General features: G+C 73.2%; 48 protein-coding genes and 2 pseudogenes (1 of these 50 cut by a window edge). 21 read left to right on the top strand and 29 right to left on the bottom strand.

Annotation, left to right across the window (positions count from 1 at the left end; genetic code table 11):
- From ACRWNP_RS25955 to ACRWNP_RS25945, 3 genes are all read right to left on the bottom strand, one after another.
- Positions 1 to 81: the 5' end (the start) of a GNAT family N-acetyltransferase gene (locus ACRWNP_RS25955; protein WP_431965354.1), read on the bottom strand. Its footprint begins 498 nt before the window's first position; the window shows 81 of its 579 coding nt (coding positions 1–81); its start codon is at positions 79 to 81; the stop codon falls past the left edge of the window.
- 72 nt (positions 82 to 153) lie between these two features.
- Positions 154 to 1446, bottom strand: coding sequence for a GAF domain-containing protein (locus ACRWNP_RS25950; RefSeq protein WP_431965352.1), 1293 nt, complete (start codon positions 1444 to 1446; stop codon positions 154 to 156).
- A 355-nt stretch (positions 1447 to 1801) separates the two neighbouring features.
- Positions 1802 to 3436, bottom strand: coding sequence for an acyl-CoA dehydrogenase family protein (locus ACRWNP_RS25945; protein WP_431965350.1), 1635 nt, complete (start codon positions 3434 to 3436; stop codon positions 1802 to 1804).
- Between the two features lie 18 nt (positions 3437 to 3454).
- Between ACRWNP_RS25945 and ACRWNP_RS25940 the strand changes: the two genes are divergently transcribed.
- Both ACRWNP_RS25940 and ACRWNP_RS25935 read left to right on the top strand, forming a co-directional pair.
- Positions 3455 to 4615: a YihY/virulence factor BrkB family protein gene (locus ACRWNP_RS25940; protein WP_431965348.1), complete on the top strand. Its 1161-nt coding sequence runs from the start codon at positions 3455 to 3457 to the stop codon at positions 4613 to 4615.
- Between the two features lie 44 nt (positions 4616 to 4659).
- The gene (locus ACRWNP_RS25935) at positions 4660 to 5337 is read left to right on the top strand and encodes a helix-turn-helix domain-containing protein (RefSeq protein WP_431965346.1); all 678 of its coding nucleotides are present in this window, start codon (positions 4660 to 4662) and stop codon (positions 5335 to 5337) included.
- A 185-nt stretch (positions 5338 to 5522) separates the two neighbouring features.
- On the opposite strand, the gene ACRWNP_RS25930 is transcribed toward ACRWNP_RS25935, so the two are convergent.
- The 5 genes from ACRWNP_RS25930 to ACRWNP_RS25910 all read right to left on the bottom strand — a co-directional run bounded on the left by ACRWNP_RS25930 (position 5523) and on the right by ACRWNP_RS25910 (position 8022).
- A complete protein-coding gene (locus tag ACRWNP_RS25930) occupies positions 5523 to 5915 on the bottom strand; it encodes a VOC family protein (RefSeq protein WP_431965344.1) in 393 nt (130 codons plus the stop codon).
- 76 nt (positions 5916 to 5991) lie between these two features.
- Entirely contained in the window at positions 5992 to 6459 is a 468-nt protein-coding gene (locus ACRWNP_RS25925; protein WP_431965342.1) for a hypothetical protein, read from the bottom strand.
- Positions 6443 to 6961 (bottom strand): RNA polymerase sigma factor, encoded by a 519-nt coding sequence (locus ACRWNP_RS25920; protein ID WP_431965341.1) that lies wholly within the window; start codon positions 6959 to 6961, stop codon positions 6443 to 6445. Before ACRWNP_RS25920 ends, ACRWNP_RS25925 begins: the two co-directional genes overlap by 17 nt.
- A 75-nt stretch (positions 6962 to 7036) precedes the next feature.
- On the bottom strand, positions 7037 to 7675 hold the full coding sequence (locus ACRWNP_RS25915) for a class F sortase (protein WP_431965339.1): 639 nt from the start codon (positions 7673 to 7675) through the stop codon (positions 7037 to 7039).
- Positions 7672 to 8022 (bottom strand): sortase-dependent protein, encoded by a 351-nt coding sequence (locus tag ACRWNP_RS25910; RefSeq protein ID WP_431965337.1) that lies wholly within the window; start codon positions 8020 to 8022, stop codon positions 7672 to 7674. Before ACRWNP_RS25910 ends, ACRWNP_RS25915 begins: the two co-directional genes overlap by 4 nt.
- A gap of 285 nt (positions 8023 to 8307) precedes the next feature.
- Here ACRWNP_RS25910 and ACRWNP_RS25905 point away from each other — a divergent pair, with 285 nt between their 5' ends.
- On the top strand, positions 8308 to 9372 hold the full coding sequence (locus tag ACRWNP_RS25905; RefSeq protein ID WP_431965335.1) for a hypothetical protein: 1065 nt from the start codon (positions 8308 to 8310) through the stop codon (positions 9370 to 9372).
- Positions 9373 to 9602: 230 nt separating this feature from the next.
- A complete protein-coding gene (gene rsgA, locus ACRWNP_RS25900; protein WP_431965333.1) occupies positions 9603 to 10724 on the top strand; it encodes a ribosome small subunit-dependent GTPase A in 1122 nt (373 codons plus the stop codon).
- 41 nt (positions 10725 to 10765) lie between these two features.
- Here rsgA and ACRWNP_RS25895 read toward each other — a convergent pair whose 3' ends face one another.
- The 5 genes from ACRWNP_RS25895 to ACRWNP_RS25875 form a co-directional block, all read right to left on the bottom strand.
- Positions 10766 to 10897, bottom strand: coding sequence for a hypothetical protein (locus tag ACRWNP_RS25895; RefSeq protein WP_431965331.1), 132 nt, complete (start codon positions 10895 to 10897; stop codon positions 10766 to 10768).
- Between the two features lie 141 nt (positions 10898 to 11038).
- Positions 11039 to 12448 (bottom strand): GH1 family beta-glucosidase, encoded by a 1410-nt coding sequence (locus ACRWNP_RS25890; RefSeq protein ID WP_431965329.1) that lies wholly within the window; start codon positions 12446 to 12448, stop codon positions 11039 to 11041.
- A gap of 587 nt (positions 12449 to 13035) precedes the next feature.
- Positions 13036 to 13941: a carbohydrate ABC transporter permease gene (locus ACRWNP_RS25885; RefSeq protein ID WP_431965327.1), complete on the bottom strand. Its 906-nt coding sequence runs from the start codon at positions 13939 to 13941 to the stop codon at positions 13036 to 13038.
- Positions 13938 to 14903: a carbohydrate ABC transporter permease gene (locus ACRWNP_RS25880; RefSeq protein WP_431965325.1), complete on the bottom strand. Its 966-nt coding sequence runs from the start codon at positions 14901 to 14903 to the stop codon at positions 13938 to 13940. Before ACRWNP_RS25880 ends, ACRWNP_RS25885 begins: the two co-directional genes overlap by 4 nt.
- A gap of 101 nt (positions 14904 to 15004) precedes the next feature.
- Positions 15005 to 16309 carry an ABC transporter substrate-binding protein gene (locus tag ACRWNP_RS25875; RefSeq protein ID WP_431965323.1) on the bottom strand — a complete coding sequence of 435 codons (1305 nt, stop codon included), beginning with the start codon at positions 16307 to 16309 and terminating at the stop codon, positions 15005 to 15007.
- 461 nt (positions 16310 to 16770) lie between these two features.
- Between ACRWNP_RS25875 and ACRWNP_RS25870 the strand changes: the two genes are divergently transcribed.
- From ACRWNP_RS25870 to ACRWNP_RS25860, 3 genes are all read left to right on the top strand, one after another.
- Positions 16771 to 17832: a MarR family transcriptional regulator gene (locus tag ACRWNP_RS25870; RefSeq protein ID WP_431965321.1), complete on the top strand. Its 1062-nt coding sequence runs from the start codon at positions 16771 to 16773 to the stop codon at positions 17830 to 17832.
- Positions 17833 to 17890: 58 nt separating this feature from the next.
- The gene (locus ACRWNP_RS25865; protein ID WP_431965319.1) at positions 17891 to 18295 is read left to right on the top strand and encodes a roadblock/LC7 domain-containing protein; all 405 of its coding nucleotides are present in this window, start codon (positions 17891 to 17893) and stop codon (positions 18293 to 18295) included.
- An 85-nt stretch (positions 18296 to 18380) separates the two neighbouring features.
- Positions 18381 to 18770 carry a hypothetical protein gene (locus ACRWNP_RS25860; RefSeq protein ID WP_431965392.1) on the top strand — a complete coding sequence of 130 codons (390 nt, stop codon included), beginning with the start codon at positions 18381 to 18383 and terminating at the stop codon, positions 18768 to 18770.
- Between the two features lie 12 nt (positions 18771 to 18782).
- On the opposite strand, the gene ACRWNP_RS25855 is transcribed toward ACRWNP_RS25860, so the two are convergent.
- The 4 genes from ACRWNP_RS25855 to ACRWNP_RS25840 all read right to left on the bottom strand — a co-directional run bounded on the left by ACRWNP_RS25855 (position 18783) and on the right by ACRWNP_RS25840 (position 22459).
- Positions 18783 to 19832, bottom strand: a complete 1050-nt coding sequence (locus tag ACRWNP_RS25855; protein ID WP_431965317.1) for a LacI family DNA-binding transcriptional regulator — start codon at positions 19830 to 19832, stop codon at positions 18783 to 18785.
- A gap of 123 nt (positions 19833 to 19955) precedes the next feature.
- Positions 19956 to 20777, bottom strand: coding sequence for a polysaccharide deacetylase family protein (locus tag ACRWNP_RS25850; protein ID WP_431965315.1), 822 nt, complete (start codon positions 20775 to 20777; stop codon positions 19956 to 19958).
- Positions 20778 to 20908: 131 nt separating this feature from the next.
- Positions 20909 to 21391, bottom strand: a complete 483-nt coding sequence (locus tag ACRWNP_RS25845) for a DUF456 domain-containing protein (RefSeq protein ID WP_431965313.1) — start codon at positions 21389 to 21391, stop codon at positions 20909 to 20911.
- A 78-nt stretch (positions 21392 to 21469) separates the two neighbouring features.
- Positions 21470 to 22459: a helix-turn-helix domain-containing protein gene (locus ACRWNP_RS25840; protein ID WP_431965311.1), complete on the bottom strand. Its 990-nt coding sequence runs from the start codon at positions 22457 to 22459 to the stop codon at positions 21470 to 21472.
- Positions 22460 to 22682: 223 nt separating this feature from the next.
- On the opposite strand from ACRWNP_RS25840, the gene ACRWNP_RS25835 reads away from it, so the two are divergent.
- Positions 22683 to 24080, top strand: a complete 1398-nt coding sequence (locus ACRWNP_RS25835) for a protein phosphatase 2C domain-containing protein (RefSeq protein ID WP_431965309.1) — start codon at positions 22683 to 22685, stop codon at positions 24078 to 24080.
- Here the strand turns inward: ACRWNP_RS25835 and ACRWNP_RS25830 are convergent.
- Positions 24038 to 25102 (bottom strand): annotated as a pseudogene (locus ACRWNP_RS25830) (glycoside hydrolase family 38 C-terminal domain-containing protein); the annotation flags it as partial. The gene ACRWNP_RS25835 and the pseudogene ACRWNP_RS25830 overlap by 43 nt on opposite strands.
- Positions 25103 to 25749: 647 nt before the next feature.
- On the opposite strand from ACRWNP_RS25830, the gene ACRWNP_RS25825 reads away from it, so the two are divergent.
- Entirely contained in the window at positions 25750 to 27165 is a 1416-nt protein-coding gene (locus ACRWNP_RS25825) for a glycoside hydrolase family 47 protein (protein ID WP_431965307.1), read from the top strand.
- 34 nt (positions 27166 to 27199) lie between these two features.
- Here the strand turns inward: ACRWNP_RS25825 and ACRWNP_RS25820 are convergent, their stop codons facing one another.
- On the bottom strand, positions 27200 to 27568 hold the full coding sequence (locus ACRWNP_RS25820; protein ID WP_431965305.1) for an OsmC family protein: 369 nt from the start codon (positions 27566 to 27568) through the stop codon (positions 27200 to 27202).
- 126 nt (positions 27569 to 27694) lie between these two features.
- Complete coding sequence (locus ACRWNP_RS25815; RefSeq protein WP_431965303.1) at positions 27695 to 28348, bottom strand: GntR family transcriptional regulator; 654 nt, start codon at positions 28346 to 28348, stop codon at positions 27695 to 27697.
- Positions 28349 to 28493: 145 nt separating this feature from the next.
- On the opposite strand from ACRWNP_RS25815, the gene ACRWNP_RS25810 reads away from it, so the two are divergent.
- A complete protein-coding gene (locus ACRWNP_RS25810; RefSeq protein WP_431965301.1) occupies positions 28494 to 28943 on the top strand; it encodes an ATP-binding protein in 450 nt (149 codons plus the stop codon).
- A 98-nt stretch (positions 28944 to 29041) separates the two neighbouring features.
- On the opposite strand, the gene ACRWNP_RS25805 is transcribed toward ACRWNP_RS25810, so the two are convergent.
- Entirely contained in the window at positions 29042 to 30079 is a 1038-nt protein-coding gene (locus tag ACRWNP_RS25805; protein ID WP_431965299.1) for a DUF2637 domain-containing protein, read from the bottom strand.
- 383 nt (positions 30080 to 30462) lie between these two features.
- Between ACRWNP_RS25805 and ACRWNP_RS25800 the strand changes: the two genes are divergently transcribed.
- Positions 30463 to 31272, top strand: a complete 810-nt coding sequence (locus ACRWNP_RS25800) for a GntR family transcriptional regulator (RefSeq protein ID WP_431965297.1) — start codon at positions 30463 to 30465, stop codon at positions 31270 to 31272.
- 3 nt (positions 31273 to 31275) lie between these two features.
- Here ACRWNP_RS25800 and ACRWNP_RS25795 read toward each other — a convergent pair whose 3' ends face one another.
- The 3 genes from ACRWNP_RS25795 to ACRWNP_RS25785 form a co-directional block, all read right to left on the bottom strand.
- Positions 31276 to 32043: a hypothetical protein gene (locus ACRWNP_RS25795; RefSeq protein WP_431965390.1), complete on the bottom strand. Its 768-nt coding sequence runs from the start codon at positions 32041 to 32043 to the stop codon at positions 31276 to 31278.
- Positions 32044 to 32680: 637 nt separating this feature from the next.
- Positions 32681 to 33499, bottom strand: a complete 819-nt coding sequence (locus tag ACRWNP_RS25790) for an alpha/beta fold hydrolase (RefSeq protein ID WP_431965295.1) — start codon at positions 33497 to 33499, stop codon at positions 32681 to 32683.
- Between the two features lie 154 nt (positions 33500 to 33653).
- Positions 33654 to 34319 (bottom strand): DUF4097 family beta strand repeat-containing protein, encoded by a 666-nt coding sequence (locus tag ACRWNP_RS25785; protein WP_431965293.1) that lies wholly within the window; start codon positions 34317 to 34319, stop codon positions 33654 to 33656.
- A gap of 238 nt (positions 34320 to 34557) precedes the next feature.
- On the opposite strand from ACRWNP_RS25785, the gene ACRWNP_RS25780 reads away from it, so the two are divergent.
- The gene (locus ACRWNP_RS25780) at positions 34558 to 35322 is read left to right on the top strand and encodes a helix-turn-helix domain-containing protein (RefSeq protein ID WP_431965291.1); all 765 of its coding nucleotides are present in this window, start codon (positions 34558 to 34560) and stop codon (positions 35320 to 35322) included.
- Between the two features lie 153 nt (positions 35323 to 35475).
- Here the strand turns inward: ACRWNP_RS25780 and ACRWNP_RS25775 are convergent, their stop codons facing one another.
- Positions 35476 to 37122, bottom strand: coding sequence for a PucR family transcriptional regulator (locus tag ACRWNP_RS25775; protein ID WP_431965289.1), 1647 nt, complete (start codon positions 37120 to 37122; stop codon positions 35476 to 35478).
- 265 nt (positions 37123 to 37387) lie between these two features.
- On the opposite strand from ACRWNP_RS25775, the gene ACRWNP_RS25770 reads away from it, so the two are divergent.
- The 5 genes from ACRWNP_RS25770 to ACRWNP_RS25750 all read left to right on the top strand — a co-directional run bounded on the left by ACRWNP_RS25770 (position 37388) and on the right by ACRWNP_RS25750 (position 42744).
- A complete protein-coding gene (locus ACRWNP_RS25770) occupies positions 37388 to 38275 on the top strand; it encodes an FAD binding domain-containing protein (protein ID WP_431965287.1) in 888 nt (295 codons plus the stop codon).
- Entirely contained in the window at positions 38266 to 38826 is a 561-nt protein-coding gene (locus ACRWNP_RS25765; RefSeq protein WP_431965285.1) for a (2Fe-2S)-binding protein, read from the top strand. The genes ACRWNP_RS25770 and ACRWNP_RS25765 overlap by 10 nt, the downstream gene beginning before the upstream one ends.
- 5 nt (positions 38827 to 38831) lie before the next feature.
- The gene (gene pucD / locus ACRWNP_RS25760; RefSeq protein WP_431965283.1) at positions 38832 to 41213 is read left to right on the top strand and encodes a xanthine dehydrogenase subunit D; all 2382 of its coding nucleotides are present in this window, start codon (positions 38832 to 38834) and stop codon (positions 41211 to 41213) included.
- 144 nt (positions 41214 to 41357) lie between these two features.
- Positions 41358 to 41504, top strand: coding sequence for a hypothetical protein (locus tag ACRWNP_RS25755; RefSeq protein WP_431965396.1), 147 nt, complete (start codon positions 41358 to 41360; stop codon positions 41502 to 41504).
- Between the two features lie 115 nt (positions 41505 to 41619).
- Complete coding sequence (locus ACRWNP_RS25750; RefSeq protein WP_431965281.1) at positions 41620 to 42744, top strand: XdhC family protein; 1125 nt, start codon at positions 41620 to 41622, stop codon at positions 42742 to 42744.
- 301 nt (positions 42745 to 43045) lie between these two features.
- Here the strand turns inward: ACRWNP_RS25750 and ACRWNP_RS25745 are convergent, their stop codons facing one another.
- The gene (locus ACRWNP_RS25745; RefSeq protein ID WP_431965279.1) at positions 43046 to 43606 is read right to left on the bottom strand and encodes an NADPH-dependent FMN reductase; all 561 of its coding nucleotides are present in this window, start codon (positions 43604 to 43606) and stop codon (positions 43046 to 43048) included.
- Between the two features lie 117 nt (positions 43607 to 43723).
- Here ACRWNP_RS25745 and ACRWNP_RS25740 point away from each other — a divergent pair, with 117 nt between their 5' ends.
- Complete coding sequence (locus ACRWNP_RS25740) at positions 43724 to 44230, top strand: MarR family winged helix-turn-helix transcriptional regulator (protein WP_431965277.1); 507 nt, start codon at positions 43724 to 43726, stop codon at positions 44228 to 44230.
- Between the two features lie 579 nt (positions 44231 to 44809).
- On the opposite strand, the gene ACRWNP_RS25735 is transcribed toward ACRWNP_RS25740, so the two are convergent.
- Both ACRWNP_RS25735 and ACRWNP_RS25730 read right to left on the bottom strand, forming a co-directional pair.
- Positions 44810 to 47632, bottom strand: coding sequence for a helix-turn-helix transcriptional regulator (locus tag ACRWNP_RS25735; RefSeq protein WP_431965275.1), 2823 nt, complete (start codon positions 47630 to 47632; stop codon positions 44810 to 44812).
- A 344-nt stretch (positions 47633 to 47976) separates the two neighbouring features.
- Positions 47977 to 48816 (bottom strand): response regulator transcription factor, encoded by an 840-nt coding sequence (locus ACRWNP_RS25730; protein WP_431965273.1) that lies wholly within the window; start codon positions 48814 to 48816, stop codon positions 47977 to 47979.
- Between the two features lie 95 nt (positions 48817 to 48911).
- Between ACRWNP_RS25730 and ACRWNP_RS25725 the strand changes: the two are divergent.
- Both ACRWNP_RS25725 and ACRWNP_RS25720 read left to right on the top strand, forming a co-directional pair.
- Positions 48912 to 50255: pseudogene (locus tag ACRWNP_RS25725) on the top strand (AMP-binding protein); the annotation flags it as partial.
- 79 nt (positions 50256 to 50334) lie between these two features.
- On the top strand, positions 50335 to 51876 hold the full coding sequence (locus ACRWNP_RS25720; protein ID WP_431965271.1) for an AMP-binding protein: 1542 nt from the start codon (positions 50335 to 50337) through the stop codon (positions 51874 to 51876).
- Between the two features lie 167 nt (positions 51877 to 52043).
- Here ACRWNP_RS25720 and ACRWNP_RS25715 read toward each other — a convergent pair whose 3' ends face one another.
- Positions 52044 to 55376 carry a DNRLRE domain-containing protein gene (locus ACRWNP_RS25715; RefSeq protein ID WP_431965269.1) on the bottom strand — a complete coding sequence of 1111 codons (3333 nt, stop codon included), beginning with the start codon at positions 55374 to 55376 and terminating at the stop codon, positions 52044 to 52046.
- A 501-nt stretch (positions 55377 to 55877) separates the two neighbouring features.
- Here ACRWNP_RS25715 and ACRWNP_RS25710 point away from each other — a divergent pair.
- Positions 55878 to 56407 (top strand): hypothetical protein (locus tag ACRWNP_RS25710; RefSeq protein ID WP_431965267.1); only part of this gene is annotated, 530 nt, incomplete at its 3' end.

Below are 56407 nucleotides of genomic sequence, written 5' to 3'. Positions count from 1 at the left end.
GTCCGGCTCCAGGGAGGCCCGCAGGTCGGCGTGGGAGGTCTGCTCCAGTGACCACGTCGTCACCGTGACGCTATTGCTCATGCGCCACATTCTGCGGCCTCGCGGGCCCGGCGGGTCCCCGGCTCGCTGCCACGGCCCGTCCGGGTCAGGCCCTCATCCCCCGAAGCGCGCCAGGCGCACCGCCGGCGCCGTCGAGTGCGGCAGCAGGTCCGCGGGCTGGGCGGGGCGCACCACCTCGACCTCGACGCCGTCCGCGAAGCGGTACGGACGGTGGTCGAGCACCCCGGCCAGGGTGCGGCGCAGGCGGGACATCTCGGCGCGCACCGTCACCGTGCGGGAGGGGTCGCCGAACAGGTCGCCGGCCAGTTCCGCGGCGGTGCGGCCGTCCCGGTGCAGGGCCAGCACGAAGAGCAGTTCGGCGTGGCGCGGGCTGAGCTCCTGCGACCAGCCCCCGGCCGCACCGGAGACGCTCACCGTCCACGCGCGGGGACGGCCGAGGTCCAGCACCACGTGCCCGGCCCCGGTCACCTCCTCCTGCGGCGGTGCGACCCGCACCAGCCAGCCACCCGGCAGCGGCTCCAGGGTGCAGGTGCCCAGCGCGGGCACCCATGTGCGCCCGGCGCTCGGCGCGGCGGGCAGCGTGATCCGCTCCACCGGCGGCATCCCGGTCACCGCCGCCGTCCAGCCGTTGGGGTCGACGACCGCCGCCCGGCCCGGCATCCGCGAGAGCAACGGGGCGGCGAGCGAGCGCAGCCGGTCCACGGCCGCCCAGTGCAGGCTGCGCAGTTCGGCCTCGGCGACCTTGGTCACCGCGGTCACCAGCGACAGCATCGCGGGGTGCATGCCGGCCGCGGGCCCGCTGACGTCCACCGCGCCCAGCAGCCGCCCGTCGCGCGGGTCGATCAGCGGAGCCGCCGCGCAGGTCCACTGGTGGTGCACCCGTACGAAGTGCTCGGAGGAGTGCACCTGCACCGGCCGCCCGGTGACCAGGGCGGTGCCGATCGCGTTGGTGCCCACGGCCTCCTCCGACCACGACGCGCCCTCGGCGAAGCCGAGCCGGTCCGCGCTCCTGCGGACGGCCAGACTGCCGTCCCGCCACAGCACCCGGCCCTCGGGGTCGGTGACCACCATGATGTGCCGGGCCTCGTCGGCGACCGAGACCAGGCCGTCGCGCAGCGCGGGCAGCACGTCGCCCAGCGGCGTGCGGCGCCTGCGAGCCTCGATCTCGTCGGCGGTCAGCAGGCCGGCGTGACTGCCGTTGTCCGGGTCGACACCGAGGTCCAGGGCGCGCCGCCAGGAGTCCTGGATGACCGGTCTGGCCACCGTGCTCCCTGATCCGCCGCCCAGCGCGGCGTCCCGCATGCCGGCCAGCAACCGCGCGGAACGGCGCGGTTCCTGGACGGACTGGACCGACAACGACCGAGCGTCGATCGGAACCTGGCTCATGGTGCTCCCCGCGTCCGTGTGCGCAGCGCTTCGCGCGCCCCGGCAGTGGCCGCGACGGTGAACCGCTGCCACACCATGTGCATATGGTGCCGCCGGGCCGGTCCCTCTGGTGGGATATCCGGCCAATACCTTGCAACTGTCTGCAACGGTTGCGAATATGCGCGCATTCGACGGACAGTGACCGCGCATCACGCTACTCGTACGGAACCCTGAATCCGTGCGACGGTGAGGCGAGACCGGGGGTGGTGCCGAGTCGGCGCGGCACCACCCTCAGTGCGGCGCGGCGGCGGAACGTTTCCCCGAAGGTCCCGGTCCTTCCGTGGGGACCACGGGCGGACCGCCGCCGCGCCGCACCTCACACCCGCGGGTGCGCCCGCTCCACGATCGCCGCCAGGTCCAGGCCACGCGGCAGCGTGCCGAAGGTCGTCCCCCAGTCGCCGCCGAGCCGCGAGGCACAGAAGGCGTCGGAGACCTCCACCGGGGCGAACCGCACCAGCAGCGAGCCCTGCAGCACCAGCGCCATCCGCTCCACGACCCGGCGCGCCCGTGCCTCGACCCCTTCCAGGTCGGCCAGTTCCGTCAGCAGCGACTTGATCGCGTTGTCCAGCCGGTGGTCCGCGCCGCGCGCCAGGCCGATCTCGCCGAGGAACGCGTTCAGCGCGCGCGGCTCCCGCTGCAGCACCCGCAGCACGTCCAGGGCCTGCACGTTGCCCGAGCCCTCCCACACCGAGTTCAGCGGCGACTCCCGGAACAGCCGCGGCAGTCCCGACTCCTCCACGTAGCCGTTGCCGCCCAGGCACTCCAGCGCCTCGGCCACCAGCGGCGCGCAGCGCTTGGTGACCCAGTACTTGGAGACCGCCACCGCCAGCCGCCGGAAGTGCCGCTCCTGCTCGTCGTCCGCGTCGTACGCGGCCGCCAGCCGCAGCACGGTCGTGGTGGCCGCCTCCGACTCCAGCGCCAGGTCCGCCAGGACGTTCCGCATCAGCGGCTTGTCGATCAGCAGCCCGCCGAACGCGCTGCGGTGCCCGGCGTGGTGCACCGCCTGCGCCACCGCCTGGCGCATCAGCGCCGCGGAACCGGTCGCGCAGTCCAGCCGGGTGGCCGCCACCATCTCGATGATGGTCGCCACCCCGCGCCCCTCCTCGCCGACCCGGCGTGCCCACGTGCCGTCGAACTCCACCTCCGCCGAGGCGTTGGAGCGGTTGCCCAGCTTGTCCTTGAGCCGCTGGATCAGGAAGACGTTGCGCGAGCCGTCCGGCAGCACCCGCGGCAGCAGGAAGCAGGTCAGCCCGCCGGGGGCCTGCGCCAGGACGAGGAAGGCGTCCGACATCGGCGCCGAGCAGAACCACTTGTGCCCGGTGAGCAGGTACGTGCCCTCCTCCGCCAGCGGCTGTGCCGTCGTCGTGCCGGCCCGCACATCGGAGCCGCCCTGCTTCTCGGTCATCCCCATGCCGAACAGAGCCCCGGGCTTGCGCCCCGGCGCCACCAGCTGCGGGTCGTAAACCCGCGACCTCAGCCGGGGTTCCCACTCCGCGGCCAGCGCCGGGTCGGCCCGCAGCGCCGGCACCGCCGCGTGCGTCATCGACACCGGGCAGCCGTGTCCGGCCTCCGCCTGGGACCACACCAGGAAACCCGCCGCGCGCCGCAGGTGACCGGCGGGGCGGGACCATGCGTCGGTCAGCCCCGAGGAGACCGCCCGCCCCAGCAGCCGGTGCCAGGCCGGGTGGAACTCCACCTCGTCGATCCGGTGCCCGTACCGGTCGTGGGTGCGCAGCACCGGCGGATGGGTGTCGGCGGCCTCCGCCCACCCCCGCGCCTGCCCGGAACCGGCGACCCGGCCGATGTCGCCGAGCTCCCGGTGGACCTCGTCACGGAGCTCGGGCGCCACGTGCCGTGCCACCCCCTCCACCAGGGCGGCGTCGGCGGCGTACACGTCATACCCGACCAGGGGCGGAGCCTGGTTGGTCACGGTGTGTGTGGGGGGACTCATGACAGTTACGGTAGGCGCGTGCAGGCAGCAGACGAAACACCCGAGCGGCCCAGGCGAGGCCGCCTCCACCGGGCGCGGGCCCTCTACCGGAACGTGTCCAAGCGCAAGGTGGGCTGGCTGCTGCTCAAGGACACGGTCGACTCCTGCATGGAGTACCGCGTCACCGGACTCGCCGCCGAAGCCGCCTTCTTCGTGCTGCTCTCCCTGCCGCCGCTGCTGCTGAGCCTCGTCGGCGCCATCGGCTACGTCGACGGGATCATCGGCACCGACACCATCGACAACATCCGGGGCAACATCCTCACGGCCGCCGCGACCGTCCTGTCCGACAAGGGCGTCGACCAGCTGATGCGGCCGCTGGTCGACGACGTCTTCGGCGGCGGGCGGCCCGACGTGATCTCCATCGGCTTCGTCATCGCCCTGTGGTCCGGATCGCGCGCCCTCAACGTCTTCGTCGACACGATCACGATCATGTACGGGCTGGAGGGCAGGCGCGGCATCGTCAAGACGCGGCTGCTGGCGCTGCTGCTCTACATCGTCGCCCTGGTGATCGGCGCCGTCGTCATGCCGCTGATGGTCGTCGGGCCGGACGCCGTGGTGTCGTTCCTGCCGTGGAGCGAGGCCGTGATCCGGATACTGTACTGGCCGGTCGTGCTCGTGCTGTCGATCGCCTTCCTCACCACGCTGTACCACGTCTCGGTACCGGTGCGGTCGCCCTGGTACGAGGACATGCCGGGGGCTGCCGTCGCCCTGCTGATGTGGGTCCTGGGCAGCTTCGTGCTGCGCATCTACCTCACCCAGACCGTCGAGGGCCCCACCATCTACGGCTCACTGGCCGCGCCCGTCGCCGTGCTGCTGTGGATCTTCGTGTCGGCCTTCGCGGTGCTCGTCGGGGCGGCCGTCAACGCCGCCATCGACCGGGTGTGGCCCTCGATCGAGACCGCGGCCGCCCGCGAGGAGAACGCCCGGGCCAGGGAACGCGCCGCCGCCGACCTCGTCGCCGAGGCGGCCGCCCGCCGCGCCGCGTTCGAGTCCGGCCCGGACGACGAGGTCGGCCCGGAGGACCCGCCCGCGGAATTCCCCGAGCGGTGGGCGGGCTTCCTGCCGCCGGAGGACGTGCGGTCCAGGCTGCGCGGCCGCCGCCCCTCGGGCAAGGGCGGCAAGAAACAGCCGCGCGACTGACCCGCACCCGGCGCGCTGTCGGTGGCCGGTGCCATGCTGGAGCGGTGTACCGGGAGCGGACCTCGACGGTGCCCGGCGCCGTGCTGTGGACGAGGACAGCCGGTGCCGGGGTCGCCCGCGTGCTGCCCGACGGCTGCATCGACCTGATCTGGGGCGAGGACACCGGGCTCTTCGCCGCGGGGCCCGACACCACCGCCCACCTCTCCGGCAGCCCGCCCGGCACGCGTTACGCGGGGCTGCGCTTCGCCCCCGGCGTCGGCCCCGCCGTGTTCGGCCTGCCCGCGCACGAACTGCGCGACCGCCGCGTGCCGCTGGACGAGCTGTGGCCCGGTGCCGAGACACGCCGGCTCACCGCGCGCGTCGCCGCGGCCGCCGACCCCGGATCCGCCCTGGAGTCCCTGGTGCTCGCGCGGGACGTCCGGCGCGCGGCGCCCGCTTGGGGCCCGGGGATCGCCGCGAGCCTCGCGGCCGGCGCCCGCGTCGGCGCCGTCGCCGACGCCACCGGGCTCAGCGCACGCCAGCTCCACCGCCGCTGCCTGGACGCCTTCGGCTACGGGCCCAAGACCCTCGCCCGCATCCTGCGTCTCCAGCGCGCGCTGGGACTGGCCCGCCGCGGCCACTCCTTCGCCGACGTCGCCGCCCGCGCCGGATACGCGGACCAGGCCCATCTGGCCCGGGACGTCCGCGCCCTCGCCGGTGTCTCGCTCGGCGAGCTGCTGTAGAGGGCTCTTGAGGGCTCTTGCGGCCAGCGGTCGGGGGTCCACGCAGGGATGGCGGGGTTCGTGGTGACCGGGCCGGGGGTGGGTGGATCGGCTGTCCCGCCGTCTCGCGCCCACCCGCCGGCGGCACCTCCCGGCGCCTGCCCACCCGCGCGGCTCAGGCCGGCCCGGGGCCCGGGGGCATCTGGTCAGGAGAGCCTCGCGAAGAGGTCGACCGGGTTCCCGTCCGGGTCCAGGACCACGGCGTACCGCATCCCCCAGGGCGCGTCGAAGGGCTTCACGTGCCCCGCGTACCCGGCCCCGGTCAGCTCGGCGAACGTCGCGTCCACCTCCTCCGGCCCGTCACAGGTGAAGGCCAGCGCCATCCGGTGACCGCCCTGCGGCGGCGTCCACGAGGAGTCGAAGGACCGGATCGTCTCCGCGGTGTCCCACGCCAGCCGCAGCCCGCCGGGCAGCGTCGCCTCCACGTGCGGTTCGGTCTCCGCCCCGGCGGGGATCCGCAGCCCCAGCCTGCGGTAGAAGGTCAGCGAGGCGGCCATGTCGGCCACGACGATCTCGACGACATCGAAACGAAGAGTCATGCCGCAACCGTAGGGTCGCGCCGCCCGGCCCGTCTTGAACGAATCGGACACGCGCGGCGAGGCGGCGTGGAGCCGGTCAGCCGCGGGGGCGGCCCGGGGGGTCGTCCGCGGTGCGGCCGAGCGGTGTGGCCGAGACGGAGTCGGACCGGCGGGCGGAGGTGGACGTGCGGCGCGGGTCGGGGGTGCCGATGCGGCGGTCCGGGCCGGGGGTCTCGGACGGTTCCGGGACGGGGGACGTGCTGGGGCGTGGCGACGGCGGGGGGTCGGCCGCCGGGGGGACGGACACCGCGGGCACGGCCGGCCCGACCGCGGGGCCCTGCCCCGGGGCGGCGGACATCAGGTGCAGCGGCACGGCGACGACCGCCGCCACCGCCAAAGACGCCCCTGCTCCCGCGGCCGCCCGCAGCAGCTTCCGGCGCGTCGCCGCGCGGCGGACCTCCCGGAACCGGCCGGGCGGCGGCCCGAGCAGGACCGTGCCGGGCCGCAGCAGGGCGCTCAGCTCCAAGTCCCGCTCCTCGTCCGGGTCCTCAATGGGTGTGATCAAGGCTTCTCCTCAGTCCGGCTCGCAGCATTTCCCTGGCCGCGTGGAGGTCGGCCTTCACGGTTCCTTCCTTCCGCCCCGTCGCGGCCGCCACCTCCCGGACCGGCATGTCGGCGTAGTAGTACAGCAGGATGGGCACCCGCAGCCGCTCGGGCAGCGACTGGACGAGCATCCGCACCGAGGGGTCGGTCCGCCCGTCGCGTCCCTCGCCCTGCCCGTGGACGAGGACCTCCGCGGTGGCGCGCCGCATGGCCCGGCGTTCGCGCTCCGTCTTCCGCCAGTGGTCGCGCACGATGTTGGCGGCCGTGACGTAGAGGAAGCCGCGCGGTTCGTCCACGCTCGTCCAGCGCGCCCACAGCCGGGTGAAGGCCTCCGAGGCGATCTCGTGGGCCGTCTCGTCGTCGTCGACCAGCCGTCGGCACCAGCCGGCCAGGCGGGGGTAGAGGGCGGCGAACAGCTCTGACGCCGCTTCGTCCCGGGAAGACCGTTTCAACACTCTCCACATTCCGTCGTTCATCATGACGCTGGTGTGCCGCCGGACGGCCGGGCCGGGGGCGCACCGTCCCCGGCCCGGCCGCCGTCAGGCGCGGCCCACCGAGGTCAGGGAGGCGTACACCACGACGTTGTCGCGGTATCCGCTCCCGTCCGCGGTGCGGGGGCCGCCGCAGGTGATCAGGCGCAGCTCGGGGCGGTCCACGTCGCCGTAGACCTCCTGGGCCGGGAAGCGCTCCTTGGCCACGGTCCGTACCCGGTCCACGGTGAACTCCGCCGACGCGCCGTCCCGCAGCCCGGCCACGATCCGGTCGCCCGGGCGCAGCCGTGCCAGGTGGCGGAAGACCCCGTCGCCGAACCGGCCCACGGTGACGTGGGCGAGGAGCACCGACGGGCCGAGCTGTCCCGGCGCGGGGGAGTGCCGGTACCAGCCGGCGGGCGAGTGCCGCGCCACCGGCGGGACCTCCACCGTGCCGTCCGGGGCCAGCCCCAGCTCCATGACCGGGGTGTCGACCCCGATCGCCGGGATCCGCAGCCGCACCGGTACCGAGCGGGCGAGCGGGGACGGAGGGGACGAGTGCGTCCGGCCGGCCGCGGCCGGGGCGGAGGCGGAGGCGACGGGCGGCGCGGCGACACGCACGTCACCGGAACCGCCGGCGCACCCGCCCGCCCAGGGCAGCACGGCCAGCACCGCCAAGGCCGCGGCCCACCTCGCGCCCGGGGTCATCCGGCGGTGGTGCGCCTGCGCCGCGTCACCACGAACGTGCCGACGGCCAGGAGCAGCAGGCCGCCCCCGGCGGCCGCCACCACCGTGCCGTCAGGCCCCTGCGAGGCGGCCGGGGACTGCACGCCGGTGTCGGGCGCGCCCGCCGGCACCGCGTCGACCTGACGCGGTGCCGTCCGCGACGGAGCCGCGGACGGCACTGCGGACGGCACTGCGGACGGCGCTTCGCTCGGCGCGGTGCTGCGCGCCGGCGAGGGCTGCGCGCTCGGCCCGTCGGCGAACGCGGGCGCCGTCCCCGCCAGCACCGCGGCGCACGCGACGGCCGCAGCCGTGAGAACACTCCTGCGCATGTATCGCTCTCCTTCGTCACCCCGCCCCTGGCCCGGTGGGGCACGGGCGGGTTCTGGCAACTGATCGCGCGGAGAGACGAGGCGGCCCGGGGACAGGTTGTAAAGAACAGGCAAAGGTGCCTTCGAGGTGCCCTCGGTGAACAGCGGGCGACGCGGCGGCGACCGGCCGGAGCCCCCGCCGGGCCGGGCGTCACGGTTGGGCAACACCCAGCTCACGGCCGCAGCCTCACGCCCCCGCGCGCGCATCATGAGGTCCGGGTGGGGACGTCAAAGGGGGCGGGAACCGTGGAGTTCACGGTAGAGCGGACACTCGGAAGACGCGGTCGGCGCCGGCTGACCGGTGGTCTGGCCGTGATCGCGGTGGCGCTGGTGTGGCTGGTCGCCTCGCGGAACGCGACGGGCCCTTCGATGCTGGGGTTCCTGGCGGGCGTGTCGGCCTGGGGAGGGGCGAGGGACCTGCGCAAGGCGCGTCAGCCGTTCCGGCTGCGGATCGACGCGTTCGGCATCACGCTGCACGACGCGGAACTCGCCTGGGAACAGATCGACGCGGTGTCCCTGTGGCACGGCCCCGGCATCGGTGAGGACCGCGAGACCAGCACGCCGCCGAAACCGCGGCTCACGCTCTGGACGGCACCGGGCGTCACGTTCGCCCGCAAGCCCGACCGCAGCTGGGACAACCGGCCGCACTACACACTCGTCGACTGCGAGGACCTCGACCAGAGCGTCCCGGAGTTGACGGCCGTGCTCGCCGAGCACGGCGGCGCCGCCTTCGAGACCGCGCCGCGCGCCGTGCGGCCGCCGATCCCGGTGACGGTGTCGGGGCCGGAACCGCGGGTGCCCGGCGGGGAGCGGCAGTTCGTCGACGGACGGCGGGCCGGCACCTGGACCCTGGTCTGGGCGGCGCCGGCCGGCGTCTTCAGCTACTCGTTGTGGGAACTCGTCCACGGCCGCATCGTCGGCCCCGAGCCCTTCAGCGCCCTCGGGCCGCTCGGCGCGATCGGCTGCTGGTCCCTCGCGGGCCGTTCGTACCGGCGCTGGCGCAAGCCGCTGCGCCTACGCGTCGGGCCCGCCGGCATCGGCATGCGCGAGGTCACCCGCGAGGAGTCCTTCTTCTCCTGGCGGGACATCGCGGCCGTCACGGTCGGCCGTCCGCCGACCACCGACGACACCCGTCCGTGGCTGGTGGTGTGGCCGCTGCCGGGCAGCCGTCCGCACGACAACCCCCCCTACCTGGTCGACGGCCACCAGGCCTTCGCCCTGGTGCGCCTGGACCGGCTGCCCGGCGGAGCGGCGGCCGTCGTCCCGGTGGTACGGGAGTACGCGGGGGAGCGCTACGCCGGGACGGCGTGAGCGTCCGCGGAAAACCAGTTGCGGGGTCCGCCGGCACACCGGCTAAGGTGACGCCGTCGGACCGCCAGAGAACCGGGAGGTGTTGGAACGATGACTGTCGCCGTGATGGGCGCTGCCCGCATCCAGAAGATCATCAACCCCACCTCAGCGGTCGCCGGCTGACCCAGCCCGTCGCGAAGCACCCGACGGCACAGCCGCGCGCGACCGCCCTCCCGAAGGGCTTTCCTCCGTTGACCAACGGATCCGTCCCGCAGCCGTCCACCGCGCTCACCGCCTACGGCTGGGACTCCGCATTCGACTCCGACTTCGCCGTCCACGCGGAGCGGGGACTCACACCCGGCCGCATCGTCCGCGTCGACCGCGGGCTGTGCGACGTCGTCCTCCCCAACGGCGCGTGCGGTCTGAGGACCGTACGCGCCGGCACCGAGGACGTCTTCACCCGCGACCCCATGGGGATCGCCTGCACCGGCGACTGGGCCGCCGTCGACGAGACGCCGGCGACCGGCCCCGCGGTACGCGCCCTGCTGCCGCGTCGCACCACCTTCGTCCGCTCCACCTCCTCCAAGCGCTCCGAGGGACAGGTCCTCGCGGCCAACGTCGACCTGGCGGTCATCGCCGTGTCGATCGCCGCCGAACTCGACCTCGGGCGGCTCGAACGCTTCGTGTCCCTGGCGTGGACCAGCGGCGCCCAGCCGCTGGTCGTCCTCACCAAGGCCGACCTCGTCGACGACCCGGCCCACCTGCGCGGCGACGCCCGCGGCGCGGCGCCCGGCGTGGAGGTCCTGGTCGTCAGCGCCGCCTCCGGCGAGGGCGTACCGGGTGTGGCGAAGGCGCTGGCCGGCACCACGTCCGTGCTGCTCGGGCAGTCGGGCGCGGGCAAGTCCACGCTCACCAACGCCCTGCTGGGCCGCGAGGTCCAGGAGGTGCAGGCCATCCGCGACAGCGACGGCAAGGGACGGCACACCACGACCACCCGCGACATGCTGCCGCTGCCCGGCGGCGGGGTGATCATCGACACCCCGGGACTGCGCGGCGTCGGCCTGTGGGACGCCGACGCCGGTCTCACCCAGACGTTCTCCGACATCGAGGCGCTGGCCGGAGAATGCCGCTTCCAGGACTGCTCGCACGACTCCGAGCCCGGTTGCGCGGTCCTCGCGGCCCTGGAGGACGGCGTCCTGACCCATCGCCGGCTCGACAGCTACCGCAAGCTGCTCCGTGAGAACGCGTGGATCGCCTCCCGCACCGACGCCCGGCTCCGCGCCGGGATGCGGCGCGAGTGGAAGCTGCGCTCCGCCGCGGGGCGCGAGATGTACGAGCGCAAGCGCGGCGGCGGCCACCGCAAGGTGTACTGACCGGACCCGGCCCGGCTCCCCACGGGGAGCCGGGCCGGCGGTCATCCGGCCCCGTTGTGGCGCTCGCCGCCGCGGCGCAGGGTCAGCGGACTGCCCTCGTGCCAGAAGGTGTAGACGATGCTGCCGAGGCCGAGTGCGACGATGACGACGCCGAGGACGATCGAGTAGACCATGGCTCCTCCAGCCCGTTCGCGGTGCGTTTTACCGCCCCTTCACCTTCGATGTCCGAACGTGACCTTCCCTTGGCCGCACCGTCTCACACGCGAGGCGGGCCAACTCACGTGCCATCGGCCCGAGTTGTCCGCATGCGCGGCTCATGCCGACGGCAGGCCGCCCCGGGCGACGACCCCGGCGTACCAGCGGGCGCTGTCCTTCGGCGTGCGGCGCTGACTCGCGAAGTCCACGTGCACCACGCCGAACCGCTTGCCGTAGCCGTACGCCCACTCGAAGTTGTCCAGCAGCGACCACAGGAAGTAGCCCTGGACGTCGGCGCCGTCCGCGATCGCCCGGTGCACCGCGGCCAGGTGCGCGCGCAGGTACGCGATCCGCTCCGGGTCGTGGACCTCGCCCTCGGGGTCGGCGTAGTCGTCGTACGCGGCGCCGTTCTCGGTGATCAGCAGCGGCGTGTGCGGCAGCTCGTCCCGCAGCCGCAGAAGGAGTTCGTGCAGGCCGTCGGCGTCCACCGGCCAGTCCATCGCCGTCCGCGGCCCCGGCGCCGGCACGAACCGCACGTGCCCCTCGGCCCCAGGCCACGGCGACGGCCCCGCGTGGGTGCCCGCGGCCACCACGGCCGGGGCGTAGTAGTTGAGGCCCAGCGCGTCCACCGGACGGGAGATCACCGCGAGGTCGCCGTTCTTCACGAACGACCAGTCCGTCAGCGCGGCCGTGTCCCGCCGCAGGTCCTCCGGGTAGGAGCCGCGGTACACCGGGTCCAGCCAGATCCGGTTGGCCAGCGCGTCGACCCGCCGGGCCGCCTCCGCGTCGGCGGCGCTCCCGGTGTGCGGGCGCACCGCCGCGAGGTTCAGCGTCAGCGACACCTGCGCCGGCACCGGAAGCCGTTCGCGCAGTACACCGACCGCGAGGCCGTGCCCCAGCAGCAGATGGTGCGCCGCCCGCAGCGCCGCCTCCGGCTCCGTCCGGCCCGGCGCGTGCACGCCCTGCGCATAGCCCAGGAACGCCGAGCACCACGGCTCGTTCAGCGTCGTCCACAACGGCACCCGGTCGCCGAGCGCGTTGGCGACGAGCCCCGCGTACTCGGCGAAGCGCTCCGCGGTGTCGCGGGCGGGCCAGCCCCCGGCGTCCTCCAGCTCCTGCGGGAGGTCCCAGTGGTACAGGGTCAGGACGGGGCGGATGCGGTGGTCGAGCAGTTCGTCGACCAGGGCGCGGTAGAAGTCGAGCCCCTTCTGCACGGCCGGGCCCCGGCCGGTGGGCTGCACGCGCGGCCACGACACGGAGAAGCGGTAGTCCGTGAGGCCCAGCTCGGCCATGAGCGCGACGTCCTCGCGCATGCGGTGGTAGTGGTCGGCGGCGATGTCCCCGGTGTCGCCGTTGCGCACCTTGCCGGGCGTGTGGCTGAAGGTGTCCCAGATCGAGGGGGTGCGGCCGTGCTCGCGGGCGGCGCCCTCGATCTGGTAGGCCGCGGTGGCGGCGCCCCACCGGAACTTTCCGGGGAACGCCAGCGTCGCGTGCGGCGCGTGGCTCGTGCGGGGCGCGGTCGTGGTCATGTGGTGCTCCTTGTGTGTATGCGGCCGGTTGTTGTGTGCGGGTTGTTCGCGCCCGCGGCGGGCGCCCGCCCGTCCCCTCCTGATTGCCCGGTGCGGTCGGTGCGGTCGGTGCGGGCCTGCGCATGCCGGAATGAGCCTTCGGCCGCAGGCATCCTCACAGCGCTCGCGGTTCACCCGGAGATCGTTCGGCACCGGGTCCGCCGCTCGTCTCCCCCGGCCACCGCCGGCAGGTGCCCCCACGGGCGCACCCCGCCATACCCCCTCCGGTCGTGTGGGCGACTGGCGGCCGGACGAGGTGGGGGTCGGTCGTCCCTCACCCAGCCACCGCTGCGTGCCACCGCCATGCCGGGCAGGTGCGGCGCGTTGTGGGGTTGTGTCCGGCCTTCCCCGGCTACCACTGGGGGTGCCCTTACGCGTGCGGTGGATTGCCTGCCCGCACCCCCACCGGCCGTCGGGCGCAGGCGATACGGAGGGGCGGGGTCGGTGGGGGCACCCCGGCCGAAGGCTGGGGGAGGGCGGGCGGGCGGGAGAACCGCACCGTCGCAGGCGCAAGCACGACGGCGCCGCACACCGCGAACGGGCAACCCCTACCCCTTCACCGCCCCGGACATGATCCCGCCCACGATCTGCCTCCCCAGCAGCCCGAACACCACCAGCACCGGCACCGTCCCCAGCAGCGTGCCCGCCATGATCACCGACTGGTCGTGCACATACCCCCCGCCCAGTTGCCGCAGAGCGACCTGCACCGTGGGCTCCTGCGACGTGAGCGCGATGATCGGCCAGAAGAAGTCGTTCCAGGACGCCATGAACGTGAGCATCCCCAGCACCGCCATCCCCGGCCGGGCGATGGGCACGACGATGCTCCAGAAGATCCGCGCCGTCGAGGCGCCGTCGACCCGGCCCGCCTCGATCAGCTCGTCCGGAAGCGACTGCGCGAGGTACTGCCGCATGAAGAAGACCCCGAACGCCGAGACGAGCCCGGGGAGGATGACGGACTGGAGCTGGTTCACCCAGTGCAGCTCCGCGACGAGCATGAACAGCGGGATGACGCCCAGCTGGGGCGGGATCATCATCGTCCCGACCGTCAGGGCGACCAGCGCGTTGCGGCCCCGAAAGCGCAGTTTCGCGAAGGCGAACCCGGCGAGCGTGGAGCACAGGACCGTGCCGACCGTCACCGACCCCGACACGATGAGGGAGTTGAGCAGCGCCCTGCCGATGTCGGCCTGCTCCAGCACCTGCCGGAAGTTGTGCGTCAGGTTGCCGCCGGGCAGCAGTGACGGAGGGCTCGCGGCCAGCTCCGCGTTGGAGCGGGTCGCGGCGACGATCGTCCAGTAGAAGGGGAAGGCGGAGATCACCGCCGCGATGATCAGGATGGCGTAGGCGAGACGGCCGCCGTGATGCTGCCGGCCGGCCCGGGCCGAGCGCAGGCGGGGGACGGGGTGCGCGGTCCCGGCGTCGCGGCCGGGCCGCGGCCGTGTGAGGAGCGCGCTCATCGACGGGTCCCCTTCCGTGAGCGGCGCCGTGCCAGCGCGGTGTTGAGCAGCACGAGCAGGACGATGAGAAGGAACATCACCCAGGCGATGGCGGCGGCGCGGCCCAGGTGGAAGTAGCCCCAGCCCTGCTCGTACATGTAGAGGCCGAGGGTCTGGTACTGGTGGGAGATGCCGCCCGAGATGCTTCCCTCGAACAGCAGCGGTTCGCCGAAGAGCTGGGTGGCGCCGATCGTGGAGACGACGATCGTGAAGAGGATGGTGGGCCGCAGGCCGGGCAGCGTGACGTGGAGGAACTGACGCCACCGCGAGGCGCCGTCGAGTTCGGCGGCCTCGTACAGCTCCCCGGGGATGGACTGCATCCCGGCGAGGTAGATCAGCGCGTTGTAGCCCGTCCATCGCCAGGTGACGATCGTGGACACGGCGATCTGCGAGGCGACGGTCCCGGACTGCCAGTCGACGGGGCCGATGCCGGCCAGCCCGAGCAGCCAGTTGACCAGGCCGAAATCGCGGCCGAAGAGCTGGGAGAAGACCAGCGTCGCGGCCGCCACGGACGTGGCGTACGGCAGGAGCATCGTGACACGGAAGAAGGTCCGGCCGCGCAGCTTGTAGTTGAGCAGGTGGGCGAGGCCGAGCGCCATGAGCAGCTGCGGAACGGTGGAGACGATTCCGATGGTGAAGGTGTTGCGCAGCGCGGTCCAGAAGAAGCCGTCGCCGAGGAGCGCGGTGTAGTTGTCCAGGCCCCGCCATTCCATCTCGCCGGGGGTCTGGAGCTCGACGCGGTAGAGGGAGACATACGCGGTGTAGAGCAGCGGGAACAGGCCGAACGCGGCGAACAGCGCGAAGAACGGCGCGATGTAGGCGTACGGCGACAGCCGGGCGAGCAGTCGCCGCGGGGGCGCCGAGCGCGCCTGGGCTGCCGGGGGCCCGGGGGGCGGCACCGGCGCGGTGGCGGTCAGGGTCATGGGGGGGACCTTCGGGTCGGGGGCGTACCGGGGCGGGGCGGCCGGGCGCGCGGGACCTGGGGAGCGGTTCCGCGCACCCGGCGCCGGCGGGGCGGGGGCCGTCAGCCGACGGCGTTCTCGACGCCCTTCCTGGCGTGGCTCCACGCCGTCGCGGAGTCCGTGCCCTTGCGCTCGACCTCGCCGAGCGCGTTGGTGATCTGCTGGTTGACGTCACCGTCGTGCACGCCGAGCACCTGCACCGGTGAGGCCTCGGCGGCGGCGCCGAAGATCTGCCCGATGGGCGCGTCGCTGAAGTACGGGTCGGTGACCTCCTTGACGGACTCGATCGCCCCGACGTTGGAGGGGAAGCTGCCCTGCTTCTTGAAGAGCTTGGCCTGCTGCCGCGCGGCTGTCAGCCACTTGACCAGTGCGAAGGCCTCCTTGGCGTGCGCCGAGCCCTTGGGGACGGCCAGGTAGGACCCGCCCCAGTTGCCCGCGGCGCCGCCGGGGAGCGGGGCGACGTCCCACTTGCCCTTGCCGGCTTCACCGGCCTGGCCCTTGATGTAGCCCAGCATCCAGGCCGGGCAGCCGATGGTGGCGAAGGAGCCGCTGCTGAACGCCTGGTTCCAGGCGGGGGTCCACTGGGCGAGTTTGGCGCTCAGCCCGTCCTGGGCGGCCTTCACGGACAGGTCCCAGGCCGACTTGACCGCGGCGTTGTCGTCGTAGATCAGCTTGCCGGAGGCGTCGTAGTAACGCGCCTTCTCCTGGCCGACGATGACGGAGTAGAGGCTGCCGACGCTGTCGACCCAGGCGCTCTTGGCCCCGGCCTTCGCCTTGTACTGCTTGCCGAGCTCCAGGTAGCCGTCCCACGTGGACCACTTCTGCGCCAGCTCGGCGCGGTCGGTGGGCAGGCCGGCCCGTTCGAACAGGTCGGTGCGGTAGCAGATCGCCTCGGGGCCGACGTCGGTGCCCAGGCCGAGGATGCGGCCGTCGGAGGTGGTGGCGGCGGCCCACTTGGCGGCGGAGAAGTCCTCCTTGAGGTCCTTGGCCCCCAGGGCGCCCAGGTCCTCGAACTTGTCGGCCTGCTGCTGGGTGACCGACGCGATGCGGCCCACCTCGATGCCCTGGACGTCGGCGAGGCCGCCACCACCGGCGAGCCGGGTCTGCAGGGCCTTCCAGTAGTCGGCCTCGTTCTCGGTGCTGCTCTGCTTGATGGTGACGCCCGGGTGGAGCTTCTCGTACTCGTCGTACAGGCCGGCTTCCTTGTAGCCGAAGGTGCCGAACAGGTCGATGGTGATCGTGACCTTGCCGTCCTTGTCCGCGGACGTTCCGGTCGAGCCGGATCCGCAGGCGGCGAGGAGCGCCCCGGCGAGCGCGACCGCCCCGAGTCTGAGGGTGGCGCGTCTGGCGGCTCGGGCGATGGGCATGGAAGCCTCCCATGGCTTCGGGACGGGTGAGAGGACCCTCGGTTGCTGCTCTTGAGAGCGCTCTCAAGCGATGCCCAGGAGAGTGCCGTCGCAGCCGGTGATTCGTCAAGAGTCGAATGCATAACGGCCGGTGGGGCGGCCTCGGGTCCTGCGCGGTGCCATGCGACTCCACGCCTTGACGGCATGGCCCGCCGCTGTCATGACCCTCCGCGAGGCTCTCCGGACACCTTCGCCCGATCGCGCGGAAACGGTCGTGGCGGGGCGTGGAATTGGCATTCGCAGGGCTCAAGTATTCGTCCTCGGCCATGTCGTGTGATGGCCGGAAGGGCGTGTCGCAGGGCTGCTAGAAATTACCCGTCGGCGTGATGGTTCGTGCATGAGTACGGCTTTTCCGTGCCTCCCGTCCGTATGCCCGCGAGCCCGCCCGCCCGTATGCCCGAATAACCGCAGCAAGGGGAGCGATGACCTCGGCACCATCCGGTTTTGTGCCCGCCCGGAATGCCGCTCACGGTCTGCTCGGCCGTGCGCTGTCCAGGTGCCGCGACCAACGGGCCACCGGGGTGCTGCGCGTCCAGGGCAGCCCCGGTGGGGCCTTCCACCTGCTCGACGGCGCGGTCGTGGCCGTGGAGAGCCCCGGGGCGCCGGGGGTGGGTACCCTGCTCGTGCGCTCCGGGCGCATCGACGCCGACGAGTGGAACGCCGCTCATGACGCCGCCGGGACGAGGCTGTGGCCGGGCGCCGCGATCGCCGCCGCCGGCGGACGGCTCGGCACGGCCGAGTTCCAGGTGCTGCACACGATGGCCGTCCAGGACGCGGTCTTCGCCGTGCTGGCCGGACGCCTGGACAGCTGCGACTTCGACCCGGACACCACGGGGGCGCCGCCGGCCGCCCTGCCGCCGGGCCTGGCCCCCGGGGCCGAGCCGGAGGAACTGCTGGTGGAGGCGGGTCGCCGGCTCGCCGCACTGGCCGCGCTGCCGTGCCCGGTCGCCCCCGACCGCGATCGGGTCACCGCCGTGGGGCCGCCCGCGTGGGCGGACGAACCGCTGACCCCGGTGCGCCGCGAGATCCTCGGCTGCGCCAACGGACGGCGCAGTCCCCGGGACATCGCCTTCCTCATCGGCCGCGGGGTCTACACGATCACCGTGGAGGTCGCCCGGATGTGCGCCGAGGGCCTCGTCGAGGCCGTCCCGGCCCCGGTGCCCCAACCACTGCCGCCGCCTGCCCCGCCCTCGGCGCCGCCGCCCCCTGACCCGTTCGCCACGGTCCCGGCAGGGCCGGCGGGGCCCGCCGCGCCGCACCCTCGCCTCGCTCCCCCGGAGGGCGCCCCGGCCGTGTCCCGGTATCCGTCCGTACCGGAGTGGGAGCCGGGGGGCGTCGCTTTCGAGGCCCCGGCCGCCGAAGGGCTGCCCCGCCGTGAACCGGGCGCCAGCGGTATTCGCGAGGCGCTCGACGCCGGTCGCCCGCAATCCGGCTGGAAGGGATTTCTGCGGCCCCGCGGACGGAGCCGGACCGATTCCCCGTGACCGAATTCCCCGGGGACCGACGGAACAGACCGAAGGGAATTCAAGGAGGTGCACGTGCATGAATCATGACGCCCTGGTCGCCGAGATGCGCGCTCTGCGGGACAAGGTGGTCGGCGTCACCGACGCGGCCGTGGCGGCCGTCGACGGTCTGCTGATCGCCGCCGACACCGAGGACGCCATCGACCCCGACGGGCTCGCCGCGCTGGCCGCCGCCGGCCTCGGGCTCGCCCGGCGGATCGCCGCGGCGGCCCTGCGCGGCCCGCTCCGCAGGACCGTGACGTGCAGCAGCGGCGGGTACACCGCCGTGTACGCGGTCGGTGAGACCGCGCTCCTCGTCGTCGTGGGCGACGAGGGCATGAACGTCCCCCAGCTCCACCTGGAGGCCAGGTCCGCCGTCGAGCGCATCGGCGCGATCCTGCTCACGCCCGACCCCGCGCCCGATCCCGAAGGAGTCCTCGGATGACGACCGAAGTCCCCGCCCAGTCCGCAGAAGGAGTGCTGTGAGCACCACCGGAAAACGCCCGCACGGCAACCTGTCCGACCAGGTCATGGGCCTGGTGAAGAACCTGCGCCAGGAGGTCCCCGACTGCCTCGCCGCCGGAGTGGTCGACATGTCGACCGGCATGCTGCTGTCCGTCGACACCGTCGACAGCCATCCCCCGGAGGTCCTGGACCTGCTTGCCGCGGCGACCCTCGACCTCTTCCAGGGGCGCACGGTGGTGATGATCGAGGACGTCTTCAAGGAGCGCCGCGGGGTCACCAGCGACGCGCACTACTTCCAGGAGATCCTCGTCAACAGCGACAACCTGACCCACCTGTTCCTGCGCAACAACCAGAACGAGGACGTCGTCGCCGTCGTCGTCTGCCGCCGCTCGGTCAACGTGGGCATGCTCTTCGCCCAGGCCCGCCGTGTGGTCAAGGAGCACGGCACGCTCTGAGCCCCCGGACGGTCAGGCGCTGGCGCGCCGCACCAGCCGGGTCGGGGTGACGAGCGAGGACAGCGGACGGCCGCCGCTGTCCTCCGCCACCCGCCGCTCCAGGCCCCGGACGAGCAGTCTGACCATCAACCGGCCCATTTCCTCGATCTCCTGACGGATCGTCGTCAGTGGGGGATCGGCCTGCTCCGCCACCGAGGCCATGTCGTCGAAGCCGACGACCGCGACGTCCTCCGGCACCCGCCTGCCCCGCTCGCGCAGCACCCGCAGCGCACCGCAGGCCATCAGGTCCGAGGCGACGAAGACGGCGTCGACGTCGGGCGCCCGGTCCAGCAGCACCGCCGCGGCACGCGCCCCGCCCGCCTCGGAGAAGTCGCCCTCGACGACCAGCCGCGGGTCGGCGTCCATCAGGATGTCGTGGTAACCGTCGAGCCGGTCCACCGACGCGGTCTGGTCGAGGGGCCCGGTGACGGTCGCGATCCGTTGCCGTCCCAGCGAGACCAGGTGGCGTACCGCCTCGCGGGCGCCGCCGCGGTTGTCCGAGTCCACGTACAGCAGGCTGCGGTCCCCCTCGGCGCCCGGCCACCCGGGGCGCCCGCCGAAGACGGTGGGCAGCGCGATCCGGCGGATGATGCCGGGCAGCGGGTCCTCGGCGTGCAGCGAGAAGACCAGGGCGCCGTCCACGTGGCCGCCGGCCAGGTAGCGGCCGACGCGGTCGTAGTCGGCCGTGCCCTCGACCAGCAGCAGGACCAGCTGCGAGTCGTGGACCGCCAGCTCACGGCTGATGCCCAGCAGCTGCTGCGCGAAGAAGGGGTCCGCGAAGACCCGGGTCTCGGGCTCCGCGACGATGACGGCGACCGCCCCGGTGCGCCGGGTGACCAGCGAGCGGGCCGCCTGGTTGGGCACGTAGCCCAGCTCCTCGACGGCCTTGCGGACCCTCTCCACCAGTGCCTCGCGCACCCCCGTCCCGCCGTTCACGACCCGGGAGACGGTGGCCCGGGACACCCCGGCCCGTTCGGCGACGGCTTCGAGCGTCGGGCGCGCTCCGGAGATCTGGTCGGACAAGGGGTGCTCCTCTCGGGACGGGAACAGCGTAGTCCCTCCGGGAAGCGCGAAGAGAGCGCTCTCCCCGCAGCTCGGAGTCGGTTCTGAGAGCGCTCTCCGTTCTTTCCGGCGCCCGCCGGGCGGTCAGCGCACCGGGAAGCCGAAGGCGTAGCCCTGCTGCTTCAGCCAGGGCAGGATCTGCCGCAGCGCCTCGACGGTCTGCCCGCGGTTCCCGCCCGCGTCGTGGAACAGCACCGTCGGCCCGTTGGGGATCTCGTTCTTGACGGTGGCGACCAGCGCGGCGGTCCCCGGCTGTTTGAAGTCCTCGGAGTCCACGTTCCAGCCCAGCGGGCGCATGCCGCGGGAGGCCGCCAGCTGGCGGCTGTACGGGGTGAAGGCGCCGCCCGGAGCGCGGTAGTACATCGGCCGGACGCCGCCCGAAGCCTCGGTGATCATGCGTGCGGCGTCCAGGACCTCCTTCGCCTGGTACTCCCGCGGCTTGCCGGCCATCGTCGTGTCGTGCGTGACGGAGTGGTCGCACAGCCGGTGCCCGGCGGCCACCACCGCCTTCACCAGGCCGGGGTGGGCCTGGGCCTGCGTGCCGACCATGCAGAAGGTCGCCTTCACGCCGTTGTCCTCCAGCACCTGGAGGATCCGCGGGGTCCATCGCGGGTCGGGGCCGTCGTCGATGGTGATGTTGACGCCACGGGGCCCCTTGTCGGAGGCGTGCGCGATGTCCATGTTCACCACGGGGGCGGGCAGTCCGGCGTCCGGCACGGAGGTCTGCCCGGGTATGGGACGGGGCTTGGCGGACGCGGAGGGCTTCACCGGGTGTTCCGCCGCCTGCCGCCCGCCGGCGGTGCCGGCCTGGGCGGTCCACACCGACGCCAGCGCGGCCACCCCCGCCAGGCCCAGTGCCGCCGCCAGCACGCGGCCGTTCGTCCCCCGCATCCCGCTCCACCCCATGTCCGCCCCGATCCCCGTGTTCCAAGTCCGTACGTGCACAGGGGAGGACGGGGGCCGGGGCGCCGGGGATCCGGCTGTTACGGAGCTCTGACAATTCCGCCGGAGGACGGCGACGCGGCGGCCCGCCGGGCCTACGAGGTGAGGACGGCCCCCAGCCACGCCCCGGCGACCAGTAGGCAGGCGAAGAGCTCGGCCAGCAGCGCCGTTCCGGCGGCCCGCATGGCCGTACGGGTGGAGGACCAGGCAGCGCCGTGGCTGCCGAGCCGCATCCGCTCGCCGCCGTAGAGGGAGAGGGCGAAACCGGCCGGCGCACCCACGACCGGCAGCAGGAAGAAGCCGGCGACGGCGCACAGTCCGGCGACGAGGAAGGCCCGCCGGGGCACCCCTGCGTCCCGCACCGACCGGGTGGGCAGCAGCAGTTGGACGGCCTGGTTGAGCAGCAGCACGGCGGTGGCCGCCGCCAGGACGCCCCAGGACAACGAGGTGTGCAGATGGGTCGCCCACCACAGGACCGCGGCCCAGCACATCAGCGGGCCCGGCGCGCCCGGCACCAGTACGCCCAGCAGTCCGGACAGCATGACGGCACCGATCAGGCACAGCTGTCCGGTCCCCATGGGCCCAGCGTGCCCGAAGCCGGGCCCGGCGTCCCTCGGTTTTCCGGTCTCGCCGGCGGCGCCCCAAGGCCGCGCGCCTCAGGCGGGGGCGCGCTCCACCCAGCCCCGCTCGTGGGCGTGCCAGCCCAGTTGCAGCCGGGTGGTCACCTCGGCGAGCTCCATCAGCCGCTTCACCCGGCGCTGCACCGTCCGCAGTCCCAGCTCCAGCTGCTTGGCGACGCTGGCGTCGGTGAGCCCGGCCAGCAGCAGTGACAGGATCTGCAGGTCGACGGCGTCGGGAGCATCGGGTGGCTCCTCCCGCAGGGTGCCCCCGGTGTCCAGGCGGATCGGCAGGGCCTCGCGCCAGACGCTCTCGAACAGTGCCATCAGCGAGTCCAGCAGCCCGCTGCCGTGGACGACCAGCGCGGCGGGGCCGCCCGCGTCCCGGGCCATGGGCACCATCGCCAGCGAGCGGTCGGCCAGCACCAGCTTGGTCGGGACCCGGTCCACCACCCGCACCTGTTCCTCACGGCCGAGCGCCGCCGTGAGTCCGGTGATGCCGTCGGGTCCGCTGATGACCTCGCGCTCGATGACCACGCGGTAGGTCACCCCGCGTTCGGCGGCGCGCTTCTCGGCGGTGTTCTCCATCCCCGACACCACCATCGGGGTGCCCGTCACGAGGGCACAGACCTCCTTCTCCGCGGCCAGCTGGAGCTGGTTGAAGCGGTGCGCCACGGCGCTCGCCCCGGTCACGACCTCCACCAGGTCGTGCGCCGACGCTTCCGCCGCCTCGCCCCGGTACTCCTGCGCCAGCACGGCGGCCGTCAGTTCGGCCTGTTCCAGCTGGTGCCGCCGCTCGGTGAGCAGGGCGCCCAGCGCCACCGTGGGCGGGGCGGCCACCCAGCGGCCGGGCCGGGCGGAGGACCGCGCGACCAGCCCCTGCCGCTCCAGCAGCCGAAGTACCCTGGCGGCCTGATCCTCGGGCATGCCGAGCCGGTGCGAGAGGTCGACGACCTCGGCGGCTCCCAGCCCCACGAGGACGCGGTACGCCGCCTCCTGGGCATCGTCCAGCCCTATGGCACCGAGCACGGGCACCCCTTCCGATCCCGAGAACGCAACACGCGGACATGGCGGAAATGAGCCATGGCGTAATCCCGCCGCCCGCCATCATCCCTGCTCGAACCCCTGTCCTGGCAAGGTGTCCCTACTGGATCGTCCGACGTGCGGCCCGAGGAGGGGGCCGGCCGCCCGTCGGACCATTCGCGTGCCCGAACCCTGTTTCGCCGTGCGCCCGCCGGTGGACAATAGGGGCATGAGTCAGCAGGGGGAGACGGACCGCCGCCAAGAGGACGAGTGGTGGCGGCAGTTGTACGGGCAGTCCGACCCCGGCGGCCGGGAGGCCGGCGACACGCTCGACGACCGCTACAGCTCGGCGCTCTCCGCGCTCGGCGAGGAGGCGGACGACGGCGGCGCGGTGTCGCGGCAGGCCGGCCGGCAGGACACGGCCCCGGCCGCGCCCGGTGACACCCGGCAGGCCGGCACCGGACCGCCCGCGGCCCCGGGCGGCGATGCCGCGGGCGGCGGCGACACGTCCGCGGACGACAGCGGCCCGCCCGACACCCTGCGGCTGCGCCGTCCCGCCCCGCCCCCGGCCACCGCCCCGCGCCCCTGGCAGTACCAGGGCCCGCCCCAGACCCCGGCGGCGCCCGAACCGGCCTCGCCGCCGCCCGGACTGCCACCGGGCTGGGCCCCCGCGGACCCCGCCCCGGATCCGGCGCGGTCCGCGGCGCCATCGGCCACCGCGGCGCCCGCGCCCCCGGCCGGCCTGCCGGAGCCGACCCTCGCCGAGGCGCCGTACGTCGGCGACGGCCCGCCCACGTACGACCCCGAGCCGACCGCCTGGCCGGCGGCCGACCCGGACGACCTCGACGGCCTCGTCCCGGACTCCGAGCTCGACGGCGCCCACTACGGCCTGCTGACGGTCCGTACGGCCTCGGTGCGCGGTGACTCCGCCCGCTACCGGGGCGAGCCGCGCCGCGACGCCGTGCTGACCGCGCGGTTCGGCAGCGGCGACGACGCCCTGCTGTTCATCGCCGTCGCCAGCGGCCCGCGCACCTCGGACACCGCCCACCGCGCCGCCCGTGACGCCTGCACCTGGATCGCGGCGGCGGTGGGCCGCAGCCAGGCCCGGCTCAGCGAGGACATCCGTGCCTCCCGCCGGGGCTCCCTGAAGTCCGGGCTGCACCGGCTCACCGACCGCGCTTACGGACGGCTTCGCGCCCGCGGCGAGGACCTGGGCCTGGACCCGGCCGAGTACAGCGCCACCCTCCGCTGCCTGCTGCTGCCCGCCGGCCCCGACTGCCGCATCCGGCTCTTCTTCGGCGTCGGCGACGGCGGGCTCTACCGCATCCGCGGCGGCGAGTGGCAGGACCTGGACCCCTGGCGGCCCGACGAGCGCGCGGAGACCGAGGACAGCCCGGCCATACACTTCCGCTTCCGCGCCTCCGTGGCCCGCTCCGGCGACACCCTGCTGCTGTGCAGCGGTGGTCTGGCCGCGCCGCTGCGCGGCGAGCCCGCCCTCGTCGCCCGCCTGACGCAGCGTTGGGGTGCCGCCGAGCCCCCGGGCCTGCCGGCCTTCCTCGGCGATACCCAGACCCGGGTCAAGGGCTACGCCGACGACCGTACGGCGGTCGCCGTCTGGGACGCCTGACGCGGCCCTGGAGTCAGCCGCAGCGTCAGGATCTGGAACGGGCGCAGCACGACGGCCACCGTGTCGCCGTCGCGTTCGGCGTCCTCCAGCGGCCGCTCCAGCAGGTCTGTGATCCGGGCGCCGGTGAGCGGGAAGCCCGTGGTGAGCGCGCCCGAGGCGCGGTCGCCCCGCGACTCGTACACGCGCACCACCACGTCGCCGGAGCGGTCGTCGGCGAGCTTTGCCGACTCCACGGTGATGCCGGGATGACCGACCCGCAGCAGCGGCCGCACCGGTGGCAGTGAACCGGCCTGCCGCAAGGGCAGGTTGAGCGCGAGTCCGGCCGCGACCGCGTCGCCCACCGTCGCGCCGGGCAGCAGGGCGTAGGTGAAGCGGTGCGTGCCCTGGTCGGTGTGCGGGTCGGGGCTGTGTGGGGCGCGCAGCAGGGTGAGCCGGACGGTGGTGTCGGTGCCCGAGCGGCCCGCGTCGTGGCCGTAGGTGGAGTCGTTGAGCAGCGCGACCCCGTAGCCGGGCTCGCCGACGTGCAGCCAGCGGTGGGCGCAGACCTCGAACCGGGCCGCGTCCCAGCCGGTGTTGGTGTGGGTGGGGCGGTGCACATGCCCGAACTGGATCTCGGCGGCGGAGCGCTCGGCGAGCACGTCCAGCGGGAAAGAGGCCTTCAGCACCTTCTCCGACTCGTGCCAGTCGATCTCCGTGAGCACCTCCAGCCGGCGGCTGCCGGCGGTCAGCCGCAGCTCCTGGACGATCCGGCTGCCGCCGAAGACCCGTACCACCCGGACGACAGCCCGCAGGGGCCCCTCCTCGACGAGCTCGAGGGACTGCGCCGACGTCAGGTCGGTGTGCCTGCGGCGGTAGTGGCGGTCGATGTCCCAGGCGTCCCACTTGGTGGGGTGGTCGGGGTGCAGCTGCAGCAGGTTGCCGCGCGCCCCCGGCGCCAGCACCTCCCGGCCGGCGGCCAGGTCGCGGACGGAGGCCAGCAGCCCGTCCGCGTCGACCGCGACCCGCAGCAGGCCGTTGCCGAGACGGCCAGTTCGGCGGTGTCGAAGCGATAGAGCGGCTCCGGCCCGGCGGTCAGGACGTCGCCCAGCGGGTTCGGCCGCCAGTCGCGCAGCACGGCGGGGTTGGCCGCGGCCTCCAGCAACAGCCCCACCCGTTCGCCCCCGGCGGCGGGAGCGGCCACCGGGACGTGGCGGTTGAGCGGGTTGATGCCCTTGATCGGCACGCCCTCGGCGTCGTACACCATCCCCTCGGCCACGAAGCCCGGGCCGTCGTTGCCGAACCCCGGGTCGATCACGGCCTCGACCCGGCGGCCGGCCCAGGCCGACGGAACCGTGCCCTCCAGCCGGAACCAGCTGGTCGACCACGGCGGCCCCCAGGACGTGCCCACGGTGAACGGTTCGAACGACCCGTTCGACCAGGCCTTCAGTGCCTCGCCCACCGGCAACGGCTCACCTCGCCGGTCCTCCACATGCCACACGGACATGCCCAGTGGCACCCGGCCGGCGTAGCGGGCGGGCCGGACGAACTGATTCATGGCTCTGGTCAGACGGCCCTCGACCAGCAGACGGTCGTCGTGCATCTCAGCTCCTCGGGTCGGCTCACCGGATGGATTCCCCGTCAATGCGGTGATGTCCCGTAACGCCCGGAAGGCGGACAGGGTTTTCGGGGCATGAGAAAAATCGCGCGTCCCGGCGGTCCCTCCCGGCGCAGATTGCTCGGTGTCGCCGCCCGGCTCGCCCCGCTCGCCGCCGTCCCCTCGGTGTCCCTGCCCGGGCCGGCGGCGGCCGCCAGCGACCCGTACGCGGCCCTCGCCCGCGAGTCCGTCACCGAGTTCCGCAGCGCGTGGGACGCCTACCGCAGACTCGCCTGGGGACGCGACGAGTTGCGGCCGGTCGCCGGTGCCGGCTCGGACTTCTTCATCCCGGGCAGCACCCTGGGCCTGACGATCATCGAGGCGCTGGACACCCTCTACCTGATGGAGCTGGACGAGGAGCTGGACGCCGGGGTCCAGTGGGTGCGCGACGACCTCGTGCTCGCCCAGGACGCCCCCGTGCAGGTCTTCGAGACCATCATCCGCCTGGTCGGGGGGCTGCTCTCGGGGCACCTGGCCACCAAGGACCCGGTCCTGCTCGACCGCGCCCGCGAACTGGCGGACCGGCTGCTGCCCGCCTTCACCCGGTCGCCCACCGGGGCCCCCTACCGTTACGTGAACCTGGCCACCGGCGCGGTCTCCGGCAAGGAGAACTACCTCGCCGAGATCGGCACCTGCATCACCGAGTTCGGCGAGCTGTCCCGGCTCACCGGCGACCGGAAGTACTACGACGCCGCGAAGAAGGCCCTGCGCGCCGTCTACGACCGGCGCTCGCGGCTGAACCTGCTCGGCACCGGCATGAACGTCGAGACCGGCGCCTGGACCGGCACCACCGCCACCCTCGACCCGCCCGTCGACTCCTTCTACGAGTACCTCTGGGACGGCTGGGAGCTGTACCGGGACGAGGAGCTGCGCACCTGGTACACCACGCTCACCGCAGCCGTCCTCCGGCACCTGACCGAGCGCCGCTCCGGACGGCTCTGGTTCCGCCAGGCCGACATGCGCACGGGCGCCACCACCGGGCACGCGCAGTCCGAACTGACCGCCTTCTACGCCGGACTGCTCGCACAGAGCGGCCGTGTCGCCGAGGGCGAGGCCTACCACGACAGCTGGGCCGCCGCCCTGGGCGCCTTCCGCCTGCCGCCCGAGAGCCTCGACTACCACGGACTGCGCGCCCTGGACGCCTCCTACCCGCTGCGCCCGGAGTATGTGGACTCCTGTCTCTTCCTGTGGCTCGCCACGGGAAAGGACCTCTACCGGCAGCGGGCAGCCGAGATGTTCCGGCGGCAGAAGCAGTACTGCAAGGTGGCCGGCGGGTACACCGTGGTGCGCGACGTGACCGCTCGTCCCATGAAGCTCGGCGACCTGACCCCGGCCTACTGGTTCAGCGAGAACGCCAAGTACTACCACCTGCTGTTCGCCCGGGCGCGCCGCTTCGACTACCGCTCCAACTACCTCACCACCGAGGGCAACGTCCTGCGCGGACTGCGCTGATCCGGGGCCGCGGCCGGGCCGGGGCCGAAGGAGGCTAGCCGCCCGCCGCGACGGTGACCTCCGCCTCGTGGTGCACGGGGAAGCCGACGGAGTTGGCGATGAAGCACAACCGGTGGGCGTCGGCGTGCAGCTTGACGGCGGCGTCCAGCATGGCGGCGGAGGCCACCTCCACCCGGGGCCGCAACAGGGCCCGCGTGAAGTGGCCGCCGCCGTCGGCGGTCTCCTCCATCGTGCCCTCCGCCCGGTCGGTGTAGGAGGTGACCACCACCTCGGCGACGGTGCACACGTGCAGATAGGACAGCATGTGGCACTGCGACAGCGCGGCGAGCAGCAGCTGTTCGGGGTTCCAGCGGGCGGGGTCGCCACGGAAGGCGGGGTCCGAGCTGCCGGGTATCGGCGGCACGGGCAGACCGGGCGCGCCGATCTCGTGCTCCCGGCCGTACCCGCGGTGTGCTGGTGCCCGTGCCCCGGTTTCCGGTCCAGACGACCTCGGTGGTGTAGGTGTGGCGCTTGCTGATGTCCGGCACGGCTAACGCTCCTCCTCCGTCCCGTCCCGCTCGTGGGCGGCACAGGTGTCCATGACGTGTTCACGGGCGGCCGCGTGGGCCTCCCCGGCGCGGCCCGCGGCGATCGCGGCGAGCAGCCGGCGGTGCTGCGCCGCGACCTGGTCGGGGCGCTCCGGCGCGGTCAGCGACCGCCGCGTGGAGACCTGGATCTGGTCCCACAGCCGCTCCAGGGACGCGGCGGCCACCGGGTTCGCCGACAGGGCGGCGATCCGGGCGTGGAAGCGCCGGTTGTGCCGGGCGGCCTCGACCAGCAGCCCCGCGGCCGTGGCCCCCTCCGCGTCCGCCGCGAGCCGCTCCAGCGCGGTCAGTTCGGCGGGCGCTATCTCCCCGCGCCGCTGCCGCTCGGCCGCGAGCTCCGCCGTCAGGCCCTCCAGCACCGCCCGCACCTGGTATGCGTGCCGCAGCGCCTCCGGCTCCAGTTCGACCACGCTGACCCCGCGTCCCGCCGAGCGCACCAGCCCGTCGGCGACCAGCGCCTGGAACGCCTCCCGCACCGGCGTACGGCTCATCGCCAGCGCCGCCGCGGCCTCGAGCTCGGTCAGGCGCTGGCCGGGCGCGTACACCCCGTCCAGGATCAGTTCTCGCAGCCGCGTGCGCGCGGCGTCCGTCTGTTGCACCCCGTCATCGTATCCATTGCATGCAATGCATGCAATGGATACAGGAGCGCTCCGTCCCCGCTCCATGACTGGACGTGGCCACGGCGGGGCATGCATTGCGCGTAGATTCGAACCCGAAAGGGCGTCAGCGGCCGGAGCGAAGCCGATGGAACGTCAGCCTGTCCAGCCGGGTGGCACGGAGGCCGGGGGGCCCGTCGAGGCGCGCCGGCTGCACCGGCCCCTCCATCACGCCGATCTGCCGGCCGTCGCCGACGTCCGCAGGCTGCTGCGCGAGGCGTTACGGAGCTGGGGCGTGCCCGACCTCGCCGACACCGCCGAACTCCTCACCACCGAACTCGTCACCAACGCACTCCGCCACACCGGCCGCGGCGCCGTCCTCACCGTGACGCTGCTGCCCGGGGCCGCCGACCGGCTGCGCGTCGAGGTCCGCGACTTCACGACCCGTCCCCCGCGACTGCGTGCCCCCTCCGACCGCCGTACCTCCGGCCGCGGACTGCTGCTCGTCCACTCGCTCGCCGACGCCTGGGGAGTCCGCCCCGACGGTGACGGCACCGGCAAGATCGTCTGGTTCGAACTCGACGCCGCGGTCCGCTGACCGGCAGCCCACGCCCGCCCGCCCCCGGATGGCGCCGCCGCCCCGGCCGGAAGCCCGGGTCACGGCGACGAACTGATAAGGCGTCATGCATTGCGGGATCAGCCGTACTGGCGTTCCAGATCGGCCAGCTTGCGCTCCAGCGAGTCCAGCCTGGGGAGCGCCATGGTGTCGTCCTCGGCGGTGAGGTCGATCGTCGTACGTGTCGTCTCCTCACGCACGGGCGCCAGGGCGGGCCGTGCACGCGGGGGCAGTTCGGCCTTCTCCGGTTCTATGGCAGGCTCCGCGCCGGCCTGGGCGCCCGCCGCGGCCGAGGAGGGCAGTTCGTACTTGCTGCCGCCGCGGTTCCAGATCCGGTGCTGCCGGTTGATCGCCTTGATGCGGGCCCGTTCCAGGCGCGCGTGCTCGCGGCGGCGCATGGCCTCCTGCTCGTTGCGGGTGCGCTCCTCGCGGACCTCCTCGACGGCCTCGTCCAGGGTGCGGACGCCCTCGAGCAGCATCAGCGACCAGGCGCCGTACGTCTCGCGGGGCGCGCGCAGCCAGCGGACCATGCGGATCTGCGGCAGCGGCCGCGGGATCAGCCCCTGCTCTCGCAGGGCGGCCCGGCGCGTCTGCTTCAGGGCGCGGTCGAAGAGCACGGCCGCGGAGAGCGACATGCCCGCGAAGAACTCCGGGGCGCCGGCGTGACCGCCGCCGCGGGGCGCGTGCACCCAGTTGAACCAGGCCGCCGCGCCCGCGAACAGCCACACCAGCAGCCGCGAGCCCAGCGCCGCGTCACCGTGGCTCGCCTCGCGCACGGCGAGCACCGAGCAGAACATGGCCGCGCCGTCGAGCCCGAAGGGCACCAGGTACTCCCAGCCACCGGAGAGGCCGAGGTTCTGCCGGCCGAAACCGACCAGGCCGTGGAAGGACAGGGCCGCGGCGACGGAGGCGCACCCGAAGAGCAGGACGTAGGAGGCCGTGCCGTACACGGCTTCCTTCTTGCGGCGCCGCTCCTCCGCTCGCTCCCAGGAATCGGCCTGGCCCGCCCCTTCCTTGCGGGCCTTGCGGTTGCGCAGGAACACCGCCGCGGCGGCGAGGACCGCCAGACCGACGGCGCACGCGAGCGCCCAGTCCGGCGTTATGTCCGTAAGTCTCATCGTGCGATTCCTTGCGTCGCAGTACCGTCGCGCTCGGGCCGCGAGACGGCGTCCGCGCGCCATCCTGGCGAACGCCCCGGGCGTGCGAGGCGGTTTCAGGGCAAGAGAACGCCAACGGAGGGGCGGCGAGGGACGAGAGCATCAAAATGCTCGAACTGGGGAGCGGGACTGGTTCAGTTGATCGAGTTGCGGCCTGTGGCCTGACGGCTGATCGGATGCCGCGGGTGGAGATCCACAGGAGATGCGGCACACCTCGGACGATCTTGCCGGGGAGAGCCGGCTCACAGGGGCTCGAAGCCCGTCGCGGAGCGTGTTGCAATAGAACGCGGCGCACATTCCCCGCGGGAGTGCGCCAGCGCACACGACTGCCCGAAGGAGCCCCTGTGGAGTACGCCCCCCGCGCCCAGCGGCGCCCCGCGGCGCCCGCGGCGGCCCCCGGGCTGCCCCCCGGCCACGACGAACGGGTCCGGGGTGCCCACCCGTACGCCGAGGCCGGCGGCGAGCCCGCTCCGGACCGTGCCGAAGGGCTCCCCCGCCCGCGCCGGCTGCCCGAGCGGCACACCGTGCGGGACCAGGTCCTGGGCGCCCTGCGCGGCGCCCTGCTCACCGGCGAGCTGCGCCCGGGGGCCGTGTACTCCGCTCCCGTGCTCGCCGAACGCTTCGGCGTCTCCGCCACCCCGGTGCGCGAGGCGATGCAGCTGCTGGCCCGCGAGGGCGCGGTGGAGGCCATGCCGAACAAGGGCTTCCGGGTCGCCGAGCGCACCAGCCGGGACCTCGCCGAGCTCGCCGAGGTGCGCGCGCTCCTGGAGGTCCCCGTCGTGCTGCGGCTGGCCCGTACCCTGCCCCCGTCCCGCTGGGAGCAGCTGCGACCGCTCGCCGAGGCCGCGGTGGCCGCCGCGGCCCTGGGCGACCGCGCCGCCTACGCCGAGGCAGACCGCGCCTTCCACCGCGCCCTGCTGGAGCTCTCCGGCAACCGGCAGCTCGTCGCCGTCGCCGACGAGTTGCACCGCAGGTCGCAGTGGCCGGTCACCGAGGACCACGGTCACGCCCGTCCCGGGGCCGCCTCCGTGCGCGGCATCAGCGCCCGCCTGATCGCCGATGCCACGCAGCACGCGGCGCTGCTGGAGGCGCTGGTCTCCGGCGACCTGGCCACCGTGGAGTCACTGCTGCGCGAGCACTGCTCCGGGGCGTGACGCTCAGCCGGCCTCCGCCTCCAGCTCCTCGGCCAGCCACACGGGCACCCCGCCCAGCACTCGGAACAGCCGCCCCGCCTCGGCGCGCAGCCGCCCCGCCTCGGCATCCGGCTCCACCCCGGCCAGCGCGGTCAGGGCCGGCGCGACCCCGACGGCGTAGCCGAGCGCCACACGGATCCGCAGCGACTCGGCGAAGCCGTGGCGCGCCTCGGCGAGGTCACCGTCGCGGGCCGCCAGCCCGGCCAGGTGCCGCCAGGTGTACGAGGTCAGCAGCACGTCGTCGTGGGCCACCGCCCCCGCGTGGGCCCGGCGGTACGCGGCTTTGGCCGAGTCCGGGTCGCCGCCCAGGTTCTCGGCGACCAGCCCGCGCCGGAAGTCCAGCAGCGGCCGTCCCGCCGCACCGGGTGCCAGCAGCGCGGCACTGCGCATCAGGGCGGCCCGCGCCTCGTCGGCCCGGTCGCGGATCCCGAAGAGCGTCGCCAGGTACGCCAGGTTGCCGCGTTCGCAGGCGGCCTCACCGCGCTCGTCGTCCGTACGGGCCAGGGCCTCCGCGGCGCGCAGGGCGTCCTCCGCCTCCGCCCAGCCGTCCAGGGTGAACATGCAGCGCTCGATCAGCAGCGCCGCGCGCTCGGTCGCCGCCGCCGGCAACCGCTCCGCATGGGGCGTGAGCAGCAGCGCGGCCTCCGTCCAGCACCCGCGGCCCCGCAGCCGCGACACGTCGGGCGGCGTACCGCCACCCGGCGCCCTCGGTCCCACCTCTGCGTCCGACATGGCGGTGTCCGCCACTTGCCCTCCCCGAAGCGCGTCATCGAGCCGGTTGGGCGGAAGTCCAGCACGACACCGGGTGCCACGCCAAGAGGGCGGACGGCGCGTGATCGATTTCCCGGCCGCCCGGACGCCGACTCCCCGCCGCCCCGCGCTCGCCGCCCCGCGTCGGCGTGGCGGACCCGGACCGCCTCGTCGGCTCGAGCGGGAGTCAGTGCGCGCTGCGGGCGCGCCGTGAGGCGACGCCCCTGCCGCTCGCGACCGCGTCGCGGACGCGCCGATCGGCGCCCGCGCCCACCAGCTGTCCCCGGGGCGAGCTCGACCGCCGGCGCGCGAGGAGGTGATGCGCCCGGGCCCCGGGGGCGGACGCCGATGGCCCCGACGCTGCCGGGGCGCGCGCGGTCAACGGCCCGGGCGGTGTGCCCCGTCCCGGCCGCACCGCCGTGGCCCGCGCCCAACCTCCCTTGGAGGAAGGGCGATGGACCGCCGGCGTTGGCCCGGATCTGCACCGCCATCGGGGCGCACCGGTGCGCGGAAGAGTACAACCAGCCCTCGGGCAACGGCTGGTTGCGGCCCTTGACGCGACCGGTGATGACGATGGCGGCGAGGACGTGTAGTCGTCGTCCGCCGGCCGGCCGTGTCGTCAGCGCCCTCCGCGGTCGAGGGCGGCGACCTCGCGTACGGCCTCGGCGACGGCCGGGAAGTCCCTCTTGAGGATCGCGTCGTGATTGCTGGCGACCTTCGCGCTGATCTCGATGTTCGCGTTGCGGGCGACCACCCCGTCGAGGCCGGCGCGGATCCGCTCCTGCTCGTCACCCTTGCTTCCGAGGGACGTCCCCGAGGCGACCACATACCGCGCCGGGACGGTGATGTTGTCCAACACGGGTCCCAGCTCGTCCACGCGGGCGAGCCTGCCGAGCTCGATGTTGCTGTTCGCCATCTGTTCGGCATTCATCCGCGGGGTCAGGCCCGTCGGGCGCAGCAGCGGCAGGAACCAGCTCATCCGGCGGAAGGTCTTCCGGATCCGCTGCTCCATGGCCGCATCCAGCCAGTTGTACGGTTGCGCACCGTCGACCAGGACCGCGCCGATGGCACGGCCCGGGTTGCGGCCGGCCCAGTGAGCCGCGACGAACGCCCCGTAGGACCAGCCCACCACCAGCGCCCGGTCCACCTCCCGGGCCGCCAGGACGGCGTCGACGTCCCGGACGGCTGCTTCGAAGGAGTAGTCCGCCGAACGCTTCGATTTCCTGCCGCGGGCCCGCTCGTCGTAGGTGATGTGACGCCAGTTCGTGCCCAGTTCGGCGATGACCCGCCGCCAGTACCCCTGGGTGGCGAACTGGCCGTTGAGGTAGACCACCGGGATCCCGGGGCCTCCGGTGTCGGTGACCGCCAGGGCCGTGTCGTCCACCGGCACCATGCCGCTCCACTGAGCACTGGTCGAGGACGTGCTGCACTTCGTCATGTGATCCCCCTGGTCGTGTCGGGTGTGTTGTGCGGCTTGTCCGTGCCTCGGTCGCCCGCAAGGCCGCTTGCGGGCGAACAGCCGGGTCCTTTGCGAGGACCGACAGGATCTCTGTCGGGGTGGACCCGGCCGGATGATGCTGGTTCCGCTCGGCTCAGAGGCTGCGGGCGGTGATGTCGCCGCGGGAGGTGGTGGCGCGGATGTCGAGGTCGGCGGTGCCGTCGTTCTTGAGGGTGTTGCTGACGCGGCCGTAGCCGGTGCCGGCGTCGAGGGCGGCTGAGACGCCGGTGGCGGCCGCGATCGCGATGTCGCCGGTCTGGGTGCGCAGTACGACGGTGCCGCGCAGGGCCTCGCCGATCCGGATGTCGCCCCGTGCGGTGTCGATCTCCGCGGGCCCGTTCAGCCGGCCGACCTCGACATCGCCGTCGATCGCGGTGAGGCGGACGCTCGCGGCCTCGTCGATCTTGATCTGGCGGTACGCGCCGTTGAAGGCGATGTCGCCGAGGCGTCCGACGGAGCGGAACTCGGCGCTGGCGGCCTTGGCCTCGACGCGTGAGCCGGCGGGCAGTTGGACGGTGACCTCCAGGGATCCGGACGGGCCGAAGAGCCGGTTGTCGGGGGTCGGGGCGGTGATCCGCAGGACGCCGTCGGCGTAGGTGACGGTGGTCTGCTCGGCGGTCTTGATGTCGCGGCTCTTGGCGGGGTCGGCCGGCAGGACCTCGACGGTGGTGTCGGCTCGGTCCGCGGCGATGAACTGGATGCGTCCGGCGGGGATGTCCACGACGGCGGAGATCAGGGCGGGGGTGTCGAACTTCTGCATCGTGCTCTCCCGTGCTCGGTCGTTGTTTCTGACATTGAAAACGCTACGTTGCTTTCCGTCCTCAAGGCAACGCGCTCGTTGCATAGAATTGGAGTTTATGCAGGTCAAATGTCCAAAAGTGTTGCAATGGAGTGAGCTCAACGCAACGACGACTGTGTCGGATCGTTGCAATGGATGGGAGTGAACGCTATGGTGGGGGATCGGTGACCGCCACGAGGAACAACCCGAGGAGACCGCGATGCCGGGAGGCAGGCTCACCCTGCTGGAGCGCCAGCAGATCGCGCTGGGGCTGGCCGACAGCCTCCCCTACGCCGAGATCGCCCGGCGCCTGGACCGTCCGACCTCGACGATCACGCGGGAGGTGATGCGCAACGGCGGTCCCACCGCGTACCGCGCAGACCTGGCCCACCGCGCCACCGAACGCCGCGCCCACCGGCGCAGGCCCGCCCCCTCCCCGGGGCCGGGAGCGCCCGCACAGGGCCACGGACGGGACGCCGGGGCCGTGACCGAGTACGAGGAGACGTTCACCACCCTCCTCATGCAACAAGGTCTGCCCAAGATGACGGCCCGGGTGCTGACGAGCCTCTTCACTGCCGACGCGGGCAGCCTCACCGCGTCCCAACTCGTCCAGCGCCTCCAGGTCAGCCCGGCGTCCGTCTCCAAGGCTGTCGCGTTCCTCGAAAGCCAGGGCCTCGTCCGCCGGGAACGCGACGAACGCCGCCGCGAGCGCTACTTCGTCGACGACGATGTCTGGTACCAGTCGACGATCGCCGGCGCCCGCGGCACCGCCCAGGTCGCCGAGATCGCACGGCAGGGCGTCGGCATCCTCGGCCGCGGCACCCCGGCCGCCGCCCGCCTGGAGAACATCGCCCGCTTCAGCGACTTCATCAGCGAGAGCATCCACCGCGCCGCGGAGCAGGCCCGCGAGATCCTCCGCTCGAAACCCGAAGCGGCCTCAGGCGGTAGGGCCGGGCCGGTTCCGGATCGCGGACAGCCGTCTTGACGGTCGCAGCCTGCGGCGCCCGCGCAGGCTGGTTCAGCCTGAGCCGGCCCGTCGAGCGCCCGCCGGCGGCCTCGTTGAGATCGCTCGGCAGGGCGCCGGCATTCTCCGCTGCGACACCACTGCGGGTGCGGGGCCCGCCGGCCGGCGGCGGCGTCAGCTCATCCGCAGGGCCAGGAAGAAGTCCACCTTGTCCTCCAGGCGCGACAGGTCGCGGCCCGTGAGTTGCTCGATCCTGCCGATCCGGTAGCGCAGAGTGTTGACGTGCAGATGCAGCCGGTTCGCGCAGCGCGTCCAGGAGCCGTCGCAGTCGAGGAAGGCCTCGAGCGTGGGGATGAGCTCCGCGCGGTGCCGTCGGTCGTAGGCGCGCAGCGGGTCGAGGAGCCTGGCGGTGAAGGCGCGGCGGACGTCGTCGGGGACGAAGGGCAGCAGCAGGACGTGGGAGGCGAGCTCCTCGTGGCCGGCGACGCAGACCCGGCCCGGGCGGGCGGCGGCCACGCGGCGGGCGTGGCGGGCCTCCTCCAGGGCGCCGCGCAGCCCGTCGGCGGTGTGGACGGTGGCGCTGACGCCGATGGTGAGCCGTCCGTCGCCGTCCAGGCCCCGGGTGAGGGGGCCGCGGAGCGCGGAGAGCAGGCCCTGGGCGGACAGCTCGGGGGCGGCGCCGTCGGACTCGAGCGACGCCAGGGGGACGAGGGCCATCGCCTCCTCGCCCGCGTGGGCGACGGCGATGCGGTCGGCCGGGTCGGGGCCCACCGCGCGCGGGTCCACCAGGGCCTCCTCCAGCAGGGCCTGGGCGATCGGCCCCGCGGTGGGCCCGCCGCCCGCCCAGTCGACGCGGGCGACGACGACCTGCCAGTGCGGCGCGGCGCCGAGCCCCGGCACCAGCACGGGCGCGGCCACGCGCAGCCGCGCGGCGATCTCGCCCGGTGGCGCGCCGGTCTGCACGAGGTCCAGCACCTCGGCGGCGAGCCGGCGGCGCACGGTGCGCGCGGCGTCCCGCCGGTCGCGCTCGACGGCGATGAGCTGGGTGACGCCGTCCAGCAGGTCCAGGCGTTCGGCCGGCCAGTCGCCCGCGTCGGCGTCGACGGCGAGGAACCAGTCGGACAGCATGGTGCCGCGGATGTCGCCGACCGGGTCGCCGCTGCGGATGGGGAAGAGCGAGTAGTGGCGGCCGGCGGCGTAGGCGTGGTGCGGCCGGCGGCGGCCGGTGCGGGCGGCGGCCAGGTGCTCCCCGGCGAGCTCGGCCCGTACGCCGGCGGTCAGCGGGTGGTCGGAGCCGGCGATCCGGCGGCCGGTCGTGGACAGCACCCAGGCACGCAGGTCGAGGTCGCTGCCGAGCAGGTCCAGCACGGCGTCGGGACCACCGCCCTCGGGCCCGGAGGTCATCAGCCGGCGGTGCCGTTCCACCACGGCGGCCAGGTCCCCGGCGCGCTCGGTGGACACCTGGCGCACCACGTGCTCGGTGATGGAGGCGAAGGCGACGTCCTCGTCGACCGCGAACAGCGGCAGCCGGTGCCGGGCGCACGCCAGCACCAGGTCGTCCGGGACGGAGCCCAGCTCGGCCTCCCCGGCGGCGAGACCGGCGACCCCGGCCGTGGCGAGGATCCGCACGAAGCGCTCGGAGTCGTCCGGTCCGCGGCGCCACGCCAGTCCGGTCAGCACCAGCTCACCGCCGGAGAGGTAGCGGCTGGGGTCCTTCAGGTCGGTGGTCATCACGCCACGGACGGTGCGGTCCAGCTCCTCCTCGCCGCCGAGCAGCCGCAGGCCGAGGGCATCGGTGTCCAGCAGTGCGCGCAGCCGCATCGTCGTCGCCTCGTCTCGAACGCTTCCCTGTCCGACGCGGTACCAGGGTGGCGCCCGCTCGGTTGCATCGGTGTTGCCGTGTCGATGCCGACAGGTTTCAGGTCCGCGTCTTTCGGAGGAATCTACAAGACCAGCGTACCGACCAGCGAAGTGCTTCATGTGTTCGGTGACTGCACCGGGCACCGCGCCCGGACGTGTACTGGGTCACACAGCGTGAACAGGACATGAAAGGCCATCCCGTCCCCCGACGAAGAAGAGAGCGCTCATGGACTTCCTGCGTCCCGCGACCTGGGAGGAGGCCCTCGCCGCCAAGGCGGAGCACCCCACGGCCGTACCCATCGCGGGCGGCACCGACGTGATGGTCGAGATCAACTTCGACCACCGCCGGCCCGATGTCCTGCTGGACCTGAACCGCGTCGGCGACCTGTACGAGTGGGAGGTGGGGGAGGAGACCGTACGGCTGGGCGCCGCGGTCCCCTACACCCGCGTCATCGAGGCCCTGGCCAGGGAACTGCCCGGCCTCGCGCTCGCCGCCCGCACCGTGGGCTCGCCGCAGATCCGCAACCGGGGCAGCGTCGGCGGCAACCTCGGCGCCGCCTCCCCGGCCGGGGACTCGCACCCGCCGCTGCTCGCCGCCGGCGCCGAGGTGGAGGCGGAGTCCGCACGCGGCACCCGGCTGATCCCAGTCGAGGAGTTCTACACCGGGGTGAAGCGCAACGCCCTCGCCCCGGACGAGCTGATCCGCGCCGTGCACATCGCCAGGGCCGACGGCCCCCAGCAGTTCTCCAAGGTCGGCACCCGCAACGCCATGGTCATCGCGGTCTGCGCCTTCGGCCTGGCCCTGCACCCGGCCACCCGCACGGTGCGCACGGGCATCGGCTCGGCCGCGCCCACCCCGGTCCGCGCCACCACCGCCGAGGAGTTCCTCACCGCGGCGCTGGAGGAGGAGGGGCTGTGGGACAGCGGCCGGATCATCCCGCCCTCCGTGGCAGCCCAGTTCGCGGAACTGGCCGCCGGCTGCGCCAGCCCCATCGACGACGTACGCGGCAGCGCCGCCTACCGCCGCCACGCCCTGATGGTCATGGCCCGCCGCACCCTCGGCTGGACCTGGGACGAGTACCGCGGCGCCGAGAGGAGCCCCCGATGCGCGTGACCTTCACCGTCAACGGACGGCGCCAGGAGGCCGACGACGTGTGGGAGGGCGAGAGCCTGCTGTACGTCCTGCGCGAGCGCATGGGCCTGCCCGGCTCCAAGAACGCATGTGAGCAGGGCGAGTGCGGCTCCTGCACGGTCCGGCTGGACGGCGTGCCGGTGTGCGCCTGCCTGGTCGCGGCCGGCCAGGTGCAAGGCCGCGAGGTCGTGACCGTCGAGGGCCTGGCGGACTTCGCCAAGGAGCGCGACACGGGCGAGGCGGGCCCCGGCACCGACCCGGGCGCCGCGCAGCGGTGGCAGGCGCGACCCGCGGGCCCGGCCACCGGGCTGTCGCCGGTCCAGCAGGCCTTCGTCGACGCCGGGGCCGTCCAGTGCGGCTTCTGCACCCCCGGGCTGCTGGTCGCCGCCGACGAGCTGCTGGAGCGCAACGCCCAGCCCACCGACGCCGACATCCGCGAGGCACTCTCGGGCAACCTGTGCCGCTGCACCGGCTACGAGAAGATCCTCGACGCGGTCCGCCTCGCGGCCGCCCGCACGGGGACGGAGGCCTGACCGCGATGGGCGTGACCCGTACCCCCACCCCCACCACCCAGGGCAGCGAGACCCGGGGCGGCATCGGCGAGTCCACGCTGCGCCCCGACGGCGTCCTCAAGACCACCGGGGAGTTCGCCTACGCCTCCGATCTGTGGCACGAGGACATGCTCTGGGGCCACACCCTGCGCAGCGCGTACGCGCACGCCGAGATCGTCTCCCTCGACGCCTCGCAGGCGCTGGCGCAGCCCGGTGTGCACGCCGTGCTCACCTACGACGACCTGCCCACCGGCGTGCGGCACTACGGCCTAGAGATCCAGGACACCCCCGTCCTCGCCCACGGCCGGGTCCGGCACCACGGCGAACCGGTCGCGCTGGTCGCCGCCGACCACCCCGAGACCGCCCGCCGCGCCGCTGCCAAGATCAAGGTCGAGTACCGGCAACTGCCCGTCGTCGTCGACGAGGCGACCGCCACCGCCCCGGACGCGCCGCTGATCCACGAGGACCGCACCGACCACCACAGCGGCCACGTCCCGCACCCCAACATCGTGCACCGCCAGCCGGTCGTCCGAGGCGACGCCGACGCCGCCGCCCGGCGCGCCGACGTGGTCGTCACCGGCGACTACGAGGTCGGCATGCAGGACCAGGCCTTCCTCGGCCCCGAGTCGGGCCTCGCGGTCCCCGCCGAGGACGGCGGTGTCGACCTCTACATCGCCACCCAGTGGCTGCACGCGGACCTGCGCCAGATCGCCCCCGTCCTCGGCCTGCCGGAGGAGAAGGTGCGCATGACGCTCTCCGGTGTCGGCGGCGCCTTCGGCGGGCGCGAGGACCTGTCGATGCAGATCCACGCCTGCCTGCTGGCACTGCGCACCGGCAGACCCGTCAAGATGGTCTACAACCGCTTCGAGTCCTTCTTCGGGCACGTCCACCGGCACCCCGCGAGACTCCACTACGAGCACGGTGCCACCCGCGACGGGAAGATCACCCACATGCGGTGCCGCATCGTGCTGGACGGCGGTGCCTACGCCTCCTCCTCCCCGGCCGTCGTGGGCAACGCCTCCTCCCTCGGCGCCGGCCCGTACGTCATCGACGACGTCGACATCGAGGCCCTCGCGCTCTACACCAACAACCCGCCCTGCGGCGCCATGCGCGGCTTCGGCGCGGTCCAGGCCTGCTTCGCCTACGAGGCGCAGATGGACAAGCTCGCCGCCGCCCTCGACATGGACCCGGTGGAGTTCCGGCGGCTCAACGCCATGTCCCAGGGCAGCGTCATGCCCACCGGACAGGTCGTCGACTCACCGGCTCCCGTCGCCGAACTGCTGCGCCGCGTCAAGGCGATGCCGATGCCGCCGGAGCGGGAGTGGGAGAGCGCCGGCGGCGGCGTGGACGTCCGCGCGCTGCCCGGCGGGCTGTCCAACACCACGCACGGCGAGGGCGTCGTCCGCGGCGTCGGTTACGCCGTCGGCATCAAGAACGTGGGCTTCTCCGAGGGCTTCGACGACTACTCCACCGCCCGCGTCCGGCTGGAGGTGATCGCCGGCGAGCCGGTGGCCACCGTGCACACCGCGATGGCCGAGGTGGGTCAGGGCGGCGTCACCGTGCACGCCCAGATCGCCCGCACCGAGCTCGGTGTCACCCAGGTCACCATCAACCCCGCCGACACGCGGGTAGGTTCGGCCGGCTCCACCTCCGCCTCCCGGCAGACGTACGTCACCGGCGGCGCGGTGCGGCACACCTGCCAGGCGGTGCGCGAACGCGTCCTGGAGATGGGCCGCGCCAGGTTCGGCACGCACCACCCCGCCTGGGCGACCGCCGAACTCCTCCTGGAGGGCGGCAAGGTCGTCACCGACGGCGGTGAGGTGCTGGCGGAGCTCGCCGAGGTGCTGGGCGACGAGGCGATCGACATCGAGCGGGAGTGGCGCCACCGCCCCACCGAGCCCTTCGACCTGCGCACCGGACAGGGCCGCGGGCACGTCCAGTACGCCTTCGCCGCGCACCGGGCCGTCGTTGAGGTGGACACCGAACTCGGCCTGGTCAAGGTCGTCGAACTCGCCTGCGCCCAGGACGTCGGCAAGGCGCTCAACCCGCTGTCGGTCATCGGCCAGATCCAGGGCGGCACGACCCAGGGCCTGGGGCTGGCCGTCATGGAGGAGATCCTCGTCTCCGACCGGGCCACGGTGCGGAACCCGTCCTTCACCGACTATCTGATCCCCACCATCCTCGACACGCCGCCCATCCCGGTCGACGTGCTCGAACTCGCCGACGACCACGCCCCCTACGGGCTGCGCGGCGTCGGCGAGGCCCCCACCCTGTCCTCCACCCCCGCCGTCGTCGCCGCCATCCGCGCTGCGACCGGTCTCGCCCTCAGCCGCGTACCGGTACGGCCGGAGCACCTGACCGGAACGTGAGACGGCTCAGCCCGTCGCCGTCCGGCGCCGGGCGGCCCACCGCACCACTGCCGGGCAGTCCCCCGGGTCGTGCTGCGGACCATCCCGAATCCCGTGCGGCGCACGCCGTCCGGGTGTCCCTGTGAACCTTGGGAGTGGCACCGCATGACCCAGTCGACCCCGTCAGCCATGCACGCGACCGCCCCGGAGGACCCCGGCGCGCCATCGCGCCGGCCGGCCGGACGCACCCGGCTCGACCGGTACTTCCACATGTCCGAGCGCGGCTCCACCGTCGCCCGCGAGCCGGCGTGATCGTCTTCACGCTCGTGCCGGCCGGCTTCTCTGGGTGCTCACGGCCGTCTTCGTCGTCCACTTCGCCCTGCACCCTCCCGAGGGCCTGCTCGACATCTGTTGAGGATCCGCCACCATGCTGGACATCGCCGACGAACTGCACCGCTGGGCCGTCGAGGGCAGGCCGTTCGCCGTCGCGACCGTCGTCGCGGTCGGCGGCAGCGCGCCCCGGCAGCCGGGCGCCGCGCTCGCCGTCGACGCCGAGGGCACCGCGGTGGGCAGCGTGTCCGGCGGGTGCGTGGAAGGCGCCGTCCACGAGCTCTGCCGGGAGGTGCTGGAAACCGGCGAGCCCGTGCTGCGGCGCTTCGGCTACTTTGACGACGACGCGTTCGCCGTGGGGCTGACCTGCGGCGGCGTCATCGACATCTTCGTACAGCGGATCGCGCCCGGGGCGCAGCCGCAGCCGCAACTCGCCGCGGCGCTGGCGGCCGCCTCCCGCGGGGAGGCGGCTGCCGTGGCCAGGGTCGTGGCGGGCCCCTCCGGCCTGCCCGGCCGGACGCTGCTGGTGCGGCCGGGTGGAGCGTACGACGGCACCCTCGGCGACCGGGACCTGGACCGCACCGCCGCGGCCGAGGCCCACGCCCTGCTGGCAGCCGGCCGCACCGCCACCGTCGGCATCGGGGCGGACGGCGGGCGCTGCGGCGAGCCGCTCACCCTGCTGGTCGAGGCCAGCGTCCCGCCGCCGCGCCTGCTCGTGTTCGGCGCGATCGACTTCGCCGCGGCCCTGGTGCGGGTCGGCGCGTTCCTCGGCTACCGGGTGACGGTCTGCGACGCGCGCCCGGTCTTCGCGACCGCCCGGCGCTTCCCGGAGGCCGACGAGGTCGTCGTGGACTGGCCGCACCGTTACCTCGAGCGCACCGCGGTCGACGGCCGCACCGTCGTCTGCGTGCTCACGCACGACGCCAAGTTCGACGTGCCGCTGCTGGAGCGGGCGCTGCGCATGCCCGTCGCGTACGTCGGGGCCATGGGTTCCCGGCGCACGCACGAGCAGCGCCTGACCCGGCTGCGCGAGAAGGGCCTCGGCGAACCCGAACTGGCCAGGCTGCACAGCCCGATCGGCCTCGACCTCGGCGCCCGCACGCCCGAGGAGACGGCGCTGTCCATCGCCGCGGAGTTCGTCGCCCACCGCCACGGAGGCACGGGGCGCCCCCTGCGGGGCGCCCACACCCCCATCCACCGCGCGGCTTCGTCTCGGGCGTGAGGCGCGGGGTTGCTGCGCGCGGGTCGTTCGCGCCTGCGGCGGGCATCCCCGCCCTCCCGCCCCAGCCTTCGGCCGGGGGACCCCCACCTCGGCGCCCGCGGCGCTGCCCCACGTCGTTCGGCGCCGCGCCCACCGCTCGCCTCCCCAGCTACCGCCGTGAGGTGCCCCCGAGGGCAGGTGGCTGCTCGCCGCCTCGGACCCCGAGGCGGACCACCACGACGTGGCCTTCGCCTGACCGGCGCGGGCGGCGCCGGGGCCGGGCGGGTGATCGTTCCGCCCGGCCGCCGGGACGGTGCCCAGGTCAGCCGCGAAGCGGCGCGAGGGCGCGGCTCCACTCGATGACCTCGTCGATCAGGGTCGACAGGCTCGCGGCCTGGTGCTCGCCGGGGGCGAACTCGCTGAAGTTGACGAAGTCGGTGAAGAGGGAGAGCGCGACCTGGGAGCGCACGTCGGCCATCTTCAGCTCGCCGGCGATCAGCCGCAGGTGCTCGGCGGCGCGGGCGCCGCCCACGGAGCCGTAGGACACGACGCCGAGCGCCTTGTGGTTCCACTCGGCGTGCAGGTAGTCGATGGCGTTCTTCAGCACGCCGGAGGTGGAGTGGTTGTACTCCGGGGTGACGAAGATGAAGCCGTCGAAGCCGGCGATCTTGGCGGCCCACTCCTTGGTGTGGGCGTTCTGGTACTGGCCCATGGCCGGCGGGATCGGCTCGTCGAGGTGGGGGAGCGGGTAGTCGGCGAGGTCCACCAGCTCGAAGGTGGCGTCGCCACCGTGCTTGCTGGCCTGCTCGAGGACCCAGTGGGCGACCTTCTCGCCGTTCCGGCCGGGGCGGGTGCTGCCGAGGATGATGCCGATCCTGGTCATGAGGCGTGATTCCGATCTGTGTGGTGCGAGATATGAATTGAAGCTTCAACTTGAAGCTTCAAGTTGCACTGTAACAGATCAGCTTGAAGCTTCAAGCGGTCCGATAGCCTGGGGACCATGACGAAGAACACAGCGGCACCGGCCACCCCCGCCGCGGCCGAGCCGCGCTGGCTGCGGGGCGGCGAGCTGACCGCGTGGATGTCCATGGCCCGGGTCATGGCCCGGCTCCTGCCGGCACTGGAGCGCGAGCTGGAGCGAGACGCCGACCTGAACTGGATGGAGTACCACGTCCTCGCGATGCTCTCCGAGCAGGAGCGGCACACCGTGAGGATGAGCGTGCTCGCGGACCGCGCGAACTCGTCCCTGTCGCGGCTGTCGCACGTGGTGCGGCGCCTGGAGCACCAGGGCTTCGTCCGCCGTGAGCCGGACCCCGAGGACGGCCGCTACACCCTGGCGATCCTGACCCCCGAGGGGTACGAGAAGCTCGCGGCCTCGGCGCCCGCGCACGTCGAGGCTGTGCGCCGGATGGTCCTGGACCCGCTGGACCCGGGCGAGCTGGAGACGCTCGCGCCCGTCTTCGACCGCATCTACGCCGCCGTCGACGCCGCGGAGCGCGGCCGCTGACGTGGAAAGGGGTCGCTGCGGGCGGCTCGTGGCAGCCCGCAGCGACCCCTGGCGCGGCCTGACTCATGGTCAGGAGTTCATCCGGTGCGGACGTGCGGGCGCCGCGCCGGCTCGGGTCGGGCGGGGGTGGCGGCCGCGGTCGCCGCTGTTGCCGCGACCGCGGCGGCGGCCTTCCTCGCACGGGTGAGCCGCGAGATGGCACTCCTCGGGATGCCGGTGGGGGGAACGCGCGGGTCGCCGGTGGGGCGGCGCTGCATCCCACGCGTACGGCACGGCCTGAAAGCCGACTTCATCGCCGACGACCGTGAACGAGGGGCGGGTAGGCGCACGTGCACTCAGGGGACGGGTCAACTGCTTGCTCGGTGCGGGACCCAGGCTAGGGTCTCGGCCCTGTCGTCCCAATGAGGGAAGCCCCTAACCCCGGTTGCGTAGGGAAACCCCTCGGTCACACCATGTGTCCGGCAGCGGGTATCCGGGTCGGGGCGGCGCGGCTCCGCCGCCGGGGGCTGCGGGGACCGGCGGCGGGCGGCCGGTCGCGCGATGTCCGGCCGGGAGCGGATGCCCCGGCCGGGGCCCGGGTCAGCCGGCCCGGCGGCCGGCGGCCAGTCGCACGATGTCCACCCGGGAGCGGATGCCGAGCTTGCGGTAGACCCGGGTCAGGGTCGCCTCGACCGTCTTCACGCTGATGAACAGGGTCGCCGCGATCTCCCGGTTGGTGGCGCCCTCCAGGACGAGCGCGGCCACCTGGCGTTCCATGGAGGCCAGCCCGTCCAGCTCCGGCGGCGCTGCCGCCACGGGGGCCGCCGGGGCCGGGCCCACCTGCTCCAGCCACGGCAGGGCCTTGGACCGCCGGAACAGCCGGGCGGCCTCGTCCAGTGCCACGCGGGCCGCCGCGCGGTTGCGCCGGTCCGCCTCGACCCGGGCCAGCGCGAAGACGGCGCGTGCCTCCTCCAGCCCGTAGCCGAGCGCCGCCAGCCGCTGCCGGGCCCCGGTCAGCACCGCCACCGCCCCGTCGGTGTCGCCGCGGGCGGCGAGCAGCATGCCCTCGGCGCGCTCCAGGACGGCCAAGATGCTCTGCCGGCCGAGCCGCAGTGCGTGCCTGCGCGTCTGGTCGATGACCTCCCGCGCCTCACCGAGCGCGCCGGTCAGCACCAGGCCCTCGGCGAGGTCGCCCTGCCAGCGGCCGCGCGCGGGCTCCGTCACGCCCATCTCGCGCTCCAGCGCGCGTACCCGGCGCAGCGCGTCCACCGCGCCCTGCGGATCGGCGCCGACCAGCCGCGCGTGCCCGAGCGCGTACAACGCCCGTGTCATGTAAGGCATGTCGCTGTCCGCCTCGGCCCGCCGCACCGCGTCCCCGGCCAGTGACAGGGCGCGTTCCACCGTGCCGCCCGCCGCCTCGGCCAGGGCCGCGATCTGCAGCGCGAAGCCCTCGCCGATGCCGATGTCCTCGGCCAGCCGCAGGCTTTCGCGGGCCAGGTCGAGCGCCGTCCCGCAGCGGCCGGAGCGCAGCTCGATCTCGGCGAGGCTGCGCACGGAGTAGACCTCGCTCTCCACCGCGCCACGCTGCCGTGCCTCGCCGGCCAGCCAGGTCAACACCGCTCGCGCCTCGTCGAGCTGATCGCTCATCAGAAGGTAGCGGGAGCGGATGTAGACCGGGCCGTTGTGGTTCGTGGCCACGTCCGGGTCCTGCGGCTCGGCGGAGGCCAGGGCGAGGGTGGCGGCGGCGTCGGGGTGCCCCATCGTCGTCTCGTTGAGCGCCTTGAAGGACAGCGCCAGCAACTCGGTGCGCCGGTCGCCTGCCCGCGCGGCGAGCTCCGCCGAGCGGGCGGCTTCGGCGCGCGCCTCGTGCATCCGGCCGTCCACCAGGAACCGCCAGGCGAGTTGGTAGCGCACCAGACCCTGCAGCCGCGGGTCGTCGCCCGCGTCCGCCAGGGCCTGCGGGAAGACGTCGTCGACCTCGGACAGGGCCTGCCCGACCGAGTCGATCACCACGCTCCAGGCCCGCACCCGGTCCGCCGGGATCGTGGCCTGTGCCAGCACCTCGCGGGCCGTGGCCCGGGCGAGCTCGGGCTCCGCGGCGGTCAGCGCGTCCTCGGCGGCCCGCAGCCGCCGCTCGTCCGCGGTGGGTTCCGTGCCCTGCGGGGTGTGCCGGGCGGCGAGCAGGCCGAGTTGGGCGGCCACCGAGGGGGCGCCGCGGGCCCGGGCCTCGTCCGCTGCCTCGGCCAGGCTCGCCGCGACCCGCTCGTCCTTGCCGCTCGTGGCCAGCGCCAGGTGCCGGGCGCGCTCGATCGGGTCGCATGCCGCCTCGGCCAGCGCGGCGTGGGCGCTGCGCCGGTCCTCCGGGGTCGCCTCCGCGTACAGCGCCGCGGATATCAGCGGATGCGCGAAACGCACCAGCCCGGTGCCGTCGTGATGGTCCATCTCCACCAGGCCGAGCGAGGCGGCCACGCCCGTCTCGCTCTCGGCGTTGGCGCGGCCGGCGCCGCGCAGCGTCGCGAGGGTCGGACGGGCCCCCGCGCTGGCGATGAGCAGCGTGCGGCGGGTCTCCGCGGAGAGCATCTCCAGCCGGTTGAGCACCAGGGTGCGCAGCGAGGTCGGCACCGGCAGCGGCTCCCCGGGGCGCGGCGGGGTGCGGCTCTCCGCGAGGGCGCGGCCGAGCTCCAGGGCGAAGAGCGGATTGCCGCCGCTGGTGCGGTGGATGTCCCGGACGACCGCGCGCGGCAGGCCCGTGTGCCCGCGGTCGTGGAGGAGTTCGGAGACGTCCGGCCGGGACAGCGGCGTGACCCGCAGCGTGAGCACGTCCTGCGGGAAGGCGCGCAGATAGCGGTCGTGCTGGTCCTGGGGATCGGAGTCGGTGCGTACGGCGCCCAGTACCCGCACCGGCAGACCGGCGATGCGGCGGGCCGCGAAGGCCAGCAGTTCGGCGCTGGCCGGGTCCACCCACTGCAGGTCGTCGACGACGATCAGCACCGGGCCGTCGGCGGCCAGCGCCCGCAGCACCGACAGCACGGCCAGGCGCAGCGCGAGCCCGTCCCGTTGCAGCGAGGACTCCCCGCGGCCGGTGAGCGCGGACTCCAGCGCGGCCCGCTGCGGCGCGGGCAGGCTGCCGGACACCTGGCCGGCGACCAGGCCGAGCAGATCGACCAGGGCGAGGAACGGGAGGTGGGATTCGGATTCGGTCGCGGAACAGCGCAGCACCGTCGGCTCGCCGCCGTATTCCTCGGTGAGTGTCCGCAATACGGTGGACTTCCCGATTCCGGCCGGTCCGTACAGCAGCAGGCTGCCCCCCTGGGCCAGCTGCCCGCGGGCGCGCGCGAGCACCTCACCTCGCCCAATCACCTGGTCGGGTCGGGGTCTGGCCGGCACGTCGAAGCCCTGCTCCACGGTCGCCGCTCCCCTCATGTCGTGTCCGGGACAATGCTATGCAAAGAGCCGTGAAACCCGCCGCCGTTGGCGTGGCCCTTCGACTTCCGTCCGGTGTAAGGAATTGCACCGCCGCCGCCGAATTGATGTCGTGCGATGGGCGGCAAAGTCGGGAAATGCGCGGGGGCAGCGGCCTGCTGAACACCGGACCATTCGTCAGGCCCGCCCCCGTCCCGCGCGTGCCGGTGGACACACCCCGAATGATCGGTCCGATCCCGTCGGCGGTCAAACCCCAAAATCGCCCCGGGCGAACCGAACATGGCGGCTTGTCAGGACTTCCGGTCCTGCCCCGCTCGCGGTGCTTTGCGCGCGAACGCGGTACCTCAGGGAAGCAGACCGGCACGGCGAGCGGCGACGACCGCCTCGAGGCGGGTGCGGGCACCGAGCTTGCGCATGGCCGAGCGCAGATAGCTCTTGACCGTCTCCGGGCGCAGCCCCAGCCGGTCGCCGGCGACGGCGTTGGTGGCCCCCGTGGCCACGCACGCCAGGACGTCCAGCTCACGGGAGGACAACGCGACCGGCCGCCCGGTGGGGGAGCCGTGCCCGGCGCCGCTCGCCGCCGCCAGCCGGCCGCACGCGGCGAGCAGTTCCTGCCGCAGCAGCGGATCGGCGACCCGCCCGGCCAGCGCCCGCAGTTCCCCGTGGGCCTCGCGGACCTCCTCCCAGGCCGCCGGGTCCCCGGCGGTCGGCTGCCGGCACGTGGACAGCAGGCGGTCGGCCTCGTCCCGGACCACCAGCCGCTGCTCCAGCTCGCGCGCCGCCTCCACAGCGGCGCTCACCGGACGGTCGCCCAGCGCCAGCGGATGGCGCAGCGCGCCATAGAGCACCCCGCGCACCCGGCGCCGCACGACCACCGGCACCGCCAGGACCGAGCGCAGGCCCTCGGCGGCCACCGCCGCGTCGTACTCGTGGCTGATCACCCGCGACGTGCTGTAGTCGGTGACGGCCAGCGGCCGGGACAGCGCGATCGTCTTGCCGCCCAGGCCGTTGCCCGTGGTGACGGCGAGTCCCTGCAGGGAGACCGTGGCCGTGCCGGACAACTCGGTGATGCGCAGTCGGCGCGGTTCCGGGAGCAGCCCCCCGAAGGCCACCGGCAGACCGGTGGTGCGCCGCATCCTCAGCAGGGCCGCCCGCAGCTCCGCCGCCTCGCCCGATCCCGTCACGCCCTCGCCGCTCCTTCACCCCCGTTCGGGGGTAGTGAGAGCCTCGTCACTGACAACAGGATGCTACTGAAGCGGGCCGGCAACGAGGAGGACACATGACGGCAACCAGCCGGACGGAAGAGTTCCGGGCGGCCCGGGACTTCCTGCTGCGCCACCGCGAGGACTACAAGGCGGCGTACGAGGGCTTCCGCTGGCCTCGGCCCGAGCACTTCAACTGGGCGCTGGACTGGTTCGACGTCATCGCCCGTGACAACGACCGCCCCGCCCTCCACATCGTCGAGGAGGACGGCACCGGGTCCGTCGTCTCCTTCGCCGCGATGTCCGAGCGCTCCGCCCGGGTCGCGAACCGGCTCCGCGGCCTCGGGGTGGGCGCCGGCGACCGGATCGTGGTGATGCTCGGCAACCAGACCGAGCTCTGGGAGACCGCCCTGGCCGCCATGAAGCTGCGCGCCGTGGTCATCCCGGCCACCCCGCTGCTCGGCCCCGCCGACCTCACCGACCGCGTGGAGCGCGGCCGGGCCCGCCATGTGATCGTCCGGGCGGCGGACACGGCGAAGTTCGAGCAGGTGCCGGGGGAGTACACCAGGATCGCCGTCGGTGGCGCGCCCGCGGGCTGGCACGTCTACGAGGACGCCTACGACGCCCCCACGGACTTCACGCCCGACGGGGACACCCGCGGTGACGACCCGCTGATGCTGTACTTCACCTCCGGCACCACCGCCAAGCCCAAGCTCGTCGAGCACACCCATCTGTCCTACCCCGTGGGCCACCTGGCGACGATGTACTGGATCGGCCTTGGTCCCGGCGACGTCCACCTCAACATCTCATCGCCCGGCTGGGCCAAGCACGCCTGGTCCAACCTCTTCGCGCCGTGGAACGCCGAGGCGACGGTCTTCATCCACAACTACACCCGCTTCGACGCGGGCCGCCTGATGGCCGAGATGGACCGGGCCGGCGTCACGAGCTTCTGCGCGCCGCCCACCGTCTGGCGGATGCTGATCCAGGCCGACCTCGGCGTGCTGCGCACCCCGCCGCGCGAGGTCGTCGCCGCCGGGGAGCCGCTCAACCCGGAGGTCATCGAGCACGTGCGGCGCGCCTGGGGCCTGACCATCCGGGACGGCTTCGGCCAGACCGAGACGGCCGTCCAGGTCTCCAACTCGCCCGGACAGCCGCTCAAGCCGGGCTCCATGGGCCGCCCCAGCCCCGGGTACGCGGTCGAACTCGTCGACCCGGTCACCGGCAAGCCCGGCGGCGAGGGAGAGATCTGCCTCGACCTGTCCACCCGTCCGGTGGGCCTGATGACCGGTTACGAGGGCGACCCGGAGCGCACCGCCGAGGCGATGGCCGGCGGCCGGTACCGCACCGGTGACATCGGCTCCCGCGACGCCGAGGGCTACATCACCTACATCGGGCGAGCCGACGACGTCTTGAAGACGTCAAGATCAGGGGGCATTGCTTTTCGATCGCGGATCGCGGCGTGACGGCCACGGGCGCCACAGACGGGAGCAGGGGAAACCGATGCGGGTTCCGATGACGATCGCCGACTTCCTGGACCGGGCCGAGCTGGGTTTCGCGGCCAGTCCTGGTGTGATCGACGAGCCGAACCAGCCGGCGGCGCCGGTGCCGTCCTCGACGTACGGGCGGTTGGGTGAGCGCGTCCGAGCGTGGCAGGCGGGGCTGGACGCGCTGGGGGTGGGGGAGGGCGCGCGGGTGGCGGTGGTCAGTCACAACTCGGCCCGTCTGCTGGAGCTGTTGTTCGCGGTGCCGATGAGCGGGCGGATCTGTGTGCCGGTGAACTTCCGTCTGAAGGCGGAGGAGATCGAGTACGTGGTGCGGCAGAGCGGCGCCTCGGTGCTACTGGTCGACCCCGAGGTCCAGGACACGGTGGCGGACATCAAGGTGGAGCACCGGTTCGTGCTGGGGGAGCAGACCGAGGTCGACCTGATGCGGTTCGGTGTCGAGCCGCGTCCGTGGTCCCATCCGGACGAGGATGCCACCGCGACGATCAATTACACCTCGGGGACGACTGCCCGGCCGAAGGGGGTGCAGCTCACGCACCGCAATGTCTGGGTGAACGGGTTGACCTTCGGTCTGCACACCCGGGCGTGGGAGCGGGACGTGTACCTGCACACGCTGCCGATGTTCCACTGCAACGGCTGGGGCATGCCGTTCGTGATGGCCGGTCTCGGCGTGAAGCAGGTGGTGCTGCGGAAGGTGGACGGGGCGGAGATCCTGCGGCGGGTGGATGAGCACGGGGTGACGCTGATGTGCGGTGCTCCGGCGGTGTGGAACGCGGTGCTGGACGCGGCGGCGGGCTGGGAGAGGGAGGTCCCTGGGCGGGATCGGGTGCGGATCGTGTGTGCGGGGGCGCCGCCGCCCAGCCGGATGATCCAGCGGGTGGAGGAGGAGCTGGGTTGGGAGTTCACCCAGATCTACGGGTTGACGGAGACCTCGCCGGTTCTGACGTTCAACCGGACGCGGCCGGAGGACGACGGACTGCCGGCGCGGGAGCGGGCGCGGAAACTGTCCCGGGCGGGGTTGCCGGCGCTGGGGGTGAAACTTCACATCGCGGATTCAGGTGAGGTGCTGGCGCGGTCGAATGTGGTCCTGGACGGCTACTGGGAGAAGCCGGAGGCGACGGAGGCGGTGCTGGAGGGCGGCTGGTTCCACACTGGGGACGGCGGGTCGATCGACGAGGCGGACGGGCATCTGACGATCTCCGACCGGAAGAAGGACGTGATCATCACCGGGGGTGAGAACGTCTCGTCGATCGAGGTGGAGGACACGATCTTCAGTCATCCGGCGGTGGCGGAGGCGGCGGTCATCGGGGTGCCGGATGCGAAGTGGGGAGAGACGATCAAGGCATTGGTGGTGCTGGCCGAGGGCGCCGAAGTATCCGAGGCGGAGATCATCGCGTATTGCAAGCAGCGCATGGCAGGGTACAAGGCTCCCACTTCGGTCGAATTCCGGGACGCGATCCCGCGGACGGCGACGGGGAAGATCCAGAAGTTCAAGTTGCGGGAGCCGTACTGGGCGGGCCACGACCGGGGCGTCCACTGACCCTCCCTTGCGCGCCGAGGCCGACCGGGGACAGCCCCCGGCGTACAGCTTGACTCGTCTGCCATCGTGGCCCCGACCAGGGCGTTTGTCCTGGTCGGGGCCACACGGCGTTCGGTCGGGTTCCCGCCCCTACCTGCGGTTCTCCGGCATTCCCCGCGCGATTGTGGTCAGCCGAAGGCCTTTTTGTCGGCCCAGCCGCCGTCGATGACGATCTTGGTGGCGGAGGAGCTGGCCCAGGTGGCGGTGGGGATGTAGACGCGTACTCTGCCGTCGGAGAGGAGGGCCCAGATGTCCGGGATGCGGTCGCCGTTGACGTCGGGGGTGCCTAGGACAAGGGGAAGGCCGGTCAGCGTCCAACCTGTGCCGTACTCGGTGTCGACTCCGGTGAGGGATCCGGCTGCGGTGGCGAGGGAGGTGAGGCTGGTGCCGCCATTTCCGCTGGAACTGCCGAGGCGGAGGAGGAGTCGGTCGGTGTTGAAGGTGCGGTAGGTCAGGTCGGCCCATCCGTCGCCGTTGACGTCTCCGACGTTGACCAGGTCACGGGTGTCCCAGCCGCTGGTGAGGAGTGGGGTGGCGGTGGTGAAAGCCGCGCCGGTGTAGCCGGTGAAGGCCCACAGCGTGCTGCCGGCGGTGGCGAACAGGTCGGGGCGTTTGTCGCCGGTGATGTCGCCGGTGGCGAGGATCTGGGTGAGTGTGGCTGGGTCGGGCGCGTTGCTGGGGAGGAGTAGCTGGGTGCGTTGGCTGATGTCGACGCTGCCGTAGCCGTCGCCCCGGTATGCGTAGAGGTTTCCGTCGGGCATACGGGCGATGAGGTCTTGAATGCCGTCGCCCGGCAGAAAGTCGCCGTTGTGCGTTATGAGTGCGGGGGTGCCTGCAGTGTTGGTCCAGTAGCCGTCGGCGAGTGGCTTGCCGTTGTTGTGTGCGCCTGGCAGGGAGCGGTGGATGTCGCCGGTTTGGTCTGCGGGGTAGAGCCGCAGGTTCCCCTTTTCGTCGATGACGTAGAGGTCGGCGCTCTTGTCACCGGTGACATCGCCTGGGGAGTCGGCGGTGTTCTTGGGGGTGACGTAGAAGACGTAGGCGGTCCGTTCGGAGGTGTTGCCTGAGGCATCGACGGCAACGGCGTACAGGACGTTGGGGCCGGCGACTTTTGGCCGGATGGCGACGGTGACGCTGCCTCCGGGGGAGACCGACTTGACCATGTCGTAGGCGCCGCTGTTGATCGAGTACTTGTACGTCACCGTGTCAGTTGAGCCGCTGGGGCTGAAGGTGACGTATCCGTCGGTGCCGAAGGGCTTGGCGCTCCAACTGGTGCCGGTGCTGTTCTCTTCGGGGAAGTCGGTGGAGGTGATGTCTGGCGAGTTTGGTTTGGAGGCGTCGAAGACGAAGCCGCAGTTGTTGTTGTGGGGGGCGTAGGTGGAGGCGGTGCCTGTGGAATCTATGGCTCGTACCCGCCACCAGTATTTGGAGCCGTTGACGAAGTTGGATGAGGCCACGGTGACGCTGGCGTGGCCGTTGGCGTCGACGGTCCGGTTGCCGTCGATGATCTTGTTGGCGCTGTCTCCGCTCGGCCAGAGCTCGAAGTCGAGGTACTTCAGGTCGCCGTCGGTGTCGCTCGAGGTGGCGGCGAAGGTGAGGTCGGACTTGCCGACTGATGAGGCGGCTTCGACGTCGCAGTCGGGCCCCGGGGTCATGGTGAGTTTGGTGGGCTCGTTGGGCTTGTGGTTGTAGGTGATCTTCAGGTAGGGCGAGTTGCTGCTGCTGGCCTCGAACTTCTTCCACGCGTAGGCAGAGTCTTCGGTGGCGGCTTGCAACCCGAGGGTGATCTTGGTCCAGCCGTTGTCCGCGGCGTCCTGGGCCAGTGAGGTGGCGGTGAACTTCACCCAGTTGTCCGGGCAGCTGCTGCTGTACCCATGCGCGACGCTCTGAGCGTCGACCTGCTCGATCCACGAGGGCTGGTTGTTCCAGGTGGTGGAGGAGCTGATGCCGCCGGTACGCCACAGTTGGACGCTGCGGGCGGAGCAGGACCAGGAGTAGGTCTCCAGGGCGTAGAAGGAGGCCGACGAGACGGCTGCGCCCTTGAGCTTGCTGTCCAGGGAGAGCTGGAAGAAGGAGCGGGACAGGCCGCCGGTGGTGGACTCGTAGCCGACGCGGGCGGTGTCGGTGCCGTCGTTGAAGTTGGTGCCGTTCCAGAAGCTCGAGGTCGGATAGGTCCGGTAGGCGGTAGTCCAGTTGTTGGTGTGCCCGGTCATGGACGGGTCGATGAAGACCGGGTAGACGGTGGAATCGCCTGTCAGCAGCTTCGGGTTGGGCTTGATGTGCAGGGAGCGGTCGGTGAGGGTGATCTGTGCCAGGGCGTCGTGGCTGCCCGGCTGAGGGCCGGCCAGTCCGGCCAGGGAAAGGACTGACTCCGCTCCGGCGCCGGTGGTGAAGGCCGCAGGCCGCGCTCCGCTGGTGGTGGTGCGCTGCTGGTAGGCGGCCGGGCTGGCGCTGGGGTCGTCGGTGGTGGCGGCGGTGTCGTCGCTGTCGTCGGGGGTGTGGGTGGCGTTGGGGTCGGAGGTGTCGGCCGGGTCTTCTGGCGGGTCGACGTCCGGGCCGGCCGAGGGAAGCGGGTCCTCGGTGGGCCGTTGCGGCTGGGGGTCGTCGCCTTCGGTGGTGGCGGGCTTTCCGGCGGAGTCCCACATGTAGGGGGTGGGGGAGACGGCTATCTCTCGGCCGGTGGTGTCCTTGGCGTGGACGACGTGGGTGACCGGGTCGAGGGTGAAGGCCAGGTCGGGCGAGGTCAGGCCGTAGGAGACTTCGGCGAGGGCCGGATCGTCGGCGGCCTGCGGGGTTTTGACGATCAGCAGGTTGGAGAACCCGGCGTCGCGCGCCGTCAGCAGCAGGTCGACCCCGGGCAGGACCTCCTGGTACAGGGCCCGTGGCCCGTCGATGACCGGGGCGGGCAGTAGGCCGGGCCAGGTCATGGTGAGCTGGTGCCCGTCGGTGGTGAAGGTCACCAGATCCGTGGATGAGGCCGCGTCCTGAGGGGCGGTGACAGTGGCTGGCCGGATCTGACCGCGATGGGACCGGTCGGCGCGGCTCGCCGCGCGGCTGCCGCCGGAGAAGACCACGGGGCTGTTCACGGCCTTGGGGGCCCAGCCGCCACCCTTGACACGGCGCAGATCGGTGTCGATCGGCCGCCAGGTCCCGTCGACCTTGGCCCGGAACGGCAGGGCACGGGTTTCCAGTTCGAAGCTGCCGTCCGGGCGGGCCCAGGTGGTGCTGTTTGCGTCGCGCAGCGCGGTGACCTCCACCCGCTTGCCCGCAGCGCGGGCCTTGGAAACGGCGGCAGCCTCGTCCAGCAGCCTTGGCGCGGCCACCTGCTCTTTTCCGCGCGCGGGGGAGGGGGCGTGGTGGAGGGCGGGCAACTGGGTCAGGCCGAGAGCGGCGGCCACCGCGGTTGCCAGCACCGCACCGACCCGCCCCTGACTACGAGGCGTGCGCAGCCATGGTCTGTCCACGAAACGTCTTCCCTCCCCGAAACCCGGCTTCGCCGGGTACTGCTTTTGCGCACCTCTTCGGGCGCAATACGTGCCCGCCCGCGCCCCGCCGCCTGAATTTCAGGTTGGGGCACAGAGGTGCCAGCAGATCATGCACGACCGGGCGAGTAAATGCCAGTGTTCTCGCGTATTCCGTCAAGCGATCCGAACGCGTGGGAACCGTTTGCGTGATGTGCAGGACCTGTGATTCCCGGCAATTCACCGTAACCATCGTGTGCGGATGGTGTCTCGTCGCCGTACGGGTCGGGACGTGCAGCTGGGTGTTTTGGAATAATCTTGCCGCTTATTTTCGCATGTGAGCACCTTGTAAAGGAAAGTGTTTACGCTGTCGAAATGCCGCAATCCTGAATCTTCTCCGGGTCGACATGTCTTGGTCGCGAATTCCCTGTGTGACGGGCATCACATTGGCTGTTTCGTGTTTGACGGCGGATGAAATGAGGGCAGAGGATTCGGCGGATTCTTGTGTTGTCTTCGGGGTGGGGCGCGCGCTTTTTGGGCGCGGGTTTCCTGCCGGCCGCCATGGGGGGCTGTTCGGTGTTTGGTTCGCTGTCGTGGTCCGGCCGAGGTGCGCTGCCCCGTACCTCCAAAGCTCGCTCGCGTACGCGCCGGGTCCGGCTGGGCATGGGGGCGGCGATTATGGCCGCCTTGGTGGTGGGGCTGCTGCCGGCGCAGGCGATGGCGGCGCCGCCACCGGGCGGGGACCGGTCGGGCGTGGACCTCATCGACATTCCTCCCGAGGAGAAGGCCACCGACGCCGACACCGGGGTCCTGGACGACCTGACCGGCGAAGCGACCGTGCCACCGGTGGAATACGAGCCGGTCAACACCACCGCGCCGGCGGGTGGCCAGGGCGAGGTGACGCTGACCGATCCGGTCGCGGGTGGTCTGGTGCAGGCCGGTTCCCTGCCGGTGTTGCTGGGTGCTCCCGAGGACGCGGACACCCCAGAGGAACTGGATCCGCTCAAGGGCACCTGGCAGGTGGAGGTTGCAAC

Source organism: Actinacidiphila sp. bgisy160 (assembly GCF_965342435.1).
Lineage (GTDB): Bacteria > Actinomycetota > Actinomycetes > Streptomycetales > Streptomycetaceae > Actinacidiphila.
The sequence above is the reverse complement of the archived record's forward strand: the minus strand, read 5'-3'. Positions and strand labels throughout refer to the sequence as shown.

Coding starts and splice junctions, on each gene's coding strand:
- ACRWNP_RS25950 (WP_431965352.1), bottom strand. CDS start 1,446: ATGAGCCAGGTTCCGATCGACGCTCGGTCGTTGTCGGTCCAGTCCGTC.
- ACRWNP_RS25945 (WP_431965350.1), bottom strand. CDS start 3,436: ATGAGTCCCCCCACACACACCGTGACCAACCAGGCTCCGCCCCTGGTC.
- ACRWNP_RS25930 (WP_431965344.1), bottom strand. CDS start 5,915: ATGACTCTTCGTTTCGATGTCGTCGAGATCGTCGTGGCCGACATGGCC.
- ACRWNP_RS25920 (WP_431965341.1), bottom strand. CDS start 6,961: ATGTGGAGAGTGTTGAAACGGTCTTCCCGGGACGAAGCGGCGTCAGAG.
- ACRWNP_RS25915 (WP_431965339.1), bottom strand. CDS start 7,675: ATGACCCCGGGCGCGAGGTGGGCCGCGGCCTTGGCGGTGCTGGCCGTG.
- ACRWNP_RS25910 (WP_431965337.1), bottom strand. CDS start 8,022: ATGCGCAGGAGTGTTCTCACGGCTGCGGCCGTCGCGTGCGCCGCGGTG.
- ACRWNP_RS25895 (WP_431965331.1), bottom strand. CDS start 10,897: ATGGTCTACTCGATCGTCCTCGGCGTCGTCATCGTCGCACTCGGCCTC.
- ACRWNP_RS25890 (WP_431965329.1), bottom strand. CDS start 12,448: ATGACCACGACCGCGCCCCGCACGAGCCACGCGCCGCACGCGACGCTG.
- ACRWNP_RS25885 (WP_431965327.1), bottom strand. CDS start 13,941: ATGAGCGCGCTCCTCACACGGCCGCGGCCCGGCCGCGACGCCGGGACC.
- ACRWNP_RS25880 (WP_431965325.1), bottom strand. CDS start 14,903: ATGACCCTGACCGCCACCGCGCCGGTGCCGCCCCCCGGGCCCCCGGCA.
- ACRWNP_RS25875 (WP_431965323.1), bottom strand. CDS start 16,309: ATGCCCATCGCCCGAGCCGCCAGACGCGCCACCCTCAGACTCGGGGCG.
- ACRWNP_RS25870 (WP_431965321.1), top strand. CDS start 16,771: ATGACCTCGGCACCATCCGGTTTTGTGCCCGCCCGGAATGCCGCTCAC.
- ACRWNP_RS25865 (WP_431965319.1), top strand. CDS start 17,891: ATGAATCATGACGCCCTGGTCGCCGAGATGCGCGCTCTGCGGGACAAG.
- ACRWNP_RS25860 (WP_431965392.1), top strand. CDS start 18,381: ATGGGCCTGGTGAAGAACCTGCGCCAGGAGGTCCCCGACTGCCTCGCC.
- ACRWNP_RS25850 (WP_431965315.1), bottom strand. CDS start 20,777: ATGGGGTGGAGCGGGATGCGGGGGACGAACGGCCGCGTGCTGGCGGCG.
- ACRWNP_RS25845 (WP_431965313.1), bottom strand. CDS start 21,391: ATGGGGACCGGACAGCTGTGCCTGATCGGTGCCGTCATGCTGTCCGGA.
- ACRWNP_RS25835 (WP_431965309.1), top strand. CDS start 22,683: ATGAGTCAGCAGGGGGAGACGGACCGCCGCCAAGAGGACGAGTGGTGG.
- ACRWNP_RS25825 (WP_431965307.1), top strand. CDS start 25,750: ATGAGAAAAATCGCGCGTCCCGGCGGTCCCTCCCGGCGCAGATTGCTC.
- ACRWNP_RS25810 (WP_431965301.1), top strand. CDS start 28,494: ATGGAACGTCAGCCTGTCCAGCCGGGTGGCACGGAGGCCGGGGGGCCC.
- ACRWNP_RS25805 (WP_431965299.1), bottom strand. CDS start 30,079: ATGAGACTTACGGACATAACGCCGGACTGGGCGCTCGCGTGCGCCGTC.
- ACRWNP_RS25795 (WP_431965390.1), bottom strand. CDS start 32,043: ATGTCGGACGCAGAGGTGGGACCGAGGGCGCCGGGTGGCGGTACGCCG.
- ACRWNP_RS25790 (WP_431965295.1), bottom strand. CDS start 33,499: ATGACGAAGTGCAGCACGTCCTCGACCAGTGCTCAGTGGAGCGGCATG.
- ACRWNP_RS25785 (WP_431965293.1), bottom strand. CDS start 34,319: ATGCAGAAGTTCGACACCCCCGCCCTGATCTCCGCCGTCGTGGACATC.
- ACRWNP_RS25780 (WP_431965291.1), top strand. CDS start 34,558: ATGCCGGGAGGCAGGCTCACCCTGCTGGAGCGCCAGCAGATCGCGCTG.
- ACRWNP_RS25775 (WP_431965289.1), bottom strand. CDS start 37,122: ATGCGGCTGCGCGCACTGCTGGACACCGATGCCCTCGGCCTGCGGCTG.
- ACRWNP_RS25770 (WP_431965287.1), top strand. CDS start 37,388: ATGGACTTCCTGCGTCCCGCGACCTGGGAGGAGGCCCTCGCCGCCAAG.
- ACRWNP_RS25765 (WP_431965285.1), top strand. CDS start 38,266: ATGCGCGTGACCTTCACCGTCAACGGACGGCGCCAGGAGGCCGACGAC.
- pucD (WP_431965283.1), top strand. CDS start 38,832: ATGGGCGTGACCCGTACCCCCACCCCCACCACCCAGGGCAGCGAGACC.
- ACRWNP_RS25755 (WP_431965396.1), top strand. CDS start 41,358: ATGACCCAGTCGACCCCGTCAGCCATGCACGCGACCGCCCCGGAGGAC.
- ACRWNP_RS25750 (WP_431965281.1), top strand. CDS start 41,620: ATGCTGGACATCGCCGACGAACTGCACCGCTGGGCCGTCGAGGGCAGG.
- ACRWNP_RS25745 (WP_431965279.1), bottom strand. CDS start 43,606: ATGACCAGGATCGGCATCATCCTCGGCAGCACCCGCCCCGGCCGGAAC.
- ACRWNP_RS25740 (WP_431965277.1), top strand. CDS start 43,724: ATGACGAAGAACACAGCGGCACCGGCCACCCCCGCCGCGGCCGAGCCG.
- ACRWNP_RS25735 (WP_431965275.1), bottom strand. CDS start 47,632: ATGAGGGGAGCGGCGACCGTGGAGCAGGGCTTCGACGTGCCGGCCAGA.
- ACRWNP_RS25720 (WP_431965271.1), top strand. CDS start 50,335: ATGCGGGTTCCGATGACGATCGCCGACTTCCTGGACCGGGCCGAGCTG.